This is a genomic window from Candidatus Kryptoniota bacterium (assembly GCA_036567965.1).
Taxonomy (GTDB): Bacteria; Bacteroidota; Ignavibacteria; order Kryptoniales; family JAKASW01; genus JAKASW01.
In genome coordinates, this window is the sequence record DATCTN010000007.1 from 57,672 (window position 1) to 115,342 (window position 57,671).

The 57,671-nt window shown below is 50.7% G+C and carries 59 protein-coding genes and 1 other RNA gene (2 of these 60 cut by a window edge); 39 read left to right on the plus strand and 21 right to left on the minus strand.

The features are described 5' to 3' along the window. Together VIS48_01860 and VIS48_01865 are read left to right on the plus strand one after the other, a co-directional pair. On the plus strand, nucleotides 1-939 hold the 3' portion of the coding sequence (locus tag VIS48_01860; protein HEY9164886.1) for an acyclic terpene utilization AtuA family protein. 426 nt of this gene lie to the left of the window's left edge; the window shows 939 of its 1,365 coding nt (coding positions 427-1,365); its start codon lies off the left edge, out of view; it ends in the stop codon at nucleotides 937-939. Nucleotides 940-976: 37 nt separating this feature from the next. After that, nucleotides 977-1,309 (plus strand): hypothetical protein, encoded by a 333-nt coding sequence (locus tag VIS48_01865; protein HEY9164887.1) that lies wholly within the window; start codon nucleotides 977-979, stop codon nucleotides 1,307-1,309. Nucleotides 1,310-1,338: 29 nt separating this feature from the next. Here VIS48_01865 and VIS48_01870 read toward each other — a convergent pair whose 3' ends face one another. The 8 genes from VIS48_01870 to VIS48_01905 are packed head-to-tail and all read right to left on the minus strand — an operon-like array spanning nucleotide 1,339 to nucleotide 8,209. Further along, nucleotides 1,339-1,845 (minus strand): hypothetical protein, encoded by a 507-nt coding sequence (locus VIS48_01870; protein ID HEY9164888.1) that lies wholly within the window; start codon nucleotides 1,843-1,845, stop codon nucleotides 1,339-1,341. Then, entirely contained in the window at nucleotides 1,835-2,317 is a 483-nt protein-coding gene (locus VIS48_01875; GenBank protein HEY9164889.1) for a DUF2085 domain-containing protein, read from the minus strand. Before VIS48_01875 ends, VIS48_01870 begins: the two co-directional genes overlap by 11 nt. Then, entirely contained in the window at nucleotides 2,314-3,081 is a 768-nt protein-coding gene (argB, locus tag VIS48_01880) for an acetylglutamate kinase (GenBank protein HEY9164890.1), read from the minus strand. The genes VIS48_01875 and argB overlap by 4 nt, the downstream gene beginning before the upstream one ends. Beyond that, the gene (argC, locus tag VIS48_01885) at nucleotides 3,078-4,109 is read right to left on the minus strand and encodes an N-acetyl-gamma-glutamyl-phosphate reductase (GenBank protein HEY9164891.1); all 1,032 of its coding nucleotides are present in this window, start codon (nucleotides 4,107-4,109) and stop codon (nucleotides 3,078-3,080) included. The genes argB and argC overlap by 4 nt, the downstream gene beginning before the upstream one ends. Further along, complete coding sequence (locus VIS48_01890) at nucleotides 4,102-5,331, minus strand: aspartate kinase (GenBank protein HEY9164892.1); 1,230 nt, start codon at nucleotides 5,329-5,331, stop codon at nucleotides 4,102-4,104. The genes argC and VIS48_01890 overlap by 8 nt, the downstream gene beginning before the upstream one ends. A 6-nt stretch (nucleotides 5,332-5,337) precedes the next feature. Further along, the gene (gene thrC, locus VIS48_01895) at nucleotides 5,338-6,402 is read right to left on the minus strand and encodes a threonine synthase (GenBank protein ID HEY9164893.1); all 1,065 of its coding nucleotides are present in this window, start codon (nucleotides 6,400-6,402) and stop codon (nucleotides 5,338-5,340) included. Between the two features lie 15 nt (nucleotides 6,403-6,417). Then, nucleotides 6,418-7,449: a zinc-binding dehydrogenase gene (locus tag VIS48_01900; GenBank protein ID HEY9164894.1), complete on the minus strand. Its 1,032-nt coding sequence runs from the start codon at nucleotides 7,447-7,449 to the stop codon at nucleotides 6,418-6,420. 1 nt (nucleotide 7,450) lies between these two features. Then, nucleotides 7,451-8,209 (minus strand): 3-oxoacyl-ACP reductase family protein, encoded by a 759-nt coding sequence (locus tag VIS48_01905; GenBank protein ID HEY9164895.1) that lies wholly within the window; start codon nucleotides 8,207-8,209, stop codon nucleotides 7,451-7,453. 169 nt (nucleotides 8,210-8,378) lie between these two features. Between VIS48_01905 and VIS48_01910 the strand changes: the two genes are divergently transcribed. The 7 genes from VIS48_01910 to VIS48_01940 all read left to right on the plus strand — a co-directional run bounded on the left by VIS48_01910 (nucleotide 8,379) and on the right by VIS48_01940 (nucleotide 18,558). Next, on the plus strand, nucleotides 8,379-9,278 hold the full coding sequence (locus tag VIS48_01910; GenBank protein HEY9164896.1) for a phage integrase N-terminal SAM-like domain-containing protein: 900 nt from the start codon (nucleotides 8,379-8,381) through the stop codon (nucleotides 9,276-9,278). Next, nucleotides 9,275-11,740 carry a leucine--tRNA ligase gene (gene leuS / locus VIS48_01915; GenBank protein HEY9164897.1) on the plus strand — a complete coding sequence of 822 codons (2,466 nt, stop codon included), beginning with the start codon at nucleotides 9,275-9,277 and terminating at the stop codon, nucleotides 11,738-11,740. The genes VIS48_01910 and leuS overlap by 4 nt, the downstream gene beginning before the upstream one ends. Continuing rightward, the gene (locus VIS48_01920; GenBank protein ID HEY9164898.1) at nucleotides 11,740-12,489 is read left to right on the plus strand and encodes a glycosyltransferase family 2 protein; all 750 of its coding nucleotides are present in this window, start codon (nucleotides 11,740-11,742) and stop codon (nucleotides 12,487-12,489) included. The genes leuS and VIS48_01920 overlap by 1 nt, the downstream gene beginning before the upstream one ends. A 94-nt stretch (nucleotides 12,490-12,583) precedes the next feature. Further along, on the plus strand, nucleotides 12,584-14,416 hold the full coding sequence (locus tag VIS48_01925; protein ID HEY9164899.1) for an ABC transporter ATP-binding protein: 1,833 nt from the start codon (nucleotides 12,584-12,586) through the stop codon (nucleotides 14,414-14,416). Between the two features lie 3 nt (nucleotides 14,417-14,419). Beyond that, nucleotides 14,420-15,292, plus strand: coding sequence for a glycosyltransferase family 2 protein (locus VIS48_01930; protein ID HEY9164900.1), 873 nt, complete (start codon nucleotides 14,420-14,422; stop codon nucleotides 15,290-15,292). Further along, nucleotides 15,293-16,675, plus strand: coding sequence for an APC family permease (locus tag VIS48_01935; protein HEY9164901.1), 1,383 nt, complete (start codon nucleotides 15,293-15,295; stop codon nucleotides 16,673-16,675). A gap of 59 nt (nucleotides 16,676-16,734) precedes the next feature. Continuing rightward, entirely contained in the window at nucleotides 16,735-18,558 is a 1,824-nt protein-coding gene (locus VIS48_01940) for a thioredoxin domain-containing protein (GenBank protein ID HEY9164902.1), read from the plus strand. Nucleotides 18,559-18,573: 15 nt separating this feature from the next. Here the strand turns inward: VIS48_01940 and VIS48_01945 are convergent, their stop codons facing one another. The 9 genes from VIS48_01945 to VIS48_01985 all read right to left on the minus strand — a co-directional run bounded on the left by VIS48_01945 (nucleotide 18,574) and on the right by VIS48_01985 (nucleotide 26,246). After that, on the minus strand, nucleotides 18,574-18,822 hold the full coding sequence (locus tag VIS48_01945) for a DUF2007 domain-containing protein (protein HEY9164903.1): 249 nt from the start codon (nucleotides 18,820-18,822) through the stop codon (nucleotides 18,574-18,576). A 74-nt stretch (nucleotides 18,823-18,896) separates the two neighbouring features. After that, the gene (locus VIS48_01950; GenBank protein ID HEY9164904.1) at nucleotides 18,897-20,057 is read right to left on the minus strand and encodes an aminotransferase class I/II-fold pyridoxal phosphate-dependent enzyme; all 1,161 of its coding nucleotides are present in this window, start codon (nucleotides 20,055-20,057) and stop codon (nucleotides 18,897-18,899) included. Then, nucleotides 20,054-20,776, minus strand: coding sequence for a pyridoxine 5'-phosphate synthase (locus VIS48_01955; GenBank protein ID HEY9164905.1), 723 nt, complete (start codon nucleotides 20,774-20,776; stop codon nucleotides 20,054-20,056). The genes VIS48_01950 and VIS48_01955 overlap by 4 nt, the downstream gene beginning before the upstream one ends. Further along, a complete protein-coding gene (gene rlmB / locus VIS48_01960) occupies nucleotides 20,773-21,525 on the minus strand; it encodes a 23S rRNA (guanosine(2251)-2'-O)-methyltransferase RlmB (GenBank protein ID HEY9164906.1) in 753 nt (250 codons plus the stop codon). Before rlmB ends, VIS48_01955 begins: the two co-directional genes overlap by 4 nt. 85 nt (nucleotides 21,526-21,610) lie before the next feature. Next, nucleotides 21,611-21,853 carry a glutaredoxin family protein gene (locus tag VIS48_01965; protein HEY9164907.1) on the minus strand — a complete coding sequence of 81 codons (243 nt, stop codon included), beginning with the start codon at nucleotides 21,851-21,853 and terminating at the stop codon, nucleotides 21,611-21,613. Further along, on the minus strand, nucleotides 21,850-22,671 hold the full coding sequence (locus VIS48_01970; GenBank protein HEY9164908.1) for a prolipoprotein diacylglyceryl transferase: 822 nt from the start codon (nucleotides 22,669-22,671) through the stop codon (nucleotides 21,850-21,852). The genes VIS48_01965 and VIS48_01970 overlap by 4 nt, the downstream gene beginning before the upstream one ends. Nucleotides 22,672-22,675: 4 nt before the next feature. Then, nucleotides 22,676-23,116: a hypothetical protein gene (locus tag VIS48_01975; protein ID HEY9164909.1), complete on the minus strand. Its 441-nt coding sequence runs from the start codon at nucleotides 23,114-23,116 to the stop codon at nucleotides 22,676-22,678. Between the two features lie 3 nt (nucleotides 23,117-23,119). Further along, a complete protein-coding gene (locus VIS48_01980; protein HEY9164910.1) occupies nucleotides 23,120-23,590 on the minus strand; it encodes a PTS sugar transporter subunit IIA in 471 nt (156 codons plus the stop codon). Nucleotides 23,591-23,693: 103 nt separating this feature from the next. Further along, nucleotides 23,694-26,246: a sugar phosphate nucleotidyltransferase gene (locus VIS48_01985; protein ID HEY9164911.1), complete on the minus strand. Its 2,553-nt coding sequence runs from the start codon at nucleotides 26,244-26,246 to the stop codon at nucleotides 23,694-23,696. 240 nt (nucleotides 26,247-26,486) lie between these two features. Here VIS48_01985 and pyrR point away from each other — a divergent pair, with 240 nt between their 5' ends. Genes pyrR through VIS48_02000 form a run of 3 tightly spaced genes read left to right on the plus strand, consistent with a single transcriptional unit; the run spans nucleotide 26,487 to nucleotide 29,249 of the window. Next, nucleotides 26,487-27,059, plus strand: a complete 573-nt coding sequence (gene pyrR, locus VIS48_01990) for a bifunctional pyr operon transcriptional regulator/uracil phosphoribosyltransferase PyrR (GenBank protein HEY9164912.1) — start codon at nucleotides 26,487-26,489, stop codon at nucleotides 27,057-27,059. Next, on the plus strand, nucleotides 27,043-27,966 hold the full coding sequence (locus VIS48_01995; GenBank protein ID HEY9164913.1) for an aspartate carbamoyltransferase catalytic subunit: 924 nt from the start codon (nucleotides 27,043-27,045) through the stop codon (nucleotides 27,964-27,966). Before pyrR ends, VIS48_01995 begins: the two co-directional genes overlap by 17 nt. Next, nucleotides 27,963-29,249: a dihydroorotase gene (locus VIS48_02000; protein ID HEY9164914.1), complete on the plus strand. Its 1,287-nt coding sequence runs from the start codon at nucleotides 27,963-27,965 to the stop codon at nucleotides 29,247-29,249. The genes VIS48_01995 and VIS48_02000 overlap by 4 nt, the downstream gene beginning before the upstream one ends. 102 nt (nucleotides 29,250-29,351) lie before the next feature. On the opposite strand, the gene aat is transcribed toward VIS48_02000, so the two are convergent. Further along, nucleotides 29,352-29,924 (minus strand): leucyl/phenylalanyl-tRNA--protein transferase, encoded by a 573-nt coding sequence (gene aat / locus VIS48_02005; protein ID HEY9164915.1) that lies wholly within the window; start codon nucleotides 29,922-29,924, stop codon nucleotides 29,352-29,354. Nucleotides 29,925-30,309: 385 nt separating this feature from the next. Between aat and VIS48_02010 the strand changes: the two genes are divergently transcribed. The 21 genes from VIS48_02010 to VIS48_02110 all read left to right on the plus strand — a co-directional run bounded on the left by VIS48_02010 (nucleotide 30,310) and on the right by VIS48_02110 (nucleotide 47,307). Next, nucleotides 30,310-31,410 (plus strand): Nif3-like dinuclear metal center hexameric protein, encoded by a 1,101-nt coding sequence (locus VIS48_02010; protein ID HEY9164916.1) that lies wholly within the window; start codon nucleotides 30,310-30,312, stop codon nucleotides 31,408-31,410. A gap of 18 nt (nucleotides 31,411-31,428) precedes the next feature. Continuing rightward, nucleotides 31,429-32,169: a C4-type zinc ribbon domain-containing protein gene (locus VIS48_02015; GenBank protein ID HEY9164917.1), complete on the plus strand. Its 741-nt coding sequence runs from the start codon at nucleotides 31,429-31,431 to the stop codon at nucleotides 32,167-32,169. Next, nucleotides 32,166-32,576 (plus strand): ribonuclease HI family protein, encoded by a 411-nt coding sequence (locus VIS48_02020; GenBank protein HEY9164918.1) that lies wholly within the window; start codon nucleotides 32,166-32,168, stop codon nucleotides 32,574-32,576. Before VIS48_02015 ends, VIS48_02020 begins: the two co-directional genes overlap by 4 nt. Then, nucleotides 32,570-32,971, plus strand: an RNA gene (gene rnpB, locus VIS48_02025) — RNase P RNA component class A. The genes VIS48_02020 and rnpB overlap by 7 nt, the downstream gene beginning before the upstream one ends. A 28-nt stretch (nucleotides 32,972-32,999) precedes the next feature. Next, on the plus strand, nucleotides 33,000-34,688 hold the full coding sequence (gene recJ, locus VIS48_02030; protein HEY9164919.1) for a single-stranded-DNA-specific exonuclease RecJ: 1,689 nt from the start codon (nucleotides 33,000-33,002) through the stop codon (nucleotides 34,686-34,688). 19 nt (nucleotides 34,689-34,707) lie between these two features. Further along, entirely contained in the window at nucleotides 34,708-35,457 is a 750-nt protein-coding gene (locus VIS48_02035; GenBank protein HEY9164920.1) for a YebC/PmpR family DNA-binding transcriptional regulator, read from the plus strand. After that, nucleotides 35,454-36,008 carry a crossover junction endodeoxyribonuclease RuvC gene (ruvC, locus tag VIS48_02040; GenBank protein ID HEY9164921.1) on the plus strand — a complete coding sequence of 185 codons (555 nt, stop codon included), beginning with the start codon at nucleotides 35,454-35,456 and terminating at the stop codon, nucleotides 36,006-36,008. The genes VIS48_02035 and ruvC overlap by 4 nt, the downstream gene beginning before the upstream one ends. Beyond that, nucleotides 36,009-36,605, plus strand: a complete 597-nt coding sequence (gene ruvA, locus VIS48_02045; GenBank protein HEY9164922.1) for a Holliday junction branch migration protein RuvA — start codon at nucleotides 36,009-36,011, stop codon at nucleotides 36,603-36,605. 251 nt (nucleotides 36,606-36,856) lie between these two features. Further along, nucleotides 36,857-37,993 (plus strand): alanine racemase, encoded by a 1,137-nt coding sequence (gene alr / locus VIS48_02050; protein HEY9164923.1) that lies wholly within the window; start codon nucleotides 36,857-36,859, stop codon nucleotides 37,991-37,993. Then, entirely contained in the window at nucleotides 37,990-39,069 is a 1,080-nt protein-coding gene (locus VIS48_02055; protein ID HEY9164924.1) for a mannose-1-phosphate guanylyltransferase, read from the plus strand. The genes alr and VIS48_02055 overlap by 4 nt, the downstream gene beginning before the upstream one ends. Next, nucleotides 39,066-39,509 carry a septal ring lytic transglycosylase RlpA family protein gene (locus VIS48_02060; GenBank protein HEY9164925.1) on the plus strand — a complete coding sequence of 148 codons (444 nt, stop codon included), beginning with the start codon at nucleotides 39,066-39,068 and terminating at the stop codon, nucleotides 39,507-39,509. The genes VIS48_02055 and VIS48_02060 overlap by 4 nt, the downstream gene beginning before the upstream one ends. A gap of 3 nt (nucleotides 39,510-39,512) precedes the next feature. Then, nucleotides 39,513-40,031, plus strand: a complete 519-nt coding sequence (locus VIS48_02065) for a hypothetical protein (protein HEY9164926.1) — start codon at nucleotides 39,513-39,515, stop codon at nucleotides 40,029-40,031. An 11-nt stretch (nucleotides 40,032-40,042) separates the two neighbouring features. After that, entirely contained in the window at nucleotides 40,043-40,912 is an 870-nt protein-coding gene (locus VIS48_02070; protein HEY9164927.1) for an EamA family transporter, read from the plus strand. Further along, a complete protein-coding gene (locus tag VIS48_02075) occupies nucleotides 40,909-41,490 on the plus strand; it encodes an RNA methyltransferase (protein HEY9164928.1) in 582 nt (193 codons plus the stop codon). Before VIS48_02070 ends, VIS48_02075 begins: the two co-directional genes overlap by 4 nt. A 56-nt stretch (nucleotides 41,491-41,546) precedes the next feature. Continuing rightward, a complete protein-coding gene (gene amrS, locus VIS48_02080; protein ID HEY9164929.1) occupies nucleotides 41,547-42,602 on the plus strand; it encodes an AmmeMemoRadiSam system radical SAM enzyme in 1,056 nt (351 codons plus the stop codon). Beyond that, nucleotides 42,569-43,192: an AmmeMemoRadiSam system protein A gene (gene amrA, locus VIS48_02085; protein ID HEY9164930.1), complete on the plus strand. Its 624-nt coding sequence runs from the start codon at nucleotides 42,569-42,571 to the stop codon at nucleotides 43,190-43,192. The genes amrS and amrA overlap by 34 nt, the downstream gene beginning before the upstream one ends. After that, nucleotides 43,176-44,018: an AmmeMemoRadiSam system protein B gene (gene amrB / locus VIS48_02090; GenBank protein HEY9164931.1), complete on the plus strand. Its 843-nt coding sequence runs from the start codon at nucleotides 43,176-43,178 to the stop codon at nucleotides 44,016-44,018. Before amrA ends, amrB begins: the two co-directional genes overlap by 17 nt. An 8-nt stretch (nucleotides 44,019-44,026) precedes the next feature. After that, nucleotides 44,027-44,905 carry a DUF2520 domain-containing protein gene (locus VIS48_02095; GenBank protein HEY9164932.1) on the plus strand — a complete coding sequence of 293 codons (879 nt, stop codon included), beginning with the start codon at nucleotides 44,027-44,029 and terminating at the stop codon, nucleotides 44,903-44,905. A 36-nt stretch (nucleotides 44,906-44,941) separates the two neighbouring features. Next, nucleotides 44,942-45,724 carry an enoyl-CoA hydratase-related protein gene (locus VIS48_02100; GenBank protein HEY9164933.1) on the plus strand — a complete coding sequence of 261 codons (783 nt, stop codon included), beginning with the start codon at nucleotides 44,942-44,944 and terminating at the stop codon, nucleotides 45,722-45,724. 61 nt (nucleotides 45,725-45,785) lie between these two features. Further along, a complete protein-coding gene (mnmA, locus tag VIS48_02105; protein ID HEY9164934.1) occupies nucleotides 45,786-46,898 on the plus strand; it encodes a tRNA 2-thiouridine(34) synthase MnmA in 1,113 nt (370 codons plus the stop codon). Between the two features lies 1 nt (nucleotide 46,899). Next, nucleotides 46,900-47,307, plus strand: coding sequence for a hypothetical protein (locus tag VIS48_02110; GenBank protein HEY9164935.1), 408 nt, complete (start codon nucleotides 46,900-46,902; stop codon nucleotides 47,305-47,307). Here the strand turns inward: VIS48_02110 and VIS48_02115 are convergent. From VIS48_02115 to VIS48_02125, 3 genes are read right to left on the minus strand one after another with little or no spacing between them, the layout of a single operon-like run. Further along, nucleotides 47,298-47,999, minus strand: coding sequence for a class I SAM-dependent methyltransferase (locus VIS48_02115; GenBank protein HEY9164936.1), 702 nt, complete (start codon nucleotides 47,997-47,999; stop codon nucleotides 47,298-47,300). The genes VIS48_02110 and VIS48_02115 overlap by 10 nt on opposite strands. Continuing rightward, nucleotides 47,996-48,523 (minus strand): macro domain-containing protein, encoded by a 528-nt coding sequence (locus VIS48_02120; GenBank protein ID HEY9164937.1) that lies wholly within the window; start codon nucleotides 48,521-48,523, stop codon nucleotides 47,996-47,998. Before VIS48_02120 ends, VIS48_02115 begins: the two co-directional genes overlap by 4 nt. Beyond that, nucleotides 48,520-50,127 (minus strand): ATP-binding protein, encoded by a 1,608-nt coding sequence (locus VIS48_02125; GenBank protein HEY9164938.1) that lies wholly within the window; start codon nucleotides 50,125-50,127, stop codon nucleotides 48,520-48,522. The genes VIS48_02120 and VIS48_02125 overlap by 4 nt, the downstream gene beginning before the upstream one ends. A gap of 243 nt (nucleotides 50,128-50,370) precedes the next feature. Here VIS48_02125 and VIS48_02130 point away from each other — a divergent pair, with 243 nt between their 5' ends. The 6 genes from VIS48_02130 to VIS48_02155 form a co-directional block, all read left to right on the plus strand. Beyond that, a complete protein-coding gene (locus tag VIS48_02130; protein HEY9164939.1) occupies nucleotides 50,371-52,305 on the plus strand; it encodes a tetratricopeptide repeat protein in 1,935 nt (644 codons plus the stop codon). A 48-nt stretch (nucleotides 52,306-52,353) separates the two neighbouring features. Then, entirely contained in the window at nucleotides 52,354-53,106 is a 753-nt protein-coding gene (locus tag VIS48_02135) for an FAD-binding oxidoreductase (protein HEY9164940.1), read from the plus strand. After that, nucleotides 53,103-54,044, plus strand: coding sequence for a dihydroorotate dehydrogenase (locus VIS48_02140; protein HEY9164941.1), 942 nt, complete (start codon nucleotides 53,103-53,105; stop codon nucleotides 54,042-54,044). The genes VIS48_02135 and VIS48_02140 overlap by 4 nt, the downstream gene beginning before the upstream one ends. 85 nt (nucleotides 54,045-54,129) lie before the next feature. Then, entirely contained in the window at nucleotides 54,130-55,449 is a 1,320-nt protein-coding gene (locus VIS48_02145) for a folylpolyglutamate synthase/dihydrofolate synthase family protein (GenBank protein ID HEY9164942.1), read from the plus strand. Nucleotides 55,450-55,602: 153 nt separating this feature from the next. Next, a complete protein-coding gene (gene rho / locus VIS48_02150) occupies nucleotides 55,603-56,904 on the plus strand; it encodes a transcription termination factor Rho (protein HEY9164943.1) in 1,302 nt (433 codons plus the stop codon). A gap of 13 nt (nucleotides 56,905-56,917) precedes the next feature. Further along, on the plus strand, nucleotides 56,918-57,671 hold the 5' portion of the coding sequence (locus VIS48_02155; protein HEY9164944.1) for a thiolase family protein. The gene runs 422 nt beyond the window's last position; only the first 754 of its 1,176 coding nucleotides appear in the window; it begins with the start codon at nucleotides 56,918-56,920; its stop codon lies beyond the right edge, outside the window.

Here is a 57,671-nt window from a genome sequence, read left to right on the forward strand (position 1 = left end):
GCGACTATCCGTCAGCGTGTTCAGAGTGCGAACGTGTATTTCGGAGCATTCCCGATCGCTCATGCACTGGCACAGGGCGCCCACGTTGTACTTACCGGGCGCGCTACAGACACCGGGCTAACCCTCGCCCCGATGATTCATGAGTTTGGCTGGAAAGAATCCGATTTTGATAAACTCGCGGCGGGAATTGTTGCCGGACACATCCTCGAGTGCGGCGGGCAGTCTTCCGGCGGTAATTACCTTAAAGACTGGCGCGCCGTCCCTGATCTTGCCAATATCGGTTTCCCCATAGTCGAAGCGTTTGCTGATGGAACCTTCGTCGTAACTAAACACCAAAATACCGGCGGTCTTGTGTCGGTCGATACGATCAAGGAACAACTTCTCTATGAAATAGGAAATCCTGAGGAGTACATCACTCCCGAAGTCGTTGCGGATTTCACAACAATCAGGCTCGAGTCGGATGGAGCTAACAGGGTAAAGGTATCGGGCGTGAAAGGAAAACCACCTACGGATTTCTATAAGGTCTCACTGGCATATTCCGATGGATACTATGCGGCCGGCACCTTGACCTATGGATGGCCTGACGCGATTGAAAAAGCGAAGGCTGCGGACGGAATTATGCGGCGGCGGTTGAGCGACCTGGGATTCAAGTACGATGAATTCACGACTGAATTCCTCGGGTACAATTCGTGTCACGGTCCATTGAGCCCCATCCCTCCTGAACAGAACGAAGTAGTCCTGAGAGTTGCGGTGAGAAGTCACGACTGGGAATCAGTCGATGCCTTCGGACGGCAGCTGGTACCTCTTGTACTGACGGGTCCTCCGACCGTGACCGGTTTCGGTTTGGGAAGACCGAAGCCGCAGGAAGTTGTGGCTTACTGGCCCGCGTTGATTCAAAAGAAATTAGTTAAGCCGGTCGTAGAGGTTACTGCGGTATGACATCTCTCGCTTGGCTTCAAGCATCGGATTCATCGTTATGAAGAAAGTGCAGCTTCTTAAGCTGGCTCATGCGCGGAGCGGTGATAAGGGCGATGCTTCAAATATCGGCCTCATCGCGAGAAAGGAAGAGTATTACCCGATATTGAAAGAAAAAGTCACTTCTGACGTTGTGAAAAAACATTTCACAGGAATATGCAAGGGGAATGTGGAGCGGTTCGAGCTTCCGAACTTGTTCGCTCTGAACTTCCTTCTGCATGAATCACTTGGCGGTGGTGGGACGGTGTCGCTCAGGAACGATGCTCAAGGAAAGACCTTGAGTACCGCATTGTTACGGTTGGAAATCGATGTTCCCGACGATCTCGAGATTTAGTTGCAGCATCTGGGTTCGCTCCGGAGAACTCAGACCTTTTTCGCCTTCCTATTCTGGATGAATGCGGTAGTAAGCAATGCGCCGAGGATCGTGAAGATTGAGTAGGCCACGACTATTAAGAAGAAGCTTGTTAGCGATTCAAACAGTCCCGGTCTCTTTGCCGAAGCGACGGCCTGGTTCAGTAGATCCATCGTATCGGAGGGGATTTGCAGGTTTCCGAATAGCCGCTTAAAAATATTTAGAATCATTCCGAACTTGATGTCAGCGATGAACGGCCCGATAGTAATATTCAACACCGTTTCAAATCCCGCAGCAAAAATACCTGTCCAGAGGCCGAGGTAAAATCCGTCAATGTTCATTATGGACTCACCCTCATGGAGGTCCATTTTGAAAAACAGGACCGCGAGGATGCCTCCTCCGAGAATTCCGGCGCAGCAGAGACAGTTTATCAGAAACAGGCCGGGCGCGAAATTTATGATCGACACAATCAATCCGGCGAAGAGAGCCGGCTTCACGTAAACCGATTTATTTCTCATGCTGTGGGCTTCCTTCAAATTTTAATTCCTTCATAAGCGACATCCATGCGGGAACGATGTAGAAAGCCAGCGATATCCCGAAGAGACCACCGGTCAGCGATCTTGAAACAAATGTATTGTGCCCAACCTCTGTAAAGTTCATTGCAAAATCCGCAATGAGAATCCCGAGCGGGACCGCCAGAAAGAGTAGTCCGGGTAAGTGCGAGCCTTTCAGCGGCTTGAACAGCGGATAACAAATCATTCCAAATGTCGCACCGTAATAAATTGACGCACAACGCGAGCATACCGCCAGTTTGTTTCCGAAGATATGAAAGCTCCTTTCGTCGATCTGATGACAAAGGGGTTGAAAGAATCGGTACAGAAGATCAGCGTTCAGGCCGAGATGGGTGAGAACAGGAGGAATCGTGAACAAGAAATCATAAAACAAAGCAAGCCCAATCAAGAAAAGATATGATTTGATTTCAGATCTCAAATGTTCACCCTCGTTCCGGCCTCTCTTCCGGACACCATGGCGTCTGCGCCTTCGACGTCGGTCACGTAGGCTAGCCTCACACCGTTCTTCAGGGCGCTCATCGCCGATTCCACTTTTGGCACCATCCCGCCCCCGATTGTGCCGTCCAGTTTGAGACGCTCGAACTCGATCGCGTCGATCGATTGCAGGAGTGTTCCGTTCTTCATCACGCCGGGGACGTTAGATAGGAAAATCGCGAGATCGGAAGAGATCGCGGATGCGACCGCGGCCGCAGCATAATCTGCATTTACGTTGAGCAGTCCATTCATGTCATGGTCCATTGAGATCGGCGATATTACGATGACGAAATTCTCCAGCAGCAAATTGAGTACAGCCGTATTGACCACGGTTATCTCGCCGACAAACCCGACATCTTTGCCGTTTCGCATTACTCGCTTAGCGGTGAGCATGCCTCCGTCGACACCGCTCAGACCCAACGCGTTCACACCTTCACTTTGCAGGCTTCGCACCAGGCGTTTGTTGACCGAGCCCGAAAGTACCATCTCGATCACGCCGAGGTCCGTTTCGTCGGTATACCTGAATCCGTCGACGAACTTGGACTCTTTGCCCAAATTCTTGAGCGCGGCTGTCACCTCTTTACCGCCGCCGTGAACAATGACCAGCCGATGACCGCGCGAATGGATCTTCCTGGCGAGGAGCGTCACTTTCCTGACGAAGGCCGAATCGTCGATTTCGTTTCCGCCGATCTTCAGGACGATCTTCAAAGAAGCCCTTCCGTTTCATTCAAGCCGAACATTAGATTAAAATTTTGTATCGCTTGTCCCGCTGCGCCTTTGCCGAGATTATCGATCGATGAAACGACTATGGCATAATCGGATTTTTCGACGCGCTTGACGGACATTACGCAAAGATTTGTGTTTGTAGTGTGCTGCATTGTCGCGGTGGCGTTTACATTCAGAACCTTGATGAATTGCTCGTCTCTATACGCAGCTTGATATAACTCGATCAGTTTTTGGGACGTCAAGTCTGAGTTGAGTTTTACGTAGATCGTATTCAACATGCCACGAGATATTGGTACAAGATGCGGCGCGAAAATTATGCCGAGGCTCCTGCCGGCTATTTTATTGAGCTCCTGCTCGATTTCTCCCGTGTGCCTGTGAACGTAACCGATGCTGTATGGCGAAATATTCTCGTTCGTTTCTGCGAACAGGAGCCGCACCTCAGCTTTCCTGCCTGCGCCGGTGACTCCGGACTTCGCGTCGATGATTATCGGTGCCGCCGGATCGATCTTGTTATATTTCAGAAGAGGGTACACCCCGAGAATGGTTGCTGTGGGATAGCATCCGGGATTTGCGACGAATTTAGATTTCTTAATTGCTCTTCGGTTGATCTCGCTCAACCCGTACACAAAATGGTCGAGAAAATCAGGACTCGTGTGCTTCATTCCGTACCATTTCTCATACTCATCTGCGTCGTCGAATCGATAGTCGGCGCTCAAGTCAATTATCCTGGTCCTTCCGGATCCTTTTGCGAGTCTCTCGACCACATCTTTAGCGGCACCATGGGGAAGTGACAGGAATACTGCATCGACCTTCCGGGGGTCGACGTCTTCATTCCTGACAATTTTCATATCGTCGGTAACCGGGAATATTTCACTGATATATTTCCCCGCCGACGTCTCCGCAGTTATGTACCTGATATCGGCATGCGGATGTTTCCTTAAAATCCTGTAAAGTTCAAACCCGGCGTAACCCGATACGCCAAAAATCGCGACTCTCTTTTTTCTACTCATGTGCCAACATAAACTCCTTATGAAGAACTTCAACTGCCTTCTTCATATCTTTTTCGTTTACCACTACAGAGATTTTAATTTCGCTAGTTGAAATCATCTGGATATTTATTCCCGATTCGGCCAGTACTTTAAACATTGTGGCCGCGACTCCGGAATGCGTTCTCATGCCGACGCCGACGACCGATACCTTCGCAACCTTGTCGTCTCCGACTACGTACGTCGCTTTCCTCTGTCTCACGAGATCCTGAAGGATCTCCATCGCGCGCCGGTAGTCATTTCGTGGTACTGTAAAGCTCATATCGGTGTAACCTTCGGAGCTTGCGCTTTGGATAATCATGTCCACCACGATCTCAGCATCGGCAAGCGGCGCGAACACGCTGTGCGCTATCCCGGGCCTGTCGGAGACGTGGAGCACCGTGATCTTGGCTTCGTTCTTATCGTGCGAAATCGCTGTCACAACCACGCTCTCCATATCAAGCGTTTCACTCACTACCATGGTTCCCTCGCTGTCATTGAAACTGCTTCTTACATGAATTGGAATATCGAACTTCATTCCGAAGAGGACCGACCGGGTCTGAAGGACCTTCGCGCCCGAACTGGCAAGCTCAAACATTTCCTCGAAACTAATTCTCTTCAGCTTTCTCGCAGCCGGTACGATGTCCGGATCGGCCGTGTAAACTCCGTCAACGTCCGTATAAATCTCGCAAACCAGCCCATCTTTCACGTGCGATTTCAAAGCGGCCGCTATCGCTACTGCAGTCGTATCCGAGCCGCCTCTTCCAAGTGTAGTGATGTCTCCCTTCTCATCAATTCCCTGAAAGCCCGCCACGATCGCGATCGCACCTTCCTGGATCACGCTCAAGATTTTCTGGGCGTCGATGCTCTTGATGTGCGCCTTCGTGTAAGCCGAATCGGTGACCAACCTGATCTGGTGGTTTTGAAGGGAGCGCGCATTGCAACCGGAAGAGATCAGTGCCATGGAGAGAAGGGCCGTCGACACCTGCTCGCCGGTGGACACGAGCACATCGAGCTCGCGGGGATCCGGCTCGGCGACTGTCGCTCTTGCCAGATCGAGGAGTCGATTGGTTTCGCCCGCCATTGCGCTGACCACGACGACGACATCATGTCCCTGCGACCTTGTACGCGCGACCCGCTGTGCCACGTTACGGATTCGGTCGATCGTTCCTACGGAAGTCCCGCCGAATTTTTGGACTACCAACATCTCGCGTCATCCATTTTGTTTCAAGTCCATGAGTTTCAAGACCTCCGAAAAGATCGGTCGCGACTGGATAGGTTGAGGTATATCGCGCGACGCAGTATCCGGATCCTTCAACCCGTTACCCGTAAGTGTACAGACAACCACATCCTTTGCAGTGAAGAAATTCCTCTGTACCAGGTTCCTCACTCCGGCCACGGACGAAGCGGAGGCCGGCTCGCAAAAAATTCCTTCGGTGGATGCGATCAGTTTCTGCGCTGAAAGGATCTCTGCATCACTGACAATATTGATTTGACCTTTGGATTCATCAAGTGCCTGCACTGCCTGCTTCCAGCTGGCCGGATTTCCTATCCGGATGGCGGTGGCTACAGTTTCCGGATGGTCCACCACCATTCCATGAACGATGGGTGCTGCTCCCTCGGCCTGGAATCCGAGCATCTTCGGAACCGCGACAGGGAAGTGAGATGCCCACTCCTTATAACCTTTCCAATAAGCAGTGATGTTGCCCGCATTGCCGACGGGAAGTGCGTGATGAGTCGGGGCTGAACCGAGCGTCTCCAGAATTTCGAATGAGGCAGTCTTCTGTCCTTCTATCCTGAAAGGGTTGATGGAATTGACAATCACCGCCTTTGTCTTGCTGCCGATCTCACGCACGATGCGAAGCGCCTCGTCGAAGTTGCCATCGATCTCGATCACTTGCGCGCCGTAAATGAGTGCCTGTGCCATCTTGCCAAGCGCGATTTTTCCTTTTGGCAATATGACGAACGCCTTCAATTTTGCCTTAGCGGCGTATGCCGCGGCGGAAGCGGAAGTGTTACCCGTGGACGCGCAAATTACAACCTCAGCTTTCGATTGAACCGCTTCCGTGATCGCGACAGTCATGCCGCGATCCTTGAACGATCCCGTCGGATTTGCTCCCTCAAACTTCAGAAATAATTTGCAGGGAGCTTTCAACTCGTGCCTCAAGTTATCGGCCTCGAGGAGCGGGGTGTCTCCTTCGAGAAGTGTCACCGGCTCAACATCCTCTTTGAAAGGAAGATATTTCGAATATCTCCGAATTACGCCGCCGTAAGACATGATTTGATTTCTTGGTTAATTGAAATTCAGTACAATTTTGCCAAAGTGTTTTCGATTCTCGATGATTTCCTGAGCACGTCTAACTTCAGTGTATGGAAGAACCGTATCGATAACCGATCTAAATTTCTTTTGTTCGAGGAAACTTACAAGAGTAAAGAGCCGGGCTTTACTTCCCATGGTGCTGCCGTAAATTGTGAGTTGCCGCGAGAAGACGTATCTCAGGTCTGTAGCCGTGTCGACGCCGGAAGTCGCGCCGCAGGTTACGATTCTTCCGCCTCTTCGGGTTGAGAGTATGCTGTCGCGCCACGTCGCAGCCCCAATATGTTCGAACACTATGTCGACTCCTCGTTTCCCGGTGAGTCGGTTAACTCCTTCCAGAATCTTTTCCTCGTTATAATTGATCGCTTCATCAGCTCCAAGCTTCAATGCCTTTTCGATCTTCTGCGCCGAGCCGACTACTGCGATTACTCTCGCATCGTAAAGCTTCGCGATTTGAATCGCCGCAGTTCCTACGCCGCTTCCAGCTCCCAAAACGAGGACCGTCTCCATTGGACGTACCCGCGCCTTATCGACAAGCATCTGGTAAGCGGTTATGAACACAAGGGCGGAGGCCGCCGCGTCATCGAAGGAAACTGTCTCGGGAAGCTTCAATAAGTTCTCGCGCTTCACGGCGACCAGTTCAGCATCGGTGCCGTCGCAATGCTCGCCCAGGATCTTGAATTCCCGGCATAAATTATCTCTTCCGTTCAGACAATCTTCGCATAATCCGCAAGATCTCTGAGGAGAAATCAAAACCCTGTCGCCGGTATTTATATCATCGATATCGTGTCCAATCTCCTCCACGACACCTGCGCCATCCGATCCCAGAATTATGGGAAGAGGAAGCTTCAAGTTCTTCATTCCGTTTCTGACCCAGATGTCCAGGTGGTTGACGGACGTGGCCTTGATGCGGACGATAACTTCGTCTGATTTTGGATGCGGAGTAGGAATTTCGTCGATTAGGACTCTGTCGACCCCGCCGTGCTCATGGACGCGGATAGCCTTCACTTCATCCTACGAGGACCGACCCGCCATTTACATTGAGGATTTCACCGGTAATGTGTCTCGCTAGATCGGATGCCAGGAAGAGGATCGGGCCGGCTATGTCTTCTGCCGTGGGGATTCTTCCAAGCGGAATCGATTTCCTGACCTCTTCTTTGTACGCCTTGTCGCTGAACACGTCGGCGCAAAGTTCCGTATCGACCCATCCCGGCGCTACACTGTTGACCAGAATATTAAAAGGCGCCAATTCAGTCGAGAGACTTTTCGTGAGCGAAATTACGCCCCCTTTGCTTGCAGCATAGTGTGAGTGGTGAGCTTCTCCGCGTTGTCCCGCCGTGGATGAGACATTAATAATTCTTCCTCGCTTCTGACGTTTCATGATTGGAGTGACGTAATGGCAAAACAAGAATGTTCCCTTCAGATTGAGATCGATGGTTTCATCCCACGACTTTTCATCCAAGGAATCGATCTCTCCTCCGGTCCAAATGCCGGCGTTGTTTACCAATACATCAATGCGTCTGAAATCTAAGACAACCTCATCGACAATTCTTTTTACGATTACGGAATTGCTGTTGTCTCCCTTGTAAGCCTTCGCCTTTCCTCCCATTCCGGCAATTGCTGAGACTATTTCATTTGCTCTGGCATCGTTGCCGTGATAGGTGATGGCAACATTTGCCCCAGCTTTCCCAAATAACATTGCGGTTGCGGCGCCGATACCTCTTGATCCTCCGGTTATCAACGCGACCTGATCTCTTAATTCGATCATTTCCTTTCCAACATCGTTCTGTTTCACTATTTGAAAATAAATAAGGATCGCTTTTGTTTCAATTATTTCGCGGGATTTGTTTGTCGAACCTTTCGGGATCCTTATCGACCTGAATCCGACGCTAAAACAGATTGTAAATCACTCCAGGCGGCGTTAAATTCATTGAAAAATGAAAGCAGATAGATTCCCGTCGACGAGAATCCCTCACAGTCAATTCAAGATTCTTGTTCAGCAATTCGACAACTCGATGCGCTTTGCAAGCGGCACCACTAGACATGTTTATCGGAAAGCTCTCGATCAACTGTCCTCTTTCGCGAGAGTGACGCAGTTTAAGTTTACTCCCGGCGACTTTACTCAATTTCGTCTCTGGCTTTTGAACCGCAAGCACCTGTCCGTAAACAGTGTGAACACGTATCTCACCGCCTGCAGGCGATTCTGTGAATTTCTCGTCGAGCTTGGCGTTCTTGTCAGGAATCCCGCTTGGAACGTTCATGGTACAGCGCAGACTTTTAGCAAGATGTCCATTCCTCTCCGGGACGTTGAAATGTCCATAGCTTCTATCGGGAGAATAAGTGTACTCGAAAGACGAGACCGCGCATTCCTCCTCGTCATGATGGAGTGCGGCGCGACAATATCTCAATTGATCGGCGCGGACATCAGGGACCTTCGGTACGTCGGAAAGAAGTTGGAGATAAGAGTAAACTCCAAAGGCCTTCGTGGGAAAACCGAGGCCATCAGTTTGACTGATCAAGCGCGCGGAGCTTTGCTGGATTACTTTGATTTGCGCGGGAGGACGGCCCCTGACGATCCGCTATTTACGGCTGTCCATATGGGAAAAACTTCCAACGATCGCCTTTCGCCGAGAGGGATCCGGGCAGCAATGAAGAGATACTTGACATTCCGGGACGGAAGCAGCTTGAGGCTCGACTCGATCCGCACTTATTGCGGGATCCGGCTAGCGATAATGGGTAAGCGCCCCGAGGAAATTCGTGCGCATATGAGATTTAAGAGCAACATGCCCATGAAGAAGATTCTGGAAAACTCACAAAATCCGATAAACTCAAGATGAAATACGATTTTACTTCCATTGAAAAGAAATGGCAGAAGATTTGGACAGATAATAAGACCAATCATATCGACCTCAGATCGGCAACTGAGAAACTATACTGCCTCGTAATGTTCCTCTATCCAAGTGCGGACAAATTGCATATCGGTCACTGGTATAATTTTGCTCCGACCGACACGTGGGCAAGGTTCAAGAAAATGAATGGGTTCAACGTTTTTGAACCGATGGGCTACGACGCGTTCGGTCTGCCGGCTGAAAATTACGCCATCAAGAGTGGCGTGCACCCGCAAGACAGCACACAGAGGAACGTTTTAGTAATCCGTGAACAATTGAAAACGATGGGCGCGCTTTACGATTTTGACTACGAAGTCGACACTTCGAAGCCGGAATACTACAGATGGACCCAGTGGGTCTTCCTCGAGCTTTTCAAAAAAGGCTTGGCATACAGAGCTAACGCACCGGTAAACTGGTGCCCCAAGGACCAGACGGTACTTGCAAACGAACAGGTTGTCGATGGACTCTGCGAACGTTGCAGCACGCCCGTCGTCCGAAAGGCGATGACACAGTGGTTCTTCAGGATAACTGCGTATGCGGACAGACTTCTTGAAGGTTTGAATCGAATCGACTGGCCCGAGCGCACGAAGCTAATGCAGCAGAACTGGATCGGCCGAAGCGAAGGGGTAGAAATCAAATTCCCAATTTTGAATTCTCAATTCTCAATCGATGTCTTTACCACTCGTCCCGATACATTGTTTGGTGCGACGTATGTCGTTCTCGCTCCCGAACATCCGCTCGTCCAGAAGATTACCGACCATGAATTCAGGAAGAAGGTGGACGAATATGTCGATTTAGTTGCGCATGAAAATGAAATCGAGAGGACGTCTACTACTAAAGAGAAGACCGGTGTGCCCACCGGTGCTTTCGCGGTGAACCCGATCAACGGGGAGAAGATCCCGATATGGATCGCAGACTACGTGCTGGGAACCTACGGCACCGGAGCGGTCATGGCAGTGCCCGCGCATGACGAACGCGATTTTGAATTTGCGAAGAAATATAATTTGCCGATACGTGTCGTGATTCAGCCAAAAGGGAGCAAACTTCCGGAACCTCCAGATGCAGCTTACATCGAACCTGGTGTGGCCGTGAACAGCGGACGATTTACGAATCTGGAAAGCGAAAAAGTCTGGGAAGGGATAGCGGACGAACTTCAGCGCGCCGGGAACGGATCGAGGAAAGTAAACTACAGACTGCGCGACTGGCTCTTGTCCCGCCAGCGGTACTGGGGCGCGCCGATACCGATCATTCATTGCGACAATTGCGGAGAAGTGCCCGTTCCGGAAAATGAGCTTCCGGTTCTCCTTCCATACGACGTGGAGTTCAAACCGAGCGGCGAATCTCCGCTCGCCCGCAGCGAGAAATTTGTTAACACCAAATGTCCGAAGTGCGGCAAGCCCGCCAAGCGGGACGTCGATACAATGGATACCTTTGTCGACTCATCCTGGTATTTCTTGCGATATCTCTCGCCCCACCTCGACAGCGCGCCGTTCGATAAGGAGCTCGTGAAGAAGTGGCTTCCGGTCGACAAATACGTCGGCGGTGCGGAGCACGCGACGATGCACTTGCTTTACGCGCGGTTCGTGACAAAGGCGCTCCATGATTCGGGTTGGTTGGAATTCGACGAACCTTTCCAGAGCCTCATCCACCAGGGGACAATCACAAACCAGGGTGCGAAGATGTCGAAGTCGCGCGGCAACGTTGTAAACCCCGATCAGTTCGTGGACAACTATGGCGCTGATACGTTCAGGATGTTCCTGATGTTCATGGGCCCGTACAACGAAGGCGGCGACTGGAGCGATAGAGGGATCACAGGTGTCTTCAGATTCCTGAGCAAGCTCGTAGATTTATTCGAAGATTCTTCGGATTATCCTTTAAACCCGCGACTCGCGAAGGAAAAACTCGGCGAGGTCGAGCGTAAGATCTACAGGAGACTAAATCAGGTCACAAGGAAAGTCACGGAGGATATCGAGTCGTTCAGATTCAACACAGCTATCGCTGCGTTAATGGAATTCACTAACGAGTATACGCAGGTGATCTCTTCCAGGGAGAACGCGATCCGTGTCGAGCTCAAGGCCCTCGTTCTCAGCACGCTTAACAGGCTGCTCGCACCGTTTGCGCCTCACCTTAGCGAGGAGTTTTATGAAATGAGAGGCGGGAAGACGTCGATCTTCAATTCGGAAAAGTGGCCGGACTATGATCGCGATGCAATTGAAGAGGAGAACGTCACTCTTGTTGTGCAGGTTAACGGCAAGGTTCGAGCGCGCCTGATAGTTCCCGTAAATTCCACGGATGAAGCTGTAAAATCTCTCTCGATGGCAGATACGAATGTTTCAAAATATCTCGCCGGAAAGAAAATCGTGAAGGCGATCGTCGTTCAAAACCGGCTGGTCAACTTCGTTATTGCCTGATGGAAAAGGTATCTGCGGTCATAATCGCCGGAAATGAAGAAAAAAACATATCGGATTGTATCGCCAGCGTCCGATGGGCGGATGAAATAGTAGTCGTGGACTCTGAGAGCTCCGATCGCACGGTCGAAATCGCAAAATCATACACGGACAATGTCTTCGTGAGGAAATGGGAGGGCTACGCTTCCCAGAAAGCCTATGCGGCGTCGAAAGCGCGGAATGAATGGGTGCTGAGCGTCGATGCAGATGAGCGAGTGTCGGAAGAGCTCAGATCGGAGATCAGCAGCCTCGACTCAAACCTGGCGGACGGGTTTTTTATCCCGAGGCGGAATTATTTTCTCGATAAGGTAATCCGGTCATGCGGATGGTCGCCGGACTACCAGATGCGGCTATTCAGAAAATCCAAAACCCACATGACGGATCGCAAGGTACACGAAGGATTTGTAGTTGACGGAAAAGTAGAGTACCTGAAGGGAGAACTGATACACTATACGCACATGAGCATTGAAGGTTCGATGCGAAAGTCTAATGAGTTCTCATCACTTAGCGCTGCTGAAAAAGCGGGAAGGCGGCGCGTCGGGGGATTACGAATCTTCTTCTATCCCGTGTATGCGTTCTTCCATCATTATATTTTGAGGAAAGGAATAACCGACGGAGTGCACGGGCTGATGGTGTCGCTAATCCATGCCGTGACTAACCTCCAAACGCAGATGAAAATCTGGGAAATGCAGAACGTTCGAAAACAAAAATGAACAGAATAAACTTAAGTCTTAAGAACGAGCATGATTTGTTTGCCCTACAGGACAGGCGGCCGCTGTTGAAAATCTTAATCAACTGGAGTCAGGCTTGAAAACGTTCTGGAGATTCTTCCGTTATCTCAAGCCGTATGTGAGGGCTCTCATGCTGGCGAACGCGATGATGATTTTATTTGTCGTCTTCAGCTTGCTGGCCGTCGGACTCATAATGCCTTTCATCGATCTCCTGTTCAATCAGTCGTCATCGCTCGCTGCGAACCCGGCTGCCGGTCATCCCGCTGTGAGCGTGTTGAACCTGAGAGAATACCTGACCTACCAGCTAACGGAATTTGCATCACGGTACAGCAAGTTCGACCTCATAGTCTACCTTTGTGTACTGATGATTGTTGTGTTTCTTCTCAAGAATCTCTTTTCATACCTTCAAACTTATTTCATGTCCACAGTCGAACAGGGCATGATAAAAGATATCCGTTTCGATCTCTATTCGCATTTTCATAAACTCTCTCTAAGCTTTTTTACGGAGGAGAAAAAGGGGATCCTGATTTCCCGGATTATAAATGATGTTCAAATAATCAAAGACTCGATGATCGCTGTAATTAACAGCATCTTTCGTGATCCGGTGTTGATATTGGTATTCTCCGTGGTGCTATTCATCTTTAACTGGAAGCTGACTCTCCTCATCTATTTCCTTTTTCCGCTTACTGGTTTCATACTTGCGCGGATTGGAAATTCCCTCAAGAAGAGAAGCATCAGATCGCAGGAACGAATCGCCGACATCACTTCGATACTCGACGAGACGTTCGGTGCGATGCGGATCGTGAAAGCTTTCGGGATGGAGGAGTACGAAATAAACAGATTCAAGAAAGAAGAGGACGGTTATTTCGCATTGCTCACGAGCCTGGCACGCCGACGCGCCCTGGCGGGCCCTATTACAGAATTCATCGGTGTAGTGACCGTGACCGTTGTACTTTACTTCATCGGGACGGAAATCGTGACGGGCAGAAGCGACATGTCACCCGGCGCCTTCTTCGTATATCTCGCCATCTTTTTCCAAATGATGCCCTCCCTGAAATTGTTCGGGCAGGTGTTCAATAGCATCAAAGAGGGAACCGCGGCTTCGGAAAGGGTCTTCGCGATTCTCGATACACAACCGAAGATCAGCGACGCCCCGGAAGCAATCGCGGTCGATTCATTCCGCAAAAGCATCGAGTTCAAAGATGTTGTTTTCAAGTACGAAACATCCGATATCGTCCTAAACCACGTTAGCCTTTGTGTTGAAAGGGGTGAAGTGCTCGCTCTCGTTGGTCCCAGCGGTGCGGGGAAGTCGACCATCGCCGATCTCATACCGAGATTTTACGATCCTGACGAAGGAGCCATCCTGCTCGACGGTGTGGATATCAGGAAACTGACCACGAGGTCGCTCCGCGGTCTCATGGGTATCGTCACACAAGACACGATACTGTTCAACGACACGATCAGGAATAACATCGCCTACGGACTCAGGGAGACGCCTCTAGAGAATATTGAGGCAGTGGCGAAGGCGGCCAATGCCCATAATTTCATCCTGGCCCTGCCGTTCGGCTATGACACGTTCATCGGTGATCGCGGGTTGAAACTTTCCGGAGGAGAAAGGCAGAGGATCTCGATTGCGAGAGCTCTCCTGAAAAATCCTCCGATCCTGATCCTCGACGAAGCTACGTCATCGCTCGATACTGAATCTGAAGTTCTGGTTCAACAGGCGATTGAAACTCTCATGAAAGGAAGGACTTCCGTCGTGATCGCTCACCGTCTTTCTACGGTCCAGAATGCAACTAAGATCATTGTCGTTGACGACGGCAGGATAGTTGAGCGGGGGAACCATGCGGAGCTGATGAAAGGGGGAGGACTTTACTTCAAGCTGTACAATATGCAGTTCAAGGTCTGACTTTTGACCGTTTCAGGATTTACAATCATAAGGAACGGCGTCAAGTACTCCTATCCATTCAAAGAAGCAATCCTGTCGATTCTCCCAATGTGTGACGAGTTTGTCGTAAATGTCGGCGATTCGGAAGACGGCACGCTCGATGAGATTCAGTCGATCAAGAGCGGGAAATTGAAAATCATAAACCGGAAATGGGATATGTCTCAAAGGGAGAACGGGCTCTTGTTGTCGACCGAAACCAATTATGCTCTCAAGGAATGCTCCGGCGATTGGTGTTTTTACATACAATCCGATGAAGTGCTTCACGAGAAATACATTCCAACAGTCCGGGCAGCGATGGAAGAATATGTCAACGACGTTCGAGTCGAAGGGCTCCGGTTCCGGTACAAGCATTTTTATGGCAGCTATGATTATTTCCAGGATAACTACAGGAAGTGGTACGTTCGCGAAGTGAGAGTGATCAAGAATCGCCGCAGCATTGTGTCGTGGGCAGATGCAATGGGATTCATGCACGCTGATGGAAGAATGATTGCAGCCGTCAATATCAAAGCCGAGATTTATCATTATGGCTACGTTCGTCCTCCGGAAACTCTCGCACAAAAACGAGTCGATTTCCACAAACTCTACCACGACGATGACGAAGTGAAGAGGTTTGCGGAGTCAATGACGACGTACGATGATCTGGGCAATCTCAAGAAGTTCCATGACACACATCCCGCGGTGATGCAAGAGAGAGTGCGAATCAGCAACTGGAATTTTGATGCGAAGCTAGGCGATCAGCCGCCCGACTGGGTCAGGGCAATCATGATCTTTTTAAATCCCGTCACAAAACGGTTGAAAAAGTTTCTTCGCGTGTCACCAGCCAAAAGGAAGTCTTGAGTGGTTGAGCTTGTCAGAGCATTGAAGGTGCGGGACATCGTCCTGTTCAACATTGTCGCGATTGTTGGACCTCGATGGATTTCGCTCGCGGCGGCAACCGGTCCAAGTTCCGTGTCCCTCTGGCTCCTTGCGCTGATTCTTTTCTTTATACCGCAGGGATTGGCAGTGGTACATTTAACCCGCAAGTACCCGTTGGAAGGGGGAATCTATGAGTGGGCGAAGGCGGAGTTCGGGAACTTCCACGGCTTTGTTGCAGGATGGTGTTACTGGGCAAACAATCTTGTCTACTATCCGTCTCTGCTCATATCCGTGGCGGCGATGGCCGCGTTCATTCTCCCCGGGACGTCATATCTTTCGACCGACAAGACATTCATTGCAATAGTCTGTCTCCTGATTCTCTGGATCGCGATCGGGTTCAACGTCGTCGGTGTTCGCATCGGGAAGTGGGTCCAGAACGCTGGGGCGATAGGGACATTCGGCCCGATCATAATTATTGCCGCGTTGGCGGGTGTACTCCTCTACTACGGGAAGTCGCAAACGAGTTTTTCATTTACAAATATGCTGCCAAGTAAAATTGATTTTGGAACTATCTCGTTCTGGTCGTCCATGTGTTTCGGCCTGGCGGGACTCGAGCTTGCGTCGGTGATGTCAGGGGAGATCGTCGAAGCGGAGAAGACAATCCCAAGGGCAACCTATCTATCAGGCATTGGAATAGTCTGTATTTACTTAGTCGGCACGGTTGCTCTTCTGATCGGACTTTCCTCCAAGGACGTAAATATTGTGACAGGACTTGTCCAATCTATCCAGCAGCTTGAGACGAAGATTGGAATCAGAGGTCTCACAAACATCAGCGCCTTCTTGGTGACTCTCGCAGGAATCGGTGGAGCCGGTGCGTGGCTCGCCGGATCGGCGAGGATACTTTTTGTCACAGGAATCGACAATTATCTCCCGGCGCGTTTCGGGGAAATTCATCCGGTCTGGAAGACTCCGCATGTCGCGATAATTTTTCAGGGCGTGATCGCGACTCTTTTTCTGTTCATGAGCTTCATCGGCTCGGGAACTGAACAGGCTTACCTGGTGCTAGTCGATGCAACGATCGTGGTTTACTTCATTCCATACATTTACATTTTTCTTGCGGCTGCACGGAGCTTCTGGAAGGCATCAAGTCACGGCTCGAGGGCGACAAACTTTGTGAAATCCTTCACGAGCATTATCGGCGGGCTTACCACCTTGGTGGCGATCGTTCTTGCTATGATTCCGCCGGCTGCGGGCGGCGATGCAATCCAATTCTTCCTGAAGACGCTCGGCGGCTCACTCGCGTTTGTCGTTGCGGGAGTGCTTATCTACTGGAACACCGAACGGAAACGGGCTGCAAGGGCGTAGACTTTGTTTCACCGCGAATCCTCAACTTAAGGGATATCCAGATGCAGCTTGAGAATAAATTGAAAAACAGTTCAAGTCCTTACCTCAAGGAAGCCGCCGATCAGCCGGTACATTGGCAGGAATACTCGGACGATGTCCTAAAGCTGGCGAGTGAACTTGACCGACCGATTTTACTCGACATCGGTGCAGTTTGGTGTCACTGGTGCCACGTGATGGATCATGAGTCGTACAGCGATCCGCAGCTGGCCGAGCTTATCAACAGACTTTTTGTTCCGGTGAAAGTGGACCGCGACCAGATGCCGGATCTAGATTCGCGATATCAGACCGCGATCGGTGCGCTGACCGGAACCGGAGGCTGGCCCCTGACTGCATTCCTGACTCCGGACGGAAGTGTCTTCTACGGCGGCACTTATTTTCCGAGAACCGATACGCAGGGAAGGCCGGGCCTTCTTTCTCTTCTCCCACAAATCGCAGAAGTTTTTTCGAAACGCCGGGACGACATCACAAAAAGTGCTCAAGAAGTTTATGACCAGCTCAAGGAATATGAAGTGCGATCTTCCGTGGCTGGTGAGTTAAGCGAAAACATCGTCAAAAGCATAATTTCAGACGCCAAGTCAAGGTACGACGACAAGTTCGGCGGTTTTGGAACAGCGCCTAAGTTTTTCAACGCGACTACACTCCAGCTCCTGTCGGAAGTGGCTGTGGCTGAAGGTGATCAGGAACTCGACGCGATAGTGAAGAACACTCTCGAAAACATTTCGCGCGGCGGCGTCTACGACCAGATAGGCGGCGGATTCCATAGGTATTCTGTAGACAGGTACTGGCACGTCCCTCATTTTGAAAAAATGTTATACGACAATGCTCTGATGCTGAAGCTCTATCTCCGCCCGCTACTGACCGGAAACTCGATGGACCGCCGGAGGATCGCGAGAGAAACCGCCGATTGGATTTCCAAATCGATGGCCTCGGCAGCAGGGCCATTCTATGCTCATCAGGATGCGGACATCGGAGCGGATGATGACGGAAGTTACTGGACATGGACCCGGGAGGAGTTTCAACGTTCTCTGACGCCGGAGGAGTTTCGAGTAATGGAACAGCATTTCGATGTTCGCAAAGAGCCTGCGGACATAGCCGGCGCACCCTCGCGAAACGTGCTTAGAATTGCGCTGAGTGTCGAGGATATTGCCGGATTGATCGGCAAATCAGCGAAGGATGTTGGCGACATGGTCGAGCAGGGACGTCGCAAGCTGATAGAAGAAAGATCCCGGCGAATGTCTCCACTTATCGATACAAGTATTTTCGCTGACAGAAATGGACTTGCAATTTCGGCATTGGTCGAAGCGTCACTGGAACTGAAAACGAAATCATATCTTGACGCGGCTTCTCGGTCAGCGGATTTCATACTTGCCAACATGACTTCCAGGAAGGGAAAGGTCGCGCACGCGTATTCCGAAGGTAAAGTCACATATGATGGTCTTCTCGATGACGAAATAATGTTCGGGACCGCGCTGCTCGATCTGTTCGATGTGATGAGAAGCGACAACTATATCGACTCGGCTCAGCGAATTGCTGAGGTTCTCCTGGACGAATTTGAAGACAAGCAGCTTGGCGGATTTTTTGACAGACCTGTCGGCGGCGACGCGGGAGGACTGTTAGCTAACCGGAAGAAACCCATAGAGGATATCCCCACGCCATCCGGAAACTCGGCCGCAGCAATGTTGTTTGACAGGCTCTTCACAATTACAGATAACCGAAAGTATTATGAAGTTGCTGAGAAAACATTGAAGGCCTTTGCGGGTTCCGCCCCGAAGCTCGGAATATTTGCGGCGAACTATGCGCGTGCGCTGCTTCTACACTTCAGACTTCAAAAGGCTGTCAGATAAACTGTCGCAGGGGAATCAGTGATTCCCTTCGATGAGATCCTTCAGCACTTTTTTGGCGTCGGATACGTCCTCATCTTTTACGAGGAAGTCCACTGTGGCCATCCCGTCAGCTCCGGGATATACGCCGGCCCACGTCTCGCCACGGGTGAAATACTCGATACCTTCGCGGTCCAATATCATTTTGGCTAGCATGATGTTTGCAGGCACAAATGTGTAATAGACACGGACAAAACCTGGCGGGATATTGCTGGAGTTTGCTTTCATGTCAGTTGAGATCTCCTGAAGCCGACTGGAGGGATCTGCGGACGCCGCAGTTGAGTCAAGTCAGCCAGTAAGAATCAAATCTTCGAAAGAGCGTTTTTGAAATCCTGAATGAGATCGTCGACGTCCTCCAAACCGATAGAGACCCTCACCATACCTTCACTGACGTTGGCGGCTGCCAGTTCCTCAGGGCCCATCTTGATGTGACTTGTAAGGACGGGGATGCTCACAAGAGTTTCCACACCCCCGAGACTCGTCGCGTTCAGTGCCAGCCCGAGTGAATCGCAGAATATCTTGGCCACATCGAGATTATCCAGTTCGATGCAGAGAACTCCGCCGAACCCGCTCATCTGTTTGCGGGCGATCTTATAACTTTTAGAAGAGGGAAGCCCCGGATAGTACACCTTTTTGACCTTCTTCTGCCTGTTAAAGAATTCTGCAATCCTTTGGGCTGATCGATTCTGTTTCTCGACTCTCGGCTGGAGCGTTTTCAAGCTTCGATCGATCATGTATGCGTCGATCGGGTTCACGCATCCGCCGAACATTTTCATCGCGTCCCGAATCCTGGAAATCAGTTCCTTCGACCCGATTGCCGCGCCCGCCATTACATCGCTGTGGCCGCCGATGTATTTTGTGGCGCTGTGTATGACAACATCTACTCCGAAGTCTATTGGATTTTGGTTGATGGGAGACGCGAATGTATTATCTATCATGGTTATGGCTTCCGATTTACGCGCCATCTTTACTGTCCGTTCAATAGATACACATTCGGAGGTGGGGTTGATGGGCGTTTCAAAGTAGATGATCTTTGTCCGGCTGTCCAAGTTCTTAGGGTCGTATAGTCCGGCTTCATCGACGAACTTCACATTGATTCCGAATTTCGGGGCGACATCGCGTAGAAATCTGTAGGCGGTACCGTAGAGTCGCCTGAAAGCGACAATGTTGTCTCCCTTCTCCACAAACGCAAGGATCGCAGTGGTTATCGCTGCCATGCCGCTAGAGAACAATATCGAGTCTTCACCATTCTCCAGGAGCGCGAGTTTTTCCTCCACGTTTCGAATCGTCGGATTTGAATATCGCGTGTACATGAAGAACTCTTCTTCGCCACGGATATACTTGTAGTAGTCATCACTTTTCTCCACGGCGAATGTTGTGCTCTGGTAAATCGGAAAATTTGCTCCCCGGTAAGAAATATCGGGTCTTCCATGGATCGATATTGTCGATTTGCCTTTCTTCAACGTTCACTCTCCCGTAGTATCTGCATCATTTCCTTTACCGCTCGCTCCATACCGACTAGAAGAGCACGACAGATGAGCGCGTGCCCGATGCTGAATTCCTCGATTTCCTCGACCGAGGCAACTTCCGCGAGGTTCTTGTAATCGAGCCCGTGTCCCGCATTGACCATTAATCCTTTCTTTCGCGCGGACTTGGCTGCCTTCTTTAGGCGTTCGAGCTGATCTCTTTTTCTCGGGCCTTTTGAATTAGCGTACTCGCCGGTGTGGAGCTCAACGAAATCGGCGCCGGCCTTCCTCGACGCGGTCACCTGCGCCTCGTCTGGCGCAATGAATAGACTGACCAGAATATCCTTGGCGTGGAATCGCGTGATCACGTTTTTCAGATGAGAATATTGCGAGACCACATCGAGGCCGCCTTCGGTGGTCAGCTCTGCGCGCCGCTCGGGCACAAGTGTGACCAGATCTGGGATGACATTCAGGGCGACCCCGACGATCTCATCAGTTGCGGCCATCTCCAGATCAAGTTTCGTGGTAAGAACTTTGCGTAACAGATAGACATCGTTATCCTGAATATGCCGCCTGTCTTCACGTAAATGGCAGACTATCCCGTCCGCGCCCGCAACTTCAGCGATAAGTGCTGCACTTACCGGATCGGGAGAGCGTTCTCCCCGAGCCTGCCGCAGAGTCGCGACATGGTCAATGTTTACTGAAAGTCTCTTCATACCTGACCTCCTCTTTGGCGCATGATCTCGTAGCAGATGATACCAGTGGCTACCGACACATTCAACGAATCCATTCTCCCGGCTTGCGGAATCGAAAATGTAAAATCAGATTTGTCCCGTAGCAGCTTTCGAACTCCGCTCCCTTCATTTCCCAGGAGGACGGCGAGCGGTAGCTTTAGATCAAGTTCCCGGATCGTCACCGGCGACTTCACAACGCTCGTCGCGATCCAGAAGCCTTTTTCTTTGAGATAAGTCATCGTTTGGTGCAGGTTGCTTTCGCGGGCGATCTTGATATGAAATGCTCCGCCTGCCGACGCTTTGACTGCGGTTTCGTTCAAAGGGGCCTGGCCTTCTCTTGAAATCACGACTCCGTCGATTCCGAAGAAGGAGGCGGTTCTCAAAATCGCACCGAAATTTTGAGGGTCCTGGATCCGGTCGAGCAACAGCAGAAATGGGTATTTCTTCTTAAGACTTACTTCGACAATTTCAGACAGATCGAAGTATTTGATCTGGCTTACCGAAGCTACTATTCCCTGGGGCGATTCGTTTACCTGGAGGCCGGATGTCAGCTCTGCAAATTGTTTTGAATCGACTTTTGAAATCGGGACGCCGGCCCGTTTTGCCATTGAGTAAATCTCGTTGAGACTGCCTCCATGCGCGGAATAAAGTATATAAATCTTTGAAATGTTTGATCCCGACCGGAGCGCCTCTGCTACGGCATTCCTTCCTACAATTCTCTCGTCAGCCACTTCGGATTCTCAATTTCTGATTTTTGATGAAAACGTTCGGGATGTCACCTAATGTGACAGGCTCGGGTCACGCGAAGGGATCTTCTCATTGATATTCGGAAAGCTTCTTCAGGAATGCGGCCTCATCCAGTTTGAACTCAAATACGATTCTGTCGTTTATGAAGACCACAGGGACTTTGTGACCAAACCGTTCGAACAAATCTGTATTATTTTCCAGAGTTATTCTCTCCAGGAAAAATTTCTTCTCTTTTTTCAGACGCTCCAGAATGATTTCAGCTTCGTCACAAAGACTGCATTCTTCCTTCTTGTAAAGGAGCACTTTTGTCATCGAGCAGCGGGCTGTGACTTATGATTGTAGTGAACCATCCCGGCGATGCCGAAAAGTATCATGACTATCGAACCGATCTGCGCCTCGCTGAGCCCCAGAAGCAGCCGCGGATTGATGCGGATAAACTCTACCAGAAACCGCTCAATGCCCGCAAGAAAAAGATATATCATGAACAGCATGCCATTGGGCCTGGCATTCTTCCTCAGCTTCCAGAGCACAAAGAATATCAGAACGCATGCAAGGAATTCATAAACAGGAGTCGGATGAAGCGGCGTATTGTCGGGTACGATCCCGTGAGGATATTTGGACGCGATCTCCGGAAAATCGCGGAAGGCCACCGAGGGAGGGACTATTCCTTTTGAGTAGTCTACTCCCCACGGAAGATTTGTCGGAATTCCGTAGTCCCCGTCGCCGGAGAAGTGACACCCGAGTCGCGCGATACCGTAACCAAGCGTGAGGGCGGGAACAAGACCGTCGGCAACCTTCATGAAAGAATACTTCTTCCTCCGTACGTCCAGGTAAATCGCCAGAGTCGCAAGAACAAACCCGCCGTACCATGTCAGTCCGCCCGGCGAGAAAGCCATGCCGACCGGGTCACGCAGAAAGTCCCCCCAGTTTTCAACAAGCGACAGGATCTTCGAGCCGGCAATACCGAATAGAACGCAGAGTATAGTTATCTCATTTGCAAAATTCGGATCGAGACCTTTGCGCGTGAATTCCTTGACAGCTACATAATTCGCGGCAAGGAAACCGATGCCCATCATGAGCCCGTAGCTGTAAACGTTGAAAGGACCGAGCTTGAAAAGTATCGGACACATTAAGTCAGTTCTCCGCCACTGCCGCCCACTCGATCGGGTTTGTCAAAATTTCGATGAACTTGCCCTGTCGCGTTCCCCGCAGTACCTTTATGTTTTTCTTTATCGAGAGTTTGAATTGATTAACTTGTTTTCCTCGTCTATCGATGAATAGTGTGTACTCTCCCGGCTCGAGATCCTCCATGTCGCATCTGCAGACAGCCGGCCCCGGGCGGGGGAAGTCTGTCAACGGGGTTCTCAGGCCGACGATTTTGAAATAGATCTTGTCGGCCTCCCTTCGGCTTTCGACGACCAGGTCATACACAAAATTACGGAATTCCTCCGAAGTCCTGAAATGAAACGCCACGCCGGAGCGCTTTGCTATAGGGTTGCTGAAATGCTCCACGAGAAGCCGGTACTCGATACCTGCATTTGCCTGATATGGCTTCGGCGACTTTTTCTTTGCCATCGGTCAGATATCGAAGTAGCTTGTCTCTTCCTCTTTGAAGAGTTGAACTATTTCCACGGGGTTTTTTGCGCTCAGTAGTTTCTTCCTGAAATCGTCTTTGTTCATAAGCCTGGAGATACGGCTGAGAAGTTTTATGTGTGGCCCGACCATGTTATCCCTCCCCACGAGAAGGAAGAGCAGTCGGACCGGCTCACCGTCAAGGGACTGAAAGTCGACAGGCTCACTTGTTACCGCAAACGCAGCGACTATATCGTTTACTGCATCGGTCTTGCCATGCGGAATCGCGAATCCCTTCCCGACGCCTGTCGACATGATTTTCTCGCGCTCGAAAATTGCGTCGCGCACTTTATCGAGGTCTTTTATCTTTTTCGAACCCCTGAGAAGATCTATGATCGAATTAAGTACTTCTTCCTTGGACTTGCCGGGCAGTCTAGTCGAGACAAACTCTTCCTGTAATATGTCGCTAATTTTCATTTCCGGGTTACGTTCCTTTCATTGTACAAACCTTGGTGGAATCTCAGAAACATTTACCATGCCGGCGGGAGCGCGGTGCAGCAATCTGCCGCTGATCGAAGTCTCACTTAGACTCCTCCTTGCCGCCCTCAGCCCAACCTGAAAGCCATTTCAGAATCTTTGATTCGAAGCTATCCAGCACTGTTTGTGCGGTTTCTATGTTCTCCGACTCGGCATTTATGTGGAACAGAGCCCGCTCCTTGTCAGGAAGGAGATGGATCCATGTTCCGTCGTCGAAGTGAACCTTGATGCCGTCGAGAGTCTCTCGATTTTCGTTCTTGGTAATGTCGATGAGTTTCCGCATGATGCTCCCTTTTGCACTCCACGGGCAATCGACGTTCTTCTTGATCATGTGTAGTCTGGGCACCATCGCGTCGAGCTGAGAGAGACTCAAGCCCGACTTTGCGCTCATCTCCATGATCTTCGCCACTGAAAACATTGCATCGCTGGCAAACATGAACTTTGGGAAAATGAATCCACCCTTAGTACCTCCTACGAAATCAAATCCTCCTTCGTAGGCGGCGTTCATGAGCGCCTGGTGTGAGGCCTTCGTGCGGACAACTTCGACGCCGCATTCCTCCGCGATGAGGTCAATTTCACGCGAAGCGGAGAAGGGAACCGCGATGCGCTTTGCGGTAGGCTCAACTATAGTGAAGAGCTTCGTAATGAGCGAAAGGAGCCGATCCTCTTCGATGAAGCTCCCGTGTTCGTCCACGGCGAACAATTTTTCAGAGCCCGCATCGAACATGAATCCATAATCGTAATTGAGAGACCTGACGATGTCTCCTAACTGCTTCAAATCACTGTCTAGCTGCTTTTGAGATCTCGTAAGCCTCTTCGGATCGAGATAAGCGTTCAGCGCCACGACCCGTGCATTGAGCGAGCCGACGATGGTAGGAAACAAAGTAGAAGCAACGCCATGCGCGTAGTCGATGACAACGTTGAACTTTCTTGCTCTGATCTTCTCGATCTCGAGTGATTTTATGAAGTCTTCCCTATAACTTTCATTCGTCCTTTCAGGGAAAAAGATGTCTCCAACCTGATCGTGAGGTGCTCTTGCAAATTCCTCACCATAAAACAATCTCTCAACTGCCTTCACCTTGCTGATGGAGAGATCGCGCCCGTCACCGTCGAAGAATATTATGTCCGTGAGATCGGAATCGAACGGGCTCTTCCTCACATGAATTCCGCCGGCAGAGCGGCCGCTCCTGAGTTCGTGACGGACTATCGGGATCGGCTCGCTTCTCAGGTCGTACACATTCGCACCGGCCGACATGAATCCGACTATCATGGCACGATTTATCATTCGACTGACTGTATCTGAGTCCCTGCTGCAGACGACATACTTGCCTGGGCCTAACAGGGAACCGAAGGCGGCACCGAGCTTCGACGCAAATTCTGGATGCATCTCTATGTTCGATGTCCCGGTCACGCGAGCGTCGCTGAATATTGCAGAGAGCCATTTGTCTTCCCAGACAAGACTCCTCGACAGGGTCGCGCCTGCATCTACAACCTTCTTCGGCCACAATTTCACATTGGGACGGATATGAGCGCGTCGTCCGATAATACAGTCGTCGCTAATGAAAACATTCTCTTCTATCGTCACGCGCTCACCGATGATGGTGTTGCTCCCGATTACATCGCCTGTAATTCTCGACCTCTCGCCGACTGTCACACCGTTCCAAAGAATACTTTTTTGAATCACGGAATGAGAATCTATGGTCGAATCGTCTCCTATGACCGTGTCCGAAAGTTCAACCGATTCTCCTATCGTCACGTTTTTCCCGATGACAACTGTGCCCCTGACCACGAGACTTTCGGGGAGCTCGCTTCCTTCGGGCGCCACGATTTTCGATCCGTCTAACGGTATGGACCTTCCTTCGAGCTTAACGGAGACTTTATCGTCGAGGCAGTCGAGATGCGCCTCGACGTACTCGTTCAGGTTTCCGACATCCCTCCAATATCCCTCCGCGGCATATCCGAAGAGAGGCATCTTCTGTTTCAACATTAATGGAAAGAGATCTTTGCTGAAGTCGTACTCTTCCCGGTAAGGTATCATTTCGATTACGTCGGGCTCGACAACGTAGATTCCCGTGTTAACGGTATCGCTGAATACCTCTCCCCAGGTCGGCTTTTCGAGGAAGCGAGCAATCCTTCCCGATTCTTCCGTTATTACCACACCATATTGAAGCGGGTCGCTCACTCTTGTGAGCACCAGGGTAGCCTTCGACTTCTTTGTCTCATGGAACTTCACGGCCGCTGTGAGATCGCAATCCGTCAGAACGTCTCCGCTTATTACGAGAGTTCGCGATCCACGAAACAGATCGTAAGCGTTTCGGACACTACCTGCCGTACCGTAGTCCGCTTCGGCTTTCATGTACTGGATTGACGCCCCGAATTGGCTGCCGTCTTTGAGAAAATTTCTGATGACGTTTGGATGATAAAAAACCAGAACGACGATGTCCTTTATTCCGTGTTTGACGAGCAAGTGCACGATGTGTTCAATCATAGGTTTATTCATGATCGGTACCATCGGTTTCGGGATCTTGCTCGTCAGCGGGCGGAGACGCGTACCGAATCCGCCTGCCATGATCACGCCTTTTAACATTCGACTCATCGCTCCATGATGAAAAATCTGTGAAATATAAACGTCGTAGCGCGCAAAATCAAGGAAACAGCGGCAGGTGAACCGCCTAACATGAAGTCCTGCCGTGCCTTGCGTCTGCATTTGTATAATGATCGCGATTCTGTTAAGTTCTTTCAGCCTTTAATTCCATCCAGTGAGGTGGATAAGGCCCTGCCACAATTCCATCACCTCACGCTTAAAGGCCCTTCGTTCAACTCATAAGGAGTGAAGATGAGAGTCACCTCAAAAGTCGCAGATGCTCAACAACTTGGCAGAACGATCACGCGTCTGGCTCACGAAATAATCGAGCACAATAAAGGTGCTGCAAATGTCTGTGTGATCGGTATAAAAACCCGCGGCGATATTCTTGCGAAGAGAATGGCGGAGAAGATTTCTGAAATTGAAAAGATCGAAGTCCCGCTCGGGACTCTGGATATTACGCTCTACCGGGACGACGTCCGCCAGAAACTAAAGCTGCCGGAGTTGAAACGAACTGAAGTGCCCTTTGATATCACGGACAAGAATGTGGTTCTGGTGGACGATGTGCTTTTTACGGGTAGGACGATCAGGTCCGCACTCGACGCGCTGATAGATATCGGCAGGCCGAACACGATCCAGCTCGCTGTCCTTGTCGACAGGGGACACAGAGAGCTTCCGATAAGCGCCGATTATGTGGGGAAGAATTTGCCTACTGCAATTAACGAATCGGTCGTTGTCCATTTGTCGGAAATTGATGGAAGCGACGAGATTCTCCTGCTATCTGACAGAATTAGTTCGGGAGAGGAAAATGCCGCAAGGAATTAAGAATCTGCTGGGTCTTCGAGACCTGCCCGTGGAATCCATAGTTGAGATACTTGACACAGCCAGAAGTTTTCGGGAAGTGCTCGAAAGACCAATAAAGAAAGTCCCGACATTGCAGGGCACAACCGTTGTGAATCTATTCTTCGAGAACTCTACCAGGACGAGAATTTCATTTGAGCTTGCTGAAAGAAGACTGAGTGCCGACGTCGTAAACTTCACCTCCAGCGCCAGCAGCGTTTCCAAGGGCGAGACATTGAAGGACACAGCGAGGAATATTGAAGCCATGAAGACAGACATCGTAGTGATACGACATTCTTCGACAGGGGCGCCTCATTTTCTCTCGCGACTGTTGAAATCTCCGGTTATCAATGCGGGCGATGGGATAAATGAGCACCCGACGCAAGGACTCCTCGACATGTTCACGATGCGTGAAAAGTTCGGCGACCTTAAAGACTTACACGTCTGTATCGTGGGGGACATCGCTCATAGCAGGGTTGCGAGGTCGAACATTTTCGGTCTGACCAAGATGGGTGCCCAGGTCGCCGTCTGTGGTCCGAAGACGCTCATACCATGCTACCTCGACAGACTCGGAGTCAAGACTTTCTATAACATCGACGAGGCACTTGCATGGGCAGATGTGCTGAACGTTTTGAGAATTCAGCTTGAGAGAGAAGCGGGAGGCGACTTCCCATCGATACGAGAGTACAGGCTCTACTGGGGAATCAATCGTAATCGACTGAAAGCCGCGGGGAAGCAGATCGTCATCATGCACCCGGGCCCCATAAACCGCGGAGTCGAGCTTGACGCTGAGATTGCGGACGGCGACACATCGCTCATTCTCGACCAGGTCACCAACGGCGTTGCGATAAGAATGGCAGTCCTTTATTTGACAGGAGTAAAACCTTCATGAAAATTCTGCTGAAGAATGCCAGGGTAATCGATCCCTCGAGCAACATGGACGGAGTATTCGATATCTTCATCGTCGACGGGACCATTCAGGAAATCGGAGCTTCGCTTGGCGGTAATCCTGTGAACTATGATATCAATCTCAAAGGAAAATTCGTGACTCCGGGTTTGTTCGATATGCACACTCATCTGAGAGAACCGGGATTCGAGTATAAAGAGGACATAATGTCCGGAACTGCCGCCGCTGCCGAAGGAGGGTTCACCGCGATTGCGGCCATGGCGAACACCGATCCAGTGGTCGACTCGGCTGATGTAGTCAAATACGTAATCGAGAGCTCGAAGCGATTCGGGTTAGTCAACGTTTACCAGATTGCCGCGATCACCGAAGGAAGAAAGGGACAGCGGCTTTCGGAAATGAAAGATCTCAAGGAAGCGGGAGCGATCGCATTCAGCGACGATGGGTCCGCGGTTGCGAATTCCCACGTCATGAGACTCGCGCTTGAATACACTTCGATGCTTGGGATGACATTGATTCAACATTGCGAGGACCACGATCTCACCGGGTCAGGTTCGGCAAATGAGAGTGCAGAGACGATAAGTTACGGTCTCAAAACACAGCACCGGCTGGCTGAAGAACTTATTCTTCAGCGGGATATCAAGCTCCTTGAAGCCTTCGGAGGGAAATACCACGCCACACATCTTTCGACTGCAGGCTCCGTGAAGGCGGTGGCTGACGCGAAGAAAAAGGGATTACCTATTACCTGCGACGTCACGCCTCATCATCTTTTTCTGGACGATTCGGTTCTTTCTACATACGATTCGGACTACAAAGTAAATCCGCCATTGAGAACCGTGGAAGACAGGGATGCCCTCGTGGCCGCTCTGAAAGATGGAACGGTCGACGCGATCGCCAGCGATCACGCACCGCATGGTCTCCATGAGAAAGAAGTAGAATTTGACACCGCGCCGTACGGCATGATCGGACTTGAGACTACCCTCGGCGCGGTTATGACAAAACTGTACCACGAAAAAATTCTTCGTATGGAGGAAATAGTACGACTCCTTTCGAGTCAGCCGAGAAAAATACTCGGCTTACCAATACCGGGGTTTTCTCGCGGTAGCAGGGCTGACATGACAATAATCGATCCGGAGTATGAGTGGGTCGTTGATCCTGAGAAGTTCAAGTCAAAGAGCAGGAACACCGGATTTAAAGGCTGGCACTTCAAAGGCAGCGCCGTCGGCATCATAAACGGCGACAAGTTTTATCTCTCAGACAGGTTGACGTAGTGTGCCGCAGATGCCATTGAGTGACTGAAGAAGCCGCAGCTTTTGTCCCCCAATCAAGTCGGGCTGCCTACTGATTTGAATCTCTAGTTCCATCTACCTGACTCAGTCAACAAATTTAGCCACATGTCTCATCGCACTACTAAGAAGGCCCAGATACTCTTTCCTTGGTATCTCAACTGAACCGAAAGTACGCAAATGGGGTGTGGTATACTGGACGTCAAGCAGAGTGAATCCTCTTTCTACAAGATGTTTGATGAGGAAGGCGAGAGCCACTTTCGAGCCGCCGGTCTTTAGGCTAAACATCGATTCGCCGAAGAAAGCAGAGCCAAGTGCGACACCGTACAGTCCGCCTACGACTCCAGATGAGTCAACGCTTTCAACACTGTGTGCGAGACCAAGTCGTCGCAGCTCAAGGTAGCTTTCAATGATCTCGTCAGTGATCCAGGTTTCACTTCTCCTTGCACAGCTTCTGATGACAGTCTCAAACGCTGAGTCGATTCTTATCTCGAATTGATTCGTTCGGATGATCTGTTTTGTGGATCGAGGAATGTTGTACTTATCCAACGGAATGATAGTCCTTGGATCGGGTGAGTGCCAGGATATGACATTGCCCTCCTCGCCCATCGGAAAGTAGCCCGTAGAATAAGCCTTGATGAGGACAGAAGAAGGGATCATCTCAGTTGGGCCGCAGATAATCTGACGACCAATTCACTTCTGTAGATTCTGTTTGCTCCGTACAGGAACCGTTGCGGGACTTGGCAGCATTTTCCGTATCGGCGAATGTTGGATGGAACGCTAGATTCATCACGACATGAATTTTATTCTGAAATGATTCAAAATGCAAAGGTTTTGGAATCGGCTTCCAGGAAAACGGCCACCGCGCGAATCTTGCATTTGTTGCGGGTGTTAGATATATTTTTTTACAGATAATTCGGACAAATGTTGAAGAGAAGAAACGAGATTCTGATCAGGAAGTTTTTGAAACTAAATCAGAGCTTCGGTAAGAATAAATGAAGTGTTCCAATGAGAAGCGGAACACTTTTTTTTTGCTTTATTTTAGATGAACCTGCGCGACGTCATTAAAACGATTAGTGAAAAGTTTCCGATAGAGTTGGTCAGCGAGAATGACAATGTTGGACTGATATGTGGGGATTATGAAGATGAATGCAGCAAGATGACGGTAGCGTACGAGCTGAATGACAGAACACTCAAGGAGGCCGGGGACCTTGGTTCCAACCTCGTGGTTACCTACCACACACCGATTTTCAAGCCTGTCAGGAATCTAACATCATCGCGAGAGAACTTTAATCCGGTTCTTCGAGCGGCTCGGATGAGTATCAATGTCTTCACAATCCACACTGCACTCGATGTGATGCACGGCGGCATCAATTGGGACTTTGCGGAAAGATTTGGATTCAAAGACACCAAATTTCTTTCTCCGTTGAGGTCGACGCTATACAAACTTGTCGTTTTCGTTCCAGCTTCCCATCTGGAAAGCGTTCGTAAAGCGATTTCGTTGAGCGGTGGCGGTAGAATTGGTGACTATTCTGAGTGCTCGTTCGACGTGGCGGGTAATGGAACATTTATTCCTGGTTCAGCTTCTAATCCGTTTGTCGGCACGCGCGGCAAGAGAGAAAGTGTTGAAGAGGAGCGCGTCGAGGTGGTTGTTGAGAAGCAATTCCTTGGACGCGTGATAAAAGGGATGGTGGACGCACATCCGTACGAAGAAGTCGCGTACGATGTGTATCCGCTTGTCAACGAATCGCCAAATTACGGCTACGGCATCGTGGGCAATCTCGAGCACCCTATGGATGTGAATTTGTTCCTGGGGACGGTGAAACGAATCTTATCGCAACCCTTTGTAAGGGTCTCGCATATGAGTGAGACTGAAGTTACGAGAGTTGCGTTTTGTGCCGGCTCCGGTATGGGATTCTATGGCGACGCGGTAGGAGAAGGCGCCGACATATTTGTTACCGGTGATGTCAGGCACCACGATTTTCGGACTGCGCGGTCAGGCAAGATGGTCCTTGTCGACGCCTCTCATTCAGGTACCGAGAGATACGCGCCTGCATTAATTCAAAAGGCCTTAAAGGAGTTGTTTACAGATAAAGTCGATGTAACGCTGGCACGGAGCCAGGAAGATAACGCTGTAATTGTATAACACATCCAGGAGAATAAGGTGGTAGTCAAGGATAAGCTGAAGACACTCTACCAACTTCAACAGGTTGACCTCAAGCTTGATGGGTTGCTCGAAGAACGAGGGGACCTGCCCGCCGAGGTTGACGAGCTCGACAGAAAGATCTCGACGTTGACGAGTCAGATCAAGGAAAATGAAGATTATCTTAAGAAGGCCGTTGTCAGAAAAAAGGAAATTGACAAAGAACTTGACGAGGTGAGGAAGAGGATTGATAGATACACCGATATGCGGATAAAGGTCAAGACGAACCGCGAATACGATGCTCTGAGCAAGCAGATCGACAACGCGAAAGAGAAGTTGCAGGGCCTTCATAAGGAGTTGGAGGAAATTCAGTCGAAGGAAACCACGTCCGCCCGTGACGTGGAGAAATTGAAACAGGAATTTGATGAAGAGGACAAAGTATACTCGTCAAAAAAAGTAGAGCTCGAAGAGCTCGTGTCATTGACTCACGACGAAGAAAAGAAGTACGTGAAGGAAAGGGAAAAGTTCTTTCAAAAGATAGACAAGCAGACGATCTCCAGGTACGAAATAATAAGGAAGGCCACAAAGGGAAAAGCCATCGTCCCGGTCGTGCGCCGTAACGCATGCGGTGGGTGCTACAATGTTCTGCCTCCGCAGAGGCTCCTCGATTTGCGGCAAATGGAGAAGATTTTTATTTGCGACCACTGCGGCCGGATACTGGTTCCTAACGAGATAGTCGAGGAAACGGCGCGCGATGTATGAAGCTGACCGCAAATATTGACGGAGCGTCGTTCGGTAATCCCGGCAAAAGCGGAATCGGCGTTGTAATTCGGGATCACGCGGGGAAAGTCCTTGTAGAGCATCACGAGCATCTTGGAGAAGGGACGAATAACCGCGCGGAGTATTTTGCGCTCCTGCGTTGCATCGAGATGGCCGAGAAATTTGAAGCCGACGAGTTGGAGATCAGATCGGACAGCCAGCTTGTTGTGTCACAGATGAACGGTCTCTACAAAATTAAGAACCGGGACCTTAAAACGCTGGCAATCAAAATCAGAGAAAAGATCAGGAATTCCAGATTGAAAATAAGATTGACTCATATTCCGAGAGAATTAAACAAAGACGCGGACAAATTGGCGAAGAAAGGTGCCGGACTCGATGTTCAAGAGTGAGCCAGGCAGCCGTTCCGGCTTCGGCCGGAGAGGAAAGTCCGAACTCCGTATGGCAGCAGGCTGGGTAACGCCCAGGCGGGGTGACCCGACGGAAAGTGCAACAGAAAACATACCGCCGATTCCGCCTATGGCGGAAGGTAAGGGTGAAATGGTGGGGCAAGAGCCCACCGTTCCCGGTGGTGACATCGGGATGCACGGCAAACCCCCTGTGGAGCAAGACCAAGTAAGGGAGAATCCCCGGCTCACGCCGGGGGCGAGACGGCCAGCCTCGCTCGACTCCCGGGTAGGTCGCTTAAGTCGCACAGCAATGCGCGACGTAGATAAATGGCTGCCTCTTCCTTCCGCTTCCTGCGGCAGGGAAAAGACAGAATTCGGCTTACCGGCTCACTCTCATTCTATTTCCTCCGGACCGGGAGGAAACTGATGAATTATAACTGGAAACTCCTGGGGCAATCGGACCCGGCAGCGATCTCGGTCCTCGCGAAAGTGTTGGAGGTAAAACCCATCGTAGCCCAGCTCCTCTTGCAGCGCGGCCTCGACACTCCCGAAAAGGCGAGGATGTTCTTCTCTTCTTCATTGAAGGACCAGCATGATTCGTTTCTGATCGACGGAATGGAAAAGGCTGTCCAGCGGGTACTGAACGCGCTTGAACGCAACGAGAAGATACTGATATACGGAGACTACGATGTGGACGGCACCACCGGCGCCGCGCTGCTGTACATGTTCTTCACGAAACTCGGAGCCGATGCGGATTATTACATACCTGATCGGATCAAGGAAGGATATGGAGTAAGCTCCGTAGGAATTGATTTCGCTGTCGCGAACGGTTTCAGCCTCCTCATAACCGTCGACTGTGGAGTAGCTGCGTCGAAGGAAATCGCTTTTGCTTCGTCGAAGGGGATCGACACGATTGTCTGCGACCATCATGAAGTGGAGTCGACACCTCAGGCCCTTGCTGTGCTGGATCCTATCAAGCCCGGATGCAATTATCCGTTCAAGTATCTTTCCGGATGCGGGGTAGCTTACAAGTTTGCCAAAGCTGTTTCAACGAAGCTGGGAAAGAGTGAACTGCCGGATGAGTACCTCGACCTTGTGGCGATAGCCGCGGCGGCAGATGTCGTTCCTCTCGTTGGTGAAAATCGGATATTCGTTCAAGCGGGATTCGAGGGGATCGCCCGCCATCCTCGGGCCGGCATTAAGGCGCTGTTCCAGAGTTCGCGCGTCGATCATAGTAAGCTCACGACTGGCCAGGTTTCTTTCAACATCGCGCCAAGAATAAACGCCGTGGGTAGACTGGGAGATGCCAAGCGGGCAGTTGAGCTTTTAATCACGGATAACGAAGAGGTAGCCGCCGAGTTTGCTCAGGTCCTTGAAAGCGAAAACTCCCACAGGCGCATCATAGACGAGAAGACTTTTGAAGAAGCGAATGAACTTGCGCTCATGCTGATGGCAGGGAGTGACAGGAATTCACTTGTGCTGCACAAGAGCACGTGGCATCCCGGTGTGTTGGGAATTGTCGCATCGAGAATTGTGGAGACATATTACAAGCCCACCGTGATGTTGACTTCAATCGATCAAGAGATCAGGGGAAGCGCGAGGAGCGTGGTCGGTTACGACATGTTTGCGGCACTAAAGGAGTGTTCGGGACTCCTCCTTCAGTTTGGCGGACACAAGTTCGCTGCGGGCCTTGCGATGGCGCCCGAAAATGTTGAAAAGTTCACATCATTGTTCGAGGAGGTGGTGTCGAGAACAATCACTGAGGAGATGAAGACCCCCGTGATTTCCATCGACGCTGATCTCAATCTTAACGATGTCGACGGCAGTTTCATGCGGGCGCTCAAGCTTTTCGAGCCGTTCGGCCCTCACAACTCTAAGCCCGTGTTTCGGACCTCCAACGTGTATCTCAGCGATGCGCGTATAGTCGGGAATTCTCATCTCCGCATGAAGTTGAAATCTGACGGCACGACGTTCGACGCGATAAGGTTCAGAAATGGCACTAACACTCTCAAGCCGGGCACCAGACTCGATGTCGTGTATTCGGTGGATGAAAATCACTATGCGGGCGACGTATATTATCAGTTGCAACTCAAGGATTATAAGAAGTCGGAATAAAGTTTTAGGAGGTTGAATTATGTCCGGTCATAACAAATGGGCGAAGATCAAACACAAGAAGGCTGGAACCGACGCGCAGCGGGGAAAGCTCTTCAGTCGCATCATCAAAGAAATCACGATCGCGGCTCGCAACGGAGGCGGAGACCTAAACGGAAATCCGAGACTGCGGCTCGCGGTTCAAAACGCGAAGAACGCGAATATGCCTGCCGACAATATCAAGCGGGCGATCCAGAGAGGGACAGGTGAGTTGCCGGGAACTGTCTACGAAGAGATTACTTATGAATGTTACGGTCCGGCCGGAGTGGCACTCATGATCGAACTTGTCACGGACAACAAGAACCGTACTGTCGCGGAGCTCCGCCACATACTCGACCGCAACAACGGCAAACTCGCCGAGGCAGGCTCGGTCGCGTGGATGTTCCAGAAGAAAGGAAGCCTGGAAATTCCAAAGAGCACGATCAAGGAAGATGACCTCCTCGCAATCATTCTCGATGCCGGCGCGGATGATATGAAGACAGAGGACGATTATTACGAGGTCACTACTTCTGCCGAGACATTCGATGCGGTTAAAAAGGCGATTGAAGACAAGAGCCTGACCATCTCCAACGCCTCACTACAGCTCCAGCCCCAGAACACTGTGCGCGTCGAGGGTAAGGAAGCCGAGCAGGTACTCAAATTGATGGAAGCGCTTGAAGAACACGAAGATGTCCAGAACGTGTATGCTAATTTCGACATCGACGACAGTGTTCTTGCCCAACTCAATCAATGATCGTCCTGGGCATCGATCCCGGCTCGCGCAAGACCGGATATGCGGTGCTCGATACCGGGCGCAAAATCGGATCGGCTCTTGAGTATGGCACGATCAAACTTACCGATCTAAAGTCTATGCCCGAAAAGCTCGTGAGGATCTTTGAGAGGGTGACCGGTCTCCTGGCGAAATACAGGATCGAATCGGTGGCGGTCGAGGCAGGATTTTACGGCAAGAACGCTCAGAGCGCCTACAAATTGGGATACGCCCGAAGTGCGGCTGTTCTCGCGGCAGCGCTCGGAAGAATTGAGGTCGTGGAGTACTCCCCCCGCAAAGTGAAACAAGCCGTGACCGGAAATGGTGAGGCAAGCAAAACCCAGGTGAAGTTTATGGTGAAAAAACTCCTTGGCTTGAAGAATGACGCACAGATCAAGGAAGACGAAGCCGACGCGTGCGCAGTAGCTATTTGTCATTCGCACACCAGGCGGTCATTGAAACGCGGATACAGGAACTGGAAAGAGTTCGTTGAAGCCAATAAAGACCGAGTCATTCGCACATCAGGACAACGTTAAATGATATATCGACTTACCGGGAAACTTCTTGAAAAAAATCCAACGACGTTTGTCATCGACGTAAACGGGGTAGCTTATGAAGTCAGCGTGCCGATCTCGACGTTTGACAGCTCGGGAAAAGTAAACGAATCCATTTCACTTTATACTGTTCTCGTGCTTAGAGAGAATGACCTCCAGTTGTACGGATTCGCGACCGCAGAAGAACAGACTTTGTTTAAGCTTCTTATAAGCGTGAGCGGTATTGGTCCCAAGACCGGGTTGAGTCTTCTTTCGTCGGCATCTGTCAATGATATCTATGGATTCATATCGACATCCAACACTGCGGCGCTGATGTCTTTGCCGGGAGTTGGAAGGAAGACGGCCGAACGTGTAATACTCGAGTTACGCGATAAGGTCGCTCGGTTGGACGCTGGCCGGCAGGCGGTCGGGATCCCGGGAAATGAGGATGTGCGATCAAGAGCAGCCGATGCCCTCGTAGCACTCGGCTATACCAGGATTCAATGCGAACGCGCTATCAGGGAGGTTCTGAAAAGAGATTCGTCAGCGGGGAACTCGGTGGAAGACCTCGTGCGGGCAGCGCTGAGAGAAGTCAAGTAGCCTGGCTCCCTTCGTTATCCATTAATGACAATCCGTGCCCACTATCTTTTGTATCATTCACCGGAAATCTTGCACGTTACAATGAGGTGATTGTATGCATCTTGATCACTTCTTGAATTTATTTTTCTTCAGCTGACAATTCGATTTCGACAAAATGGTACATGCCGAAAGAAGGCGTAACAGAAGTGGAACACGACGGCACGTTTCATTTTGAAAATTTTTGATCATCAAACTATATTGAATCAATGAGGATGACAAGAGCCGAAGTAGATCTTTCGGCGATCAGTTATAACATAAAGCAGGTTGCCCATCGAGTGGGTGCGAACACGCGAATTTTAGGGGTTATGAAGGCTAACGCGTATGGACACGGATTAGCAGCGGCCTCCCAGGCGGTGCTTGAATCAGGAGCAAGCTATCTCGGCGTCGCGTTCGACGAGGAAGGCATCGACCTGAGAAAACACACTCAAGTACCCATCCTCGTCTTCTCGCCTCCCATTGAGGATTCATTCGAAAGTTATATCCGCTTTGATCTTGATTCGACTTTGACTTCTGTCGTAACTGCGTATTCATTAAACGCGGTAGCCCGGGCGAGCGGGCGCAAGGCGAGAGTCCAGATTAAAGTCGACACGGGAATGGGAAGACTGGGCTTCTTTCCGAAAGAGGCACTCGATGCGGTGCGCGTAATCTCCAGTCTCGATTCGTTGACTCTTGTCGGCGTGTACTCGCATTTCGCAACTTCGGACGAAGCGAACAAGGAGTTCGCCCTGAGACAGCTCACCGCTTTCAGGGGAGTGGTCGCGGGGGTAAAGGACATGGGCCTTGACTCTCTCATCTTTCATATGGCGAACAGCGGGGCAATTCTTGACATGCACGACACCTCCTTCGATATGGTTCGACCGGGGATAATGTCGTACGGATATTACCCGTCGATTGAAACTTCAGAGTCTGTCGACATCAAACCCGCTCTCTCATTGAAGTCGGCGGTTGCGCAGGTGAAGAATTTCCCTGCGGGCGCGAGTGTGAGCTACGGCAGAAGATATTTCACAAAGAAGAACTGCAGAATCGCCGTGATTCCTGTAGGATACGGCGATGGCTTCACTCGGCTTCTTACCGGCAAGGCGAACGTCATTATTAAAGGCAAGAAGTTTCCGGTCGTAGGAACCATTACGATGGACCACGTGATGGTGGACGTAGGTGCAGAGTATGACATACAACCAGGTGACGAAGTAACGCTAATCGGCAGAGATGGAGAAGAGTCGATAACGGCCTGGGACCTTGCGGCCAGCATCGGCACCATTCCGTATGAGATTCTCTGCATGATAAACGGACGTGTGCCTAGAGTATACAATGGCATCGAACCCTCCCATGGCGAGCGTGAGAATCCATGAGGGTTTTTGGAGTGATAATGGCGGGCGGCGTCGGCTCAAGACTGTGGCCGCAAAGCAGACAGGGAAGACCGAAGCAGTTCCAGGTATTATTCGGAGACCGCACGCTGTACCAGCGGACATTCGACAGGTTGACGAGGATTGTCAGTCCCGATAACATTTTCGTCGTGACCAACAAGGCACAGGAAGCCAACGCGGCGGAACAGCTCCCGAACCTTCCGAAGAAGAACCTTATTGTTGAACCTGTCGGGCGGAGCACTGCGCCTTGCATCGCCCTGGCGGCATGCGCGATCTCCTCAGTTACTGAAGACGCGGTAATGATGGTCTTTCCGGCGGATCATCTGATCTCTGGCGAAGATAACTTCGTGGCACAATTGAAGGATGCTGTCCGTCTCGCCCAAAAGCGGCGCGCCCTGGTTACTATCGGCATAAGACCCACATACCCGGAAACAGGATTCGGATACATCCACTATGACGAAAACCGCGATGAAGAGTTGTATCTCCATGGTGGACATTCGGTGATCGCGTTTAAAGAAAAGCCGGACCATGACACGGCGGTGAAATTCCTATCGGAAGGGAATTACCTCTGGAACAGCGGGATGTTTGTCTGGCGTGTCGATGTTATACTCGAAGAGCTCCGCAAGAATCTGGAGGGCTTCTCCGAATTTTTCGAACCTCTCAGGAGAAGTTTCGGCGGACCAGAATTCGGCAAACAGATAGAGAACTTTTATGCGAAGATCAGCTCGATTTCTATCGATTATGCCGTCATGGAGAAAGCGGAAGGTGTCCTTACTCTTCCCGGCAAATTCGGCTGGAGCGACGTCGGTTCATGGGACGAAGTATATAAGTTGAGTAACAAGGATGAAGATGGAAACAGTCTTCATGGTCCGATCCTCAAGATCGGAAGCAGCAACAATCTTGTTTGGGCACAGGAAAAGACATTCGTCCTCGCAGATATTAAAGACTTGATAATCATCGAAACAAAGGATTCCGTACTGATTTGTAAAAGAGGAAGTTCACAGAGCGTCAAGGAAATAGTTGAGATATTGAGGAAGCAGGACAGACAGGATCTGATTTGAAGAAACTGACCGTCGTGACGTCGGTTCTTGTGGCGCTTTCATTGGCAGGGTGCTCTGCCGCGGCAAGGTTTGGCCAACCTTCGGGTCAAACCGAAGTCACCATGTCATCTCCTAGTTCTCCGTCGGGCAGGGCTCTCCTTAGCATCGAGGGTATCGCCTCCTACTATGCCGACGAGTTTAACGCCAGAAAGACGGCAAGTGGAGAAATCTTCGACAAGAATGCTCTCACCGCCGCGCACAGGGAGTTCCCGTTTGGTACGGTGTTGCGTGTGACCAACCTGAGCAACGGTAAGTCTGTCGAGGTTACTGTCAACGACCGCGGTCCGGTTGACAAAACCAGAATCATAGATCTTTCGGAGGGGGCCGCCCGTGCGTTAGATATGATTCAGACCGGAACGACTAAGGTTAGACTCGACGTCCTCAAGTGGGGAGAGAAATAGGTCGTGCAGGAATACTCGTCCGAAGACATACGGAGTATTTTTCGCACGAGTGGGGATTTCAACGAACTGTTCGAGGCGTTCAGATCTGCAATCGAAAAAGGTTTGAATGACCTCGATGCATATCGGGAATTATTCTGGAACCAGACCCTCAAACCGGAAGAGCTTCTTTTCTTCGCGAAGAAACTTGGAGAGGTCTTTCCTGAAATCGGATATGATACATATATCTGGTTGTCTGAGGTGATGAACACGCGCTTCGATACAGAAGACACGCTTGAGCTGGCGTTTCTCTGTTTGAAGAAAGCTTCTGAGTTTAATCCCAAGTCGACCGACCCTTACTTGCTTGCGTGTGAACTATACGATGAGGATCTGAGGATCCCAACACTTCAAAGCATCATGTCGTTTCTCAAAGGAGGTGTCGGGATCGTCGAGAATTCAAAGGTGCTCTGCGGGAGGCTCGCCACTATGTACAAGTCGCTCGGCAACGACGAGATGTTCAGGTATTACAGCGATATGGCTGGCTAGTCACCGATAAGATGCGGCTGCGCGGTTACATCTTTATTTTTCTGGCGGCATTCTTCTGGGGGACTTCAGGGACCGTCGCCAAATTCCTGTTTGAACATGACGTACCGACATTGCTTGTGGTAGAATCGAGAGTAATTATCTCTGCGGTTGTTCTATTCCTGACGCTGCTCGTCACGGATCCGGCTTCGCTCACGATACGTCTTCGAGATATTTGGGATTTCATATTGCTTGGCGTCATCGGCGTGGCGGGAGCGAACTACACTTATTATATGGCCATAAACGAGACGAGCGTCGGAATTGCAATTCTTATGCAGTACACAGCCCCAGTGATCGTCGCGGGATATATGCTCGTCTCTAAGAAAGAAAAGATAAGCCACTCAAAGACCGTCGCAATTGTCGTGTCTCTCATAGGATGCGTAATCATGCTCGGTGCACTCAATCCTGACGTGCACATAACCACAGCGGGAGCCGTATTAGGCGCGCTCTCAGCTTTTTCATTTGCATTCTTTAATATCTACAATCGGGTTGCATCCAAACGTTACTCAGTTTGGGCGGCGATTTGCTACACATTGATGAGTGCGTCTGCATTCTGGCTTGTTGTCAACATGATAATTCGCCCGGGCTTCGTGATATCAGGCGCAAGAGAAGTGACAACCCTTGCTTTGTTTTCAGGCGCGTCAGTGCTCATCCCGTATTTTTTCTACTTTACCGGTCTCAAGTATCTTGTCCCGTCTACCGCAGTGATCGTCTCGACCCTTGAACCGGTGGTCGCGATCCTCACGGCTTTCATTTTGCTGGGGGAGAAACTCCACCCTATGCAAATCGGCGGTGGCCTGCTGATAATATCTTCCGTGTTGCTGCTGGAAATAAGGCACGAATGAAGTCACAACGACGTATTGAGAGATTATCTCAGACGATCAGGTATTCTCAGACGGATCTCACACTCGTCCTCGAGAACATACATGATCCGCATAATGTAAGTGCGATTCTCAGGACTTGCGATGCAGTCGGCGTAAGAAGTATTAATCTACTATACAATCTTGAGCCCTTTCCGAAAATCGGGAAGAAGAGCTCCGCTAGCGCCAACAAGTGGGTAGAGAAGAGACTCTTCAGATCTCCTGATGACTGTTTCAATGTTTTGAAGCAAGAAGGGTTCGTGATTGCAGCCAGCGTCGTGGATGAAAGCTCTGTGTCTCTGTTCGAAATGGATCTGCGGAATAAAACTGCGTTGATATTTGGCAACGAGCATCGGGGGGTGACCGATAAATCGGCGGCTATGGCTGATGTCAGATTTAGAATACCCATGTTCGGAATGGTACGGAGCTTAAACGTTTCAGTCGCTTGTGCTATTACTCTTTACGAAGCATTGCGCCAACGATTGGCAGAACCCGACAAATTTCCCCCGAAGATAAACGCCGACAAATTCCACGAAAAGCTTCAGGAATGGATGAAGAAATAAAGATAAGTTGACTTTGTCTGGGGCAAAGAGTAAAATCTTTTGAGTCGGAAGAGGTCATGGCCGAAATAGTAACCGTCAAGAACATTCTCCACGAGCACACCGTCGAAGGTGAACTGTATAAGAAACTTGACAACGACTGGGTGCTGTGTTACAGCTGCGGGCACAGGTGCAAGATTAAACCGGGAAGAGAAGGAATCTGCCGGGTCCGGTTCAATAGCAACGGTAAACTTATGGTTCCCTCCGGTTATGCGGCCGGTGTCCAGCTGGACCCGATCGAGAAAAAACCTTTCTTCCACGCCTTCCCGGGATCGAATGCGCTTAGTTTTGGAATGCTGGGTTGTGATTATCATTGCTCATATTGCCAGAATTGGCTCACGAGTCAAACGCTAAGAGATCCGTCCGCTATTCAACATCCGGAGGTAATCGAAGCGGAACGAATCGTTGAACTCGCACTCATATACAAATCACCGGTCATTGTCTCAACTTACAATGAGCCGCTCATCACCAGTGAGTGGGCAGTTGAAATAATGAAACTTGCTAAGGCTTATGGAATCAGGGGAGCGTATGTGTCAAATGGAAACGCGACTCCTGAAGTTATTGAATACATCAAGCCGTATGTTAACCTTTACAAGGTCGACTTGAAAGGGTTCGACGATCGGAGATACAGACAGCTTGGCGGAAGGCTGCAGGTTGTCCTCGATGCGATTCGCCTTCTCAAAGAAAAGAATTTCTGGGTCGAGGTAGTAACTCTTGTGGTTCCAGGATTCAACGACAGTGAAACAGAGTTGCGAAGCATTGCATCTTTCATTGCATCAGTCTCAGTCGACATTCCGTGGCATGTCACTGCGTTCCACCAGGATTATAAGATGCTCGACCGGAACAGCACGAGCGTGAGATCGCTGGTGAGGGCAGCGGAAATCGGGAAAGAAGCGGGACTTCATTTCGTCTACGCGGGCAATCTTCATGGAATGGTAGACGATCTTGAAAACACATACTGTCCGAAGTGTGGAAGTCTCGCGATCGAACGAGAAGGTTATAGGGTACTTAAGAATCTTTTGAAGAAAGGAGCGTGTCCACAATGCTCCACGATGATTCCGGGCATATGGGATTGAGCTCAGGGCTTTCGGCGGAAGCCAAGGTTGAGCTTTTGAAAATCGCGAGAAGAGGGCTGGAAGCGGTCGTGAAAAGGGAGAAATTGAAGCTTGATACTCCGGTTCTCCCCGAGCTTCAAAGGGAGTCGGGGGCGTTTGTCACTTTGAGAGAGAAGGGTGAGCTACGCGGATGTATCGGGTATATCGAGCCCAGGCTCCCGATGTACAAGGCGGTGGCCGAGACGGCCAGCAAGGCCGCAACAAGTGACCCAAGATTTGAACCGGTGACTGAACCGGAGCTTGAAAAAATCGATCTGGAGGTTTCAATCCTCTCTGCGCTCAACAAAGTGACAAATGTCGAAGAAATTGTTGTCGGGCGACATGGCCTGGTGATTGAGCGCGGGTACTACAGAGGCCTTCTTCTTCCGCAGGTCGCGGGCGAGAATAATTGGGACCGCAACGAGTTTCTCCGGTATACTTGTTTCAAGGCCGGTCTGGACGACGACAGCTGGCGGGATCCCGATACAAAAATATACAGCTTCACTGCAGAAGTGTTTGGTGAAAGTGAGTTCGGAAGGATTTCCGAGGAGAATATTGCAGAAAGAGCATGACTACGTGCGTCCCCCGGCAGTAGCCGGGATGTTCTATCCGCTGGAGAAGGTGGAGCTCGAGAAGACAGTGCTCGACTTCCTCAAGAAGGCAGGGAAGGATATCGGATCGGCGGCGCCCACGAACCCGTTCGGAATAATATCGCCTCACGCCGGTTACCCCTACAGTGGATTCACTGCGGCTCATGGCTATTCGGTTCTGCGCGAAACAAACTTTGATACCGTCGTTTTGATTTCACCAAGTCACCGGGAGTACTTCGACGGCATTTCTGTTTTTTCCGGTAAAGCTTATTCTACTCCGCTGGGAACAATAGAAGTTGATACGGCTCTCCGCGAAACTTTTCTGCTAAGCGCCGGAGATATTGCGATCGAATCGCGCGCCGGCCACAAGTCGGAACACGCCCTTGAGGTCCAGCTACCATTTCTGCAACTCACTTTGAAGAGATTCGCCATACTTCCCCTTGTTATGGGAGACCAGCGACCCGAATACTGCGCAGCACTCGGCGGCGTTCTTGCAAAGATTGCGAACACGACCAAAATACTAGTCGTGGCAAGTTCCGACCTGTCGCACTATTACGACTACGATACGGCAAATGAAATTGACAAGATCTGCATCAACGATCTGACGGAGATGGACCCCGACAGATTTACGCGGGATCTCGAAGCACATAAGTGCGAGGCGTGTGGTGGAGGACCGATAGCCGCGCTTCTTTACGCTGCGCGGGACCTGAACCGCCGAAAGATAACGATTCTCCATCACTGTAATTCCGGGGATACGACAGGTGATAAGTCCGGAGTTGTCGGATACTTGTCAGCCGTCGTCTCGTGACCACCGACGTGGTTTCATTTTCGATTATCGGACCTGGCCGGGTGGGCTCAAGCCTTGCGTCTGCTCTGATAAACAGGCGATGGGTTTGTAAGGACATAGTATACGACGAGAGAGCTTTGCGAATGAAAGCTCAAGTGGTTCGGTCTCTGCCAGGGGCGAAGCTCGTGAAAAGCACCGGTTTGCTCAGAGATAATTTTGAAATACTATTTGTCACAGTGAATGATGACGCGATAGCCGGAGTTGCGGCTCAACTCATGAGGAATTCCAGCGTTAACTGGAGGGGAAAAACCGTCTTCCATATGAGCGGCATCGTGGGAGTGAACGTGTTGGAACCCCTTGCGAAGAGAGGAGCCGCAGTCGGTGCGCTCCACCCGCTCGCTGCGTTCCCAAGACCTCTGCATCCTGAAGGGGCGATGAATATCCGGTTCGACTTTCTTGGTTCGCGGAAAGCCCTGACCGGCGCGAGAAAAGTGTCGACGGTCTTGAACTCGAAGCTGATTGTGCTGAAATCTGAGTTTGAAAAAGTGAATCTCCACCTAGCAAGTGTGATCGCAACCAATTTCGTGACAATCGCGGCGCAGGCCGCAGCAGGACTTGCTAATAGCTCGATAGGGAAGCGAGAGACAAAGCTGATAATCGATGGCTTGCTTGCCAGCGCTGTTTCCAACATATCCTCGCTCGATGGTCTTTCGGCCTTGAGCGGGCCGCTGATTCGCGGCGACGTGGAAGTAATATCCAAACATTTGAGCGCGCTCAAGGATAGCGAAACTCTGCTTGCTTTTTACAAAGCGGCATCGCGCCTCGGCGTCGAATCGCTTCTGAGGGAGAAGAAATTGAAAACGCTCGCTCCGAAATATCGGAGAATCAGAGACATTCTCTCGAAATAGCCGAAACGTTTCTGGTATTTATGAAGGAGGTAATGTATGGACTATCAGACTATTAAGATTGTGAAAGAGAAACATGCCGCAATAATCACAATTAACCGGCCCGAAAAGTTGAACGCGTTGAACGCCAATGTACTGAAAGAGATCGGTTCAGCCCTGAGCAACATAGAGTCTGAAAAGTCAGTCGCCGGAGTGATCATTACCGGCGCGGGAGAAAAAGCTTTTGCTGCGGGCGCGGACATAAGCGAGCTGAGCAAACTCAGTGTTATAAACGCTAAGGACTATTCGGAACGCGGACAGACTCTCCTCAACACGATTGAGAAGTTTCGCAAGCCTGTCATTGCAGCTGTCAACGGTTACGCGCTGGGCGGCGGCAGCGAGCTGGCATGGGCGTGCCATATCAGAATCGCCTCGACCAACGCGCGATTCGGACAACCGGAAGTGAACCTCGGAATGATACCGGGATTCGGCGGCACTCAACGACTCGTAAGACTTGCCGGTCGCGGGATCGCTACCGAACTCATCGTATCGGGTAACCAGATCGATGCCGAGACGGCTTTCAAGCATGGTTTGGTGAACAAGGTCGTCGAACTGGCATACTTGATCCCGACGGCGCTTCAACTTGTCCATGATATTTCAGAACGTGGTCCGGTAGCCGTGAAATTGGCCCTGCAGGCGATCGACGCTGCCGTTCAACTTCCGCAGGACGAGGGAATGAAACTTGAGAGTCAACTCTTCGCGCTTACGTGCGGGACCGCCGATCAAAAGGAAGGAACAGCGGCTTTCCTGGAAAAACGCAAGCCAAACTGGACCGGCTCCTGAGCAGAATGCCGATCGAATTCTCCTTTCATAAACTCCCATCATTTTGTAAATTGAGAGAAGTATGATGGATCCCGAAAGAAGATATAGAGTCCTCGTCGCGATGAGTGGTGGTGTCGATTCGTCACTGGCAGCTGCCTTGATGATGGAACAGGGATTTGATGTTATCGGCGCGACCATCAAGACCTACGAATACGAGGATGTGGGTGGCAATTCCGCCCAGGACTCAACCTGCTGCTCGATCGACGGCATAAACATGGCTCGAAGCGTGGCCAGCAGGTTTGGATTTCCTCATTATGTTTTCGACTTCAGCGAACGTTTCAGAAATGATGTCATAGATCAATTTGTATCGGAGTATCTTGCCGGACGCACACCCAATCCGTGCGTCATCTGCAACAGGAAAATAAAATGGGAGTACCTTCTCGAAAAGGCCGATAGTCTGGGAGTGGATTATATCGCGACCGGACATTACGCCCATGTGAAGCGGGACGATCGGTCGGGAAGATATGTCCTTTCAAGAGGCAAGGACTCTTCAAAAGACCAGTCTTACGCGCTTTACGGCCTGACACAGGAAAGTCTCTCACGAACTCTCTTCCCGCTCACAGACCTGACAAAACAGGAAGTCCGCGAAATGGCACGCCGTTACCGACTGGCCAGTGCGGACAAGCCGGAGAGTTATGAAATTTGTTTCATACCTGATAACAACTATTCGAGGTTTCTCCGTGACATAGTTCCTGGATTGAAATCGAGACTTGCCGACGGTGAGATACGATTCAACGGAACTAAGGTCGGGATTCATCAGGGATACGCATTCTATACGATCGGTCAGCGAAGAGGGCTCGGCATCAGTCATGAATCCCCGCTCTACGTCAAGGGGATCGATCCGTCTACAAATGTTGTAGAGGTTGATGTCGAAGAGAATCTCTATGCCAAGAGGCTCATCGCGGAACAGGTAAATCTCGTAAAATACTCCGAGGTGCCTGAAGGAATACCCCTTCGCGGAAAGATCCGATACAAGGACGCGGGCGCTGAATGCGTTGTGCGAAATCTCGATAACAGGAAAATTGAAGTCGAGTTCCTCAGCCCGCGAAGGGCAATAACGCCCGGCCAGAGTGTGGTCTTATACGAGGGCGACGATGTCGTGGCAGGTGGAATTATTTCAAATATTTTGGGTTGATATGGCGACTTACTCGGTATTGATTGCTGACGACGATGAATCACAGAGAAACGTGCAGAAACTGGTTCTGAGCGAGGTGGCAAAGAGTCTGAATGCAGAATTGAAAATCGATGAGGCGATCGACAGCGTTGAAACGAGAAAATTCCTTTCGGCGAAGGTATTCGATCTGATTATTCTCGATAATGAATTCAAAGATGATTTGAAGCAGGGGCATCTTCCGGGTATCGCACTACTTCAACTTATGCGCAAGGGCGGACCGAACATGGCGGCCCCTACGGTTTTCTGCAGCGGCGACCCATACAACACTCTTCGTCCCATGGTGGAAAAATTCGGAGCGGTGTACTATCCCAAGGCTAAAGCAGATGCCGAGGAGATGACCAAGATGTTTTCTAAGATGCTTCAGGATTGACTTGTCTTTCGCAGCTCAAGAACGATGTGCTGCGCCTTGTCGACAAGCTTTATGAGGGGATAATTTACTAGCCTCCAAATCCAAAGAGGGAGATTTTCAAAAAGAACGGCAGCTCGAAGGAGCGTCATCACTTTGCTTCCGAAAATGTAAGCCTTGACGTTGCATCCAGGAAAGAGGCTCACAAGACCTCCCTTGTCGAAGCTGGTCAAATGAGCGTTCAAGGGGGTCGGCTGGTTGCAATGGATGCACAGCGTGTAACGAATCTTCTCTCTGTATGGAGTCGAGACCACGGCTTTTCCGTCGGGTTTCATGACTCGCAAGATCTCGCGTGCCGCAGCATCGGGAGAGTTCAAGTGTTCCATGATTTCGGAAGCGACAATCAGATTCATGGACTCGTCTTTGAACGGAAGATGAACAGCATCTGCGAGAACCGGGGAGGATGTATCGGTCTTAAGACTTTGAAGATTCCTCAGCGATAGGTCTACGTAGTATAAATTCTCATGAGGAACAACTGAGATCCATCCGCTTCCGCTCCCGATGTCGAGCGTTCTCCCGGCTCCTCCCGCAAGGCGGACGATGAATTTCCGGAAAAGTTTTTCATATGCCCGGTCCGTGCGGTCCTCGTTCGTGAAATAATCGAAGTGTTCGGCATCAAGACTGTAGTGCCTGATGTAATTCTCGCAGCGACTCATGATTTGATATTCTTCAGTTCGTTTTCAAACGCCTGATAAGCTGCCGCGTCATAGAGTATAAATGTGACCCGCCGCAGAGAATGCGGTCGCGAGAAGACGCCGACGACTTCCTTCATCATCACCCGAGCCGCCTCGCCGAGAGGGAATCCACCGACTCCCGTTCCCAGCGCCGGTAATGCTATCGAACTGAGCTTCCTGGATTCCGCAAGTGTGAGTGCCGAACGCGTGGCCTCAGCGATCTTGCCTCCATCTGTTTGCAGGTCTTGGTCCATTACGGCGGCGTGAATCACAAATCTTGCCTTTAACGTTCCGCCGGAGGTGATTACAGCAGAACCGACAGGCATGGGACCCTGCGACATCGCCTCTTGTTCGATGGCGGTTCCACCCTTTCGCTTTATTGCCCCGGCTACTCCGCTCCCCATCCAGAAGTGATTGTTCGCCGCGTTTACGACAGCATCACCGCCATACTCGGCAATATCACCTTTTGCAAGCTCCAGGATACTTCCTTTAAAGTCCTTTTTCATTTCGCTCGAGACTGGATCAACGGAAGCTTAACTGTCATCTTTGTCCCTTTGCCTAATTCGCTCTGGATCTGAATTTCACCGCCATGATCATCGACAATCTTCTTAACGATTGACATCCCGAGACCGGTGCCGTGTTTTTTTCCGTAGGTTACGAACGGCTCGAAGATTCTTCTCCTTATTTCTTCGGGCATGCCGGTACCGGTATCTTCGAGCTCGATCATAAGAGACGTGCCGCTTTGCCTTGAGCGGACAAAAAATTTGCCGCCGTCGGGCATTGCATCCGCCGAATTACCGGCTATGTTCATTAACATCCGAGTAATCTTGTCGGCATCGATCTCGATTTCACTTTCAAATGAATTCTCGTTCAATAAACTTATGTTACGTTTTTCGAAATCTCGCTGAAGGAACACTAGCACTTCCTGGAGAAAATCTCCATAAGCGACTTTCTGAAAATTCAGCTGGGAGACTCCCCGTGAGAAATCGAGTACCTCCTGCGCCATGTTCACGAGTCGGTCGATCTGTTTATCGATCTCGTCGACAAGGCCCGAAGCTTCCTCGTTCCCGGCTTTCTTCCTCAATACCTGGGCGTAGAGTCGGATTGTCGCCATCGGGTTCTTGATATCATGGATGATCGTCGCTGCCATCTGACCTACAGCCGAAAGCCGCTCGCTTTTCACCATCTCAGCTGCCAAACGAGAATTCTCAATGGCAATGGAGGCATTTATAGAAAATGCACGGAGAAAGGTTTCGTCTTCTGTATCGAACTTGCCGATTCGTTTATTTATTAATTGGAAAACTCCTATGATTTTATTGTCCCTGTTATTCATCGGCATACAAAGTATGTTCTTGGTTTTAAACCCGCTTTTCAGATCAAATTCGGGATTGAACCTCGGGTCATGATAAGCGTCCTCGATATTAACCGTCTCGCCAGTCTGGGCCACATATCCTGAGATGCCTTTGCCGATGGACTGCCTGATCTCATTCATCTCGTTTCCAACGAGTATCCTCGACCAGATCTCGTGTGTGTTTTCATCTATGAGATAAATTGTCCCGCGCTCCGCGTCTGTTATACGCATGGCCTCGTTTAATATGAGCTCGAGGACACGAGTAATTTCCAGCGACGTGTTTACGGTTTGAGTGGCTTCAATTAGAGCGTGGAGGCGGCTGATTTCCTTGTCGGTCTTCTGTCCCTGTGTCTCCATCTGAGTTTTAAGCGCATCCGCGGAAGCCTGCAGTCGACTGTAAAGAGTTCTTGCAATGTTCCATGAAATGACAGGGAATTGCTTTATCAGATCAGGGAGTGTCTCCCGATTGATCTTCAACAATATGGAATCGCGGGTAGTAACCACGGTAGCCGAATTTCTCACTCCATCCACCATTGCCATCTCGCCGAAGAAATCGCCAGCCGAAAGAGTCCCGAGTTTCTCCTGTCTGTCGCCGATACGCTTTCTGATTTCTATTTCGCCCGACTTGATTATATAAAGTGCCTGAACCGGTCCCTTCTCCTCCATGATGATCGTGCCAGCCGCGGCCTTCTCCTTGTGAAGCGGTTTGCACGCCTCGGCAACGTCTCTTTCGCTCATTCCTTCGAATAATGAATACATATCCTGTCTCTAGATTGGCCACGAAAGTTAATTTAAGCCCAACAACAATCGCAAGAACCGAGTGTTGTTCACGTCACAACTTTGACGAACTTGTTATCGCCCCGCGTCTCAATCTGGCTTGATTTTGAACTATCTGTAGGGCTATTTTAAATCATCAATCAAGTGTTCAAAATACCTAAGTCATTCCTGATTGTGCTCGTAGCGGCGTCCGCAACACTCTCTGGTTGCCTCGTATGGAATTCCGTGAAAGGCGGCTATCAGGACTTCACAGCGTACTTCAACACCTACTACAACGCGCAAGACGCGTTCGATAAAGGTGTGAAGGACGTCCAGAGCGCGATGAAAGACAGAGAAATATCAATCATCTCCGGCTCTCAACCGACTCCATTCGTCATCAGCGGAACAGCGAAGCAAGATTTTGACGTTGCGATCGAGAAGGCCTCCAAGGTTCTCCAGTATTATCCTACTTCCGCTTACACTCAGGATTGTCTGTTCATGATTGGAATCAGTTACTACTACGAGGGAGATGACCTTAAAGGTGGGAGAAAGTTTATCGAGATCGAGTCAACTTTTCCTCACACGGACAGGTACGATGAAGCACTCCTTTATCAGGGTGGGATGCTCCTCAGCCAGCGGGATTACAACCGGGCGTTCGATACTCTGAGCAAAGCGCTGAATGTCTCGAGAGCAAACAGGAACTGGGAAATTGCCGCCAGGGCTTCGGAGACTCTCTCCGACTATTATCTTTCGCAGAACGATACGCTTAACGCCGCCGCATATCTCGACACAGCGTCCACACTCTCAAGCGGGGACAACGCGGCAATTTATGCGTGCGAGGCGGGCGACATGTTCAGTGACCTTCACCAATATAAGCGCGCCTACCTCACCTATGCGCTTGGTTTGAGCGTTGCACGCGATATCAAGCTCCGATTCTATTCCGCGTATTACGTGGCGTCCGTTCAAAGACTCCAGAAACGATATTACCAGGCGCTGAACACGCTCGCTGACATTCGTGACGACGACAAATACTATTTATACTTTCCGCTGATCGACTACCAGACAGCGCAGGTTCTCTACGACTCAGGTGCCGTTTCGTCCGCCGTCTTGACATTTACTCGAATCGATACTGAGTTCACATCGAGCGAGGCCGCTACCCGGGCGGCATTTGAGTTGGGAAATACTTATCTCTACCAGGTCGGAGATTTCACAACGGCATTAAAATATTTTCAACGATGTGCCTCACATCCCCTGGTATATGGATTGTCTCAGAAAGCTCAGGCGCTTGCGGCACTCCTTCAGGAATACCTCATGGATTCCTATAGGGTGGTGATCGCAGACAGTCTCTACGCCCATGCGATCGAGGCGGCTGACAAAGGCGATTCGGCGCTTGCAAAGAGCGCGGTTCCGATTGACACATTATTTGAGCGCACGGCCGATGCGCAACAAGGGCTCGCAGGTTTCTTCATGTTCAAATTGAAATTGCCCGATTCGGCCATAGTCCATTACAAGATGATTGTCCGCCATTTCAAGAAATCCAGGGCATACCCGTCAGCGTTATACACACTTGGCGAGCACTACTTCTCGGAAGGGGACACAGCCGCTGCAAGGACTTATCTTGGCCTCCTTCTTGCAGAAGACCCCGAGTCGGAATATGCCGCACCCACAAGCACCATGCTCGGTGTGAACTATGTTAAGGACACAGACTCCTCACAGAGTAACTACGACTCTGCGATTGAGCTCGTTAACAAAGGGAGTTACCATTCGGCTATCAGGTTGTTGGATACGCTGGCATTGAGTTCTAAATCGCGATTTGCTGCTCAATCGCTGTACGCTATCGGATGGATCTATGAGCACAAGCTCCAGGCATACGATTCAGCCGCGGTGTATTACAGGTTAGTTGTTCAGAAATACCCGGCAAGCGATTTCAGCTCCGAAATTAGGCTCGCACTGAACGGTTTCGATCAGGCTCGGCGCGACAGCGCGGCGAGCCACGTAATTCCAAATGCCCCGGCGGTGCCGACTGAGCAGAAGCCGGCTGTAACGGACTCAAGCAATGCCGGTTTTCGGATGCTTCAAGAGCGCGATCGGATGCTTGACTCGTTGAAATCTGTCCGCAAAATGTCGGAGCGGCCCGGACTCGATAGTGCGGCGACTCGCCGCGAACGTATTATCAGGTAATCTTTCATCACGAACCGACTGCCCTTGCACTTCATCGAACAAGCCCGCGTGTTAGAAACGCGCCAGGTCGCGAAGGAAACTTTCATAACTAAATTCAGCTCCCCAACCATCGCGCGTGCGATGGCTCCAGGTCAATTCGTGATGGTGTCGTTCCCGGGATCGATGGACCCGCTATTGCCGAGAGCTTATTCGGTGTGTGATGCAGACGGCGAATGGCTTTCGCTCCTTTACTTCCGAGTCGGAAAAGGGACTACCCGGCTATCTCAGGTCCGGACCGGAGAAACAGTTACAATGAACGGACCCCTCGGAAGAGGCTTTCCACAATTCCGCCCCCGGGAAAATGTGTGGTGTCTCGTTGGCGGCTCCGGAGCGGCAGTCGCACCAATCCTAGATCGGGAAAGCCGGAAGGAAAAAGCTGCGCTGCGCCTCTTCTATGGAGCGAGGACGGCGGACCAGATTGTGGATTTCGGAATTGAAAGAACAGATTATTCGACTGACGACGGATCGAAGGGATATCATGGCACAGTTGTGGAAATGGTCAAGCACGAAGTTGCTGAGACTAAACCGGACAGAATATTGGCCTGCGGACCAATGGCGATGCTCAAGCAAGTATGCGACGAATTCATGGCTGTTGTACCGACATTCATTTCCGTGGAGACGCCGATGGCCTGTGGCAACGGTTTGTGCCAGGGATGTCCCGTGAAGATGGCGAACAGCAACGACTACATGCTTGCCTGCAAGGACGGACCGGTGTTTGAAGCAGCCAGTCTCGATCTCGGTCAGTGGGGTGTCAGCCGATGACGCCCGACCTGAAAGTGAAAATCGGTAATCTAACTCTGAAAAATCCTATCATGACCGCGTCTGGTACGGCAGGATACGGTGATGACATGTCGGATTACTTCGACATCTCGACCATCGGGGCGATAGTGACGAAGTCGTTGACCCTCAAACCGAAAGTGGGAAATGAACCGCAGCGCATCGCCGAGGTGGCATGCGGAATGTTAAATTCGATCGGCTTGGCGAACATAGGCGTCCAGAGATTCATTTCAGACAGACTCCCGCATCTCCGGAGCTTCCATGGGGTTGTGATTGCGAATATTGCTGCGAAGAGAGTAGAGGATTATGTCTCACTTGCCGAAATTCTGGGGGAACAACAGGGCATCAGCGGTCTTGAAGTGAATCTCTCGTGTCCCAACGTGAAAGAAGGAGGACTCGAATTCGGAAGCGATTTAAAAACGCTCAGCAGAATCGTCAAGCTGGTCCGACGCGCGTTCAAAGACAGCTTGATTATCAAGCTGACGCCGAACGTGACCAGGATTAGCGAGTTCGCAAAGGCATCTGAGGCAGAGGGCGCTGATGCGGTGACCGTGGCGAACACTTACGTGGGTATGGCAGTCGATATTCGCACCCGCAAACCTAAACTCCACACGATTACAGGCGGACTTTCGGGACCAGCGATCAAGCCGTTGACGCTTGCCAAAGTGTTTCAGGTCCGGAATGCGGTCGAAATCCCGATCGTCGCGAGCGGGGGGGTATTCACGTGGGAAGACATTATTGAATATCTGGTGGCCGGGGCCGCCGCCGTTGAAATCGGAACCGTCCTTTTCGCGAAACCAAACGCACCTGTAGATATGTTAAGGAGAATTGAGGACTTCCTTTCAAATGAGAAAATCAAAAGCATTACCGAACTTATCGGAAGTCTGAACGTCAATCTTACTGACGCACCTCACAGCGGGTGAGCTAGCACGAGTTTTAATAGTATCACGATGAAGTGGTAAATGGAAAATTCAAGGTCAGGGAAGCTACCTCAGGAGTGAAAAGTTCTTGCACGACGCGGTAACCGCAACTGGTCCACTTTCGGAATCGATCGAGTTTCTCTTTAGTCTCGAGAAATTTGGAATGAAGATGGACCTGGATAACATCACCGCCTTGATGGAATTCGCGGGAAGACCTGACCGCAAGCTGAAAGTCATCCATGTTGCCGGTACGAATGGCAAGGGTAGTACATGCGCGATGATTGCCAGTGTACTCACTTCCTCGGGGTACAAAGTGGGCCTTTATACTTCGCCGCATATTGAACGGTTTACGGAACGGATCAGGATTGATGGCGTTGAAATATCGACGGAAGAAGTCGCGAGGTTGACGGAATATTTTAGACCGGAAGTCGAGAGATGCCGCGCGACTTTTTTCGAAGCTACAACGGCGATAATGTTCAAATATTTCAGCGATAGCAACGTTGACTACGCGGTAGTTGAGACAGGTTTGGGCGGACGTTTGGATTCAACCAACATTGTCGATCCGTTAATCTCCGTGGTCACCGGGATAGGATACGACCACACAGAAATTCTCGGAAACACTCTCGAGCAGATCGCCGCCGAAAAAGCCGGCATAATAAAGAGTGGCCGGCCTGCAGTGGTGAATGCTCGCGATCCCTCATTAAAGTCGGTGTTCCGGGAAGCGGCCTCCCGCCGGGGAGCTCAGGTTGTTTTCGTCGATGAATCTGCTTCAGCTATAGAGATCAAAGAGGGAATTGGTTCGACCGTGATCGACGCCGAAGTCTCAGGCAGCGAGTACCGTCAGCTGGAGATCAACCTTGGTGGGAAGCATCAAGTGTCCAATGCTCTGACGGCTCTGTTGGCTCTGCGTGTCCTCGTTTCGGGCGGAATAGCAATAAAACCGGATGCATTGCGTCTCGGCTTGACGAACATCAGGGTAAATACCGGACACTCCGGAAGGCTCGATATACTTAAGCAACAACCGCTTGTCATCCTCGACGTCGCGCACAATCCTGCGGGAGTCGAAGCCCTTGTCGCGAGTCTGGGTCCCCTCCGAGGAAAGGCCGGAGTATTGCTCTACGGGGCCATGAGAGATAAGGACTCGCGATCGATGCTGAATATCTTGCGGAAAAGGTTCGATGTCGTTATCTTAACCCAGCTTCGAACAGACCGTTCCTTAACCGGGGCGGAGTTGAACCGGTTGTGCGGCGATATTAAATTAGATGCACAGGTATTCGGCAATTCCAACGAGGCTTTACAGGCTGCATTAAGCCAAATCAATGACGATAAATTCCTTTTGATTGCGGGATCCCACTACTTGGCAGGTGAGGTTGTTCCCGTTTTCCGAAAAAAAAATCCTGAATCTTGAACTTCATCCGTCATCTTGCCTGTTCTTTTTTATTTCCAACTGAGTTCGTTGCAGCCTGAATTGGAAGAGGGTTAATTACTCACTCATGCCTCAGCGATAATTCTAAAGTTGCGCAGAGCAGTTCAAATCAAATTCTCTTAGGAGGTAGTTTCAATGACTGTGGATCTTGCAGAGCTACAGGGTATGAAAGTTGCCGAGTTGCATAAACTGGCGCGGGATCTTGAAATACCCGGGTACAGCGGTTTAAGAAAAGAGGAAGTGATCTTCAAGATCATGGAGAAGCAGAGCACCGCCGTCAAGGAGGTGCCGCAGGCTGCTGAGGCGCAGGCTCTGCCGGAGGCGCCCGGCATTTCGGTGAGTGCAGGTGTCCTCGATGTCCATGGTGATGGATACGGCTTCCTTCGCTCTCCGAAGTACAATTACCTTTCATCACCGGATGACATATACGTGTCTCCCTCTCAGATCAAGAAATTCGGTCTGATGACCGGCGATACCGTCAGCGGGCAGATCCGTCCGCCCAAGGAGGGAGAGAAATTCTTCGCGCTGCTACGCGTTGAGCGCGTGAATTTCCGTGACCCTGAGTTCACGCGCGAGCGGGTAATGTTCGATAATCTCACACCGCTATATCCGAATCAAAAGCTTCATCTCGAGACTGTTCCCGGCGAATACTCCATGCGCATCATTGACCTGCTGGCGCCAGTCGGAGGTGGCCAACGCGGAATGATCGTGTCACCTCCCAAAGCCGGAAAGACTATTCTCCTCCAAAAAATCGCAAACAGCATCACGCGCAATCATCCCGACGTTCGGCTGATAGTTCTTCTGATCGATGAACGTCCCGAGGAAGTCACCGATATGGAACGCTCGGTGAATGCCGAAGTGATAAGTTCCACATTCGACGAAGAGCCTCAACGCCATACACAGGTCGCAGAGATGGTTCTCGAGAAGGCCAAAAGACTCGTCGAGGCGAAGAACCACGTTGTGATTTTGTTGGACAGCATAACGCGCCTCGCGCGCGCGTACAACGCGACGGTTCCACACAGCGGCAAGATTCTTTCAGGTGGTATCGATTCAAATGCGCTGATCAAGCCGAAACGATTTTTCGGAGCCGCCAGAAATATCGAGGAAGGTGGAAGCCTCACAATCATCGCCACCGCACTTATCGAGACAGGCAGCAGGATGGACGAGGTCATCTTCGAGGAGTTCAAGGGAACAGGCAACATGGAGGTCGTTCTTACCAGAGAGCTCGCGGATAAGAGGATCTTCCCGGCAATCGATGTGAACAGGAGCAGTACGCGTCATGAGGAGCTTCTGCTGTCACCTGACGAACTGAACCGGGTCTGGGTTTTGCGCAAACTGCTGAGCGATTACTCGCCGGTAGACGCCGCAGAATTCCTGCTCGACAAAATGCGTGGCACGAAGAGCAATAAAGAGTTCCTCAAGGCAATGAACAGCTAAAAAGGAGGGTCGCATGAGGCAGGTCGTCATCGCAAGCGCCTGTCGCACCCCGATTGGCTCATTTCAGGGGACGTTAAGCACTTTAGCCGCTCCAAGATTGGGGGCGATCGCGATCAAGGAAGCGGTGAAACGCGCAAGAATATCGGCGGATCAGGTGGACGAAGTATTCATGGGTTGTGTTCTCACTGCCGGTGTCGGCCAGGCACCTGCAAGACAGGCTGCAATCTACGGCGGACTACCAGACACCACACCATGTACCACTTTGAACAAAGTCTGCGGCTCCGGGCTGAAGTCCGTCATGCTAGGTGCTCTCACGATTGCAGCTGGAGAAGCTGAAATCGTCGCAGCTGGCGGAATGGAGAGCATGTCGAACGCGCCGTACCTGCTAGACAAGGCAAGAACCGGTTACCGCATGGGCGACGGCAAACTGATCGACTCGATGATCAGGGACGGACTGTGGGATGTTTATAATGATTATCACATGGGAAGTGCTGCGGAACTCTGCGCCCGCGAGTGCCATATCCCAAGAGAAGCGCAGGATGAATTCGCCGTTACGAGCTACAAGCGCGCTCTCGATGCGATTGAAAAAGGATTCTTCAAGGACGAAATCGTGCCCGTTACAATCGAGTCGAAGGACGGTACAAGCGTCTTGGTAGAGAGAGACGAGGAACCGGGGAAAGTGAAGTTCGAGAAGATTCGCCAGCTCAGGCCCGCTTTTGAAAAGAACGGAACTGTCACGGCTGCAAACGCGAGCAAACTAAACGACG

Bases quoted from the DNA above. Each gene is read 5' to 3' on its own strand.
- argC (HEY9164891.1), bottom strand. From the start codon at position 4,109: ATGAGTAGAAAAAAGAGAGTCGCGATTTTTGGCGTATCGGGTTACGCC.
- VIS48_01945 (HEY9164903.1), bottom strand. From the start codon at position 18,822: ATGAAAGCAAACTCCAGCAATATCCCGCCAGGTTTTGTCCGTGTCTAT.
- VIS48_02020 (HEY9164918.1), top strand. From the start codon at position 32,166: ATGAAGCTGACCGCAAATATTGACGGAGCGTCGTTCGGTAATCCCGGC.
- ruvA (HEY9164922.1), top strand. From the start codon at position 36,009: ATGATATATCGACTTACCGGGAAACTTCTTGAAAAAAATCCAACGACG.
- VIS48_01865 (HEY9164887.1), top strand. From the start codon at position 977: ATGAAGAAAGTGCAGCTTCTTAAGCTGGCTCATGCGCGGAGCGGTGAT.
- VIS48_02000 (HEY9164914.1), top strand. From the start codon at position 27,963: ATGAAAATTCTGCTGAAGAATGCCAGGGTAATCGATCCCTCGAGCAAC.
- recJ (HEY9164919.1), top strand. From the start codon at position 33,000: ATGAATTATAACTGGAAACTCCTGGGGCAATCGGACCCGGCAGCGATC.
- rho (HEY9164943.1), top strand. From the start codon at position 55,603: ATGACTGTGGATCTTGCAGAGCTACAGGGTATGAAAGTTGCCGAGTTG.
- amrA (HEY9164930.1), top strand. From the start codon at position 42,569: ATGCTCCACGATGATTCCGGGCATATGGGATTGAGCTCAGGGCTTTCG.
- VIS48_02125 (HEY9164938.1), bottom strand. From the start codon at position 50,127: ATGTATTCATTATTCGAAGGAATGAGCGAAAGAGACGTTGCCGAGGCG.
- VIS48_01870 (HEY9164888.1), bottom strand. From the start codon at position 1,845: ATGAGAAATAAATCGGTTTACGTGAAGCCGGCTCTCTTCGCCGGATTG.
- VIS48_02100 (HEY9164933.1), top strand. From the start codon at position 44,942: ATGGACTATCAGACTATTAAGATTGTGAAAGAGAAACATGCCGCAATA.
- mnmA (HEY9164934.1), top strand. From the start codon at position 45,786: ATGATGGATCCCGAAAGAAGATATAGAGTCCTCGTCGCGATGAGTGGT.
- VIS48_01995 (HEY9164913.1), top strand. From the start codon at position 27,043: ATGCCGCAAGGAATTAAGAATCTGCTGGGTCTTCGAGACCTGCCCGTG.
- VIS48_01970 (HEY9164908.1), bottom strand. From the start codon at position 22,671: ATGTGTCCGATACTTTTCAAGCTCGGTCCTTTCAACGTTTACAGCTAC.
- thrC (HEY9164893.1), bottom strand. From the start codon at position 6,402: ATGTCTTACGGCGGCGTAATTCGGAGATATTCGAAATATCTTCCTTTC.
- VIS48_02010 (HEY9164916.1), top strand. From the start codon at position 30,310: ATGAACCTGCGCGACGTCATTAAAACGATTAGTGAAAAGTTTCCGATA.
- VIS48_01890 (HEY9164892.1), bottom strand. From the start codon at position 5,331: ATGTTGGTAGTCCAAAAATTCGGCGGGACTTCCGTAGGAACGATCGAC.
- VIS48_01955 (HEY9164905.1), bottom strand. From the start codon at position 20,776: ATGAAGAGACTTTCAGTAAACATTGACCATGTCGCGACTCTGCGGCAG.
- VIS48_02070 (HEY9164927.1), top strand. From the start codon at position 40,043: ATGCGGCTGCGCGGTTACATCTTTATTTTTCTGGCGGCATTCTTCTGG.
- VIS48_02055 (HEY9164924.1), top strand. From the start codon at position 37,990: ATGAGGGTTTTTGGAGTGATAATGGCGGGCGGCGTCGGCTCAAGACTG.
- pyrR (HEY9164912.1), top strand. From the start codon at position 26,487: ATGAGAGTCACCTCAAAAGTCGCAGATGCTCAACAACTTGGCAGAACG.
- VIS48_01910 (HEY9164896.1), top strand. From the start codon at position 8,379: ATGAAAGCAGATAGATTCCCGTCGACGAGAATCCCTCACAGTCAATTC.
- VIS48_01920 (HEY9164898.1), top strand. From the start codon at position 11,740: ATGGAAAAGGTATCTGCGGTCATAATCGCCGGAAATGAAGAAAAAAAC.
- ruvC (HEY9164921.1), top strand. From the start codon at position 35,454: ATGATCGTCCTGGGCATCGATCCCGGCTCGCGCAAGACCGGATATGCG.
- VIS48_01985 (HEY9164911.1), bottom strand. From the start codon at position 26,246: ATGAGTCGAATGTTAAAAGGCGTGATCATGGCAGGCGGATTCGGTACG.
- VIS48_02140 (HEY9164941.1), top strand. From the start codon at position 53,103: ATGACGCCCGACCTGAAAGTGAAAATCGGTAATCTAACTCTGAAAAAT.
- VIS48_02110 (HEY9164935.1), top strand. From the start codon at position 46,900: ATGGCGACTTACTCGGTATTGATTGCTGACGACGATGAATCACAGAGA.
- VIS48_02035 (HEY9164920.1), top strand. From the start codon at position 34,708: ATGTCCGGTCATAACAAATGGGCGAAGATCAAACACAAGAAGGCTGGA.
- aat (HEY9164915.1), bottom strand. From the start codon at position 29,924: ATGATCCCTTCTTCTGTCCTCATCAAGGCTTATTCTACGGGCTACTTT.
- VIS48_01975 (HEY9164909.1), bottom strand. From the start codon at position 23,116: ATGGCAAAGAAAAAGTCGCCGAAGCCATATCAGGCAAATGCAGGTATC.
- VIS48_01980 (HEY9164910.1), bottom strand. From the start codon at position 23,590: ATGAAAATTAGCGACATATTACAGGAAGAGTTTGTCTCGACTAGACTG.
- VIS48_01965 (HEY9164907.1), bottom strand. From the start codon at position 21,853: ATGACAAAAGTGCTCCTTTACAAGAAGGAAGAATGCAGTCTTTGTGAC.
- VIS48_02075 (HEY9164928.1), top strand. From the start codon at position 40,909: ATGAAGTCACAACGACGTATTGAGAGATTATCTCAGACGATCAGGTAT.
- VIS48_02120 (HEY9164937.1), bottom strand. From the start codon at position 48,523: ATGAAAAAGGACTTTAAAGGAAGTATCCTGGAGCTTGCAAAAGGTGAT.
- alr (HEY9164923.1), top strand. From the start codon at position 36,857: ATGACAAGAGCCGAAGTAGATCTTTCGGCGATCAGTTATAACATAAAG.
- VIS48_01905 (HEY9164895.1), bottom strand. From the start codon at position 8,209: ATGATCGAATTAAGAGATCAGGTCGCGTTGATAACCGGAGGATCAAGA.
- leuS (HEY9164897.1), top strand. From the start codon at position 9,275: ATGAAATACGATTTTACTTCCATTGAAAAGAAATGGCAGAAGATTTGG.
- amrS (HEY9164929.1), top strand. From the start codon at position 41,547: ATGGCCGAAATAGTAACCGTCAAGAACATTCTCCACGAGCACACCGTC.
- VIS48_02115 (HEY9164936.1), bottom strand. From the start codon at position 47,999: ATGAGTCGCTGCGAGAATTACATCAGGCACTACAGTCTTGATGCCGAA.